52 protein-coding genes and 1 riboswitch (2 of these 53 running past the window's edge) are annotated in these 56,907 nt (G+C 60.5%); of the genes, 39 read left to right on the top strand and 13 right to left on the bottom strand.

Going from position 1 to position 56,907, the window contains the following annotated elements; genetic code table 11:
- From RGCCGE502_RS11495 to RGCCGE502_RS11470, 6 genes are all read left to right on the top strand, one after another.
- A protein-coding gene (locus RGCCGE502_RS11495) for an ABC transporter permease (protein WP_176705689.1) crosses the window boundary here: on the top strand, positions 1-833 show its 3' portion. It extends 187 nt beyond the left edge of the window; 833 of the gene's 1,020 nt are visible here — the last part of the coding sequence; its start codon lies off the left edge, out of view; it ends in the stop codon at positions 831-833.
- The gene (locus tag RGCCGE502_RS11490) at positions 833-1,570 is read left to right on the top strand and encodes an ATP-binding cassette domain-containing protein (RefSeq protein ID WP_016554332.1); all 738 of its coding nucleotides are present in this window, start codon (positions 833-835) and stop codon (positions 1,568-1,570) included. Before RGCCGE502_RS11495 ends, RGCCGE502_RS11490 begins: the two co-directional genes overlap by 1 nt.
- 31 nt (positions 1,571-1,601) lie before the next feature.
- Positions 1,602-2,444: a 5-dehydro-4-deoxy-D-glucuronate isomerase gene (gene kduI / locus RGCCGE502_RS11485; RefSeq protein ID WP_016554331.1), complete on the top strand. Its 843-nt coding sequence runs from the start codon at positions 1,602-1,604 to the stop codon at positions 2,442-2,444.
- Complete coding sequence (gene kduD / locus RGCCGE502_RS11480; RefSeq protein WP_016554330.1) at positions 2,441-3,196, top strand: 2-dehydro-3-deoxy-D-gluconate 5-dehydrogenase KduD; 756 nt, start codon at positions 2,441-2,443, stop codon at positions 3,194-3,196. The genes kduI and kduD overlap by 4 nt, the downstream gene beginning before the upstream one ends.
- A gap of 6 nt (positions 3,197-3,202) precedes the next feature.
- On the top strand, positions 3,203-3,535 hold the full coding sequence (locus tag RGCCGE502_RS11475; RefSeq protein WP_016554329.1) for a cupin domain-containing protein: 333 nt from the start codon (positions 3,203-3,205) through the stop codon (positions 3,533-3,535).
- Between the two features lie 199 nt (positions 3,536-3,734).
- A complete protein-coding gene (locus RGCCGE502_RS11470) occupies positions 3,735-4,526 on the top strand; it encodes an SDR family NAD(P)-dependent oxidoreductase (protein WP_016554328.1) in 792 nt (263 codons plus the stop codon).
- A gap of 207 nt (positions 4,527-4,733) precedes the next feature.
- Here RGCCGE502_RS11470 and RGCCGE502_RS11465 read toward each other — a convergent pair whose 3' ends face one another.
- The gene (locus RGCCGE502_RS11465) at positions 4,734-5,507 is read right to left on the bottom strand and encodes an endonuclease/exonuclease/phosphatase family protein (RefSeq protein ID WP_019279885.1); all 774 of its coding nucleotides are present in this window, start codon (positions 5,505-5,507) and stop codon (positions 4,734-4,736) included.
- 65 nt (positions 5,508-5,572) lie between these two features.
- Between RGCCGE502_RS11465 and RGCCGE502_RS11460 the strand changes: the two genes are divergently transcribed.
- Positions 5,573-6,544, top strand: a complete 972-nt coding sequence (locus RGCCGE502_RS11460; RefSeq protein ID WP_016554326.1) for a lysylphosphatidylglycerol synthase domain-containing protein — start codon at positions 5,573-5,575, stop codon at positions 6,542-6,544.
- On the opposite strand, the gene RGCCGE502_RS11455 is transcribed toward RGCCGE502_RS11460, so the two are convergent.
- A complete protein-coding gene (locus tag RGCCGE502_RS11455; RefSeq protein WP_016554325.1) occupies positions 6,494-8,017 on the bottom strand; it encodes a phospholipase D-like domain-containing protein in 1,524 nt (507 codons plus the stop codon). The genes RGCCGE502_RS11460 and RGCCGE502_RS11455 overlap by 51 nt on opposite strands.
- Before the next feature lie 257 nt (positions 8,018-8,274).
- On the opposite strand from RGCCGE502_RS11455, the gene RGCCGE502_RS11450 reads away from it, so the two are divergent.
- From RGCCGE502_RS11450 to RGCCGE502_RS11390, 13 genes are all read left to right on the top strand, one after another.
- Positions 8,275-8,802, top strand: coding sequence for a hypothetical protein (locus RGCCGE502_RS11450; protein WP_016554324.1), 528 nt, complete (start codon positions 8,275-8,277; stop codon positions 8,800-8,802).
- A gap of 79 nt (positions 8,803-8,881) precedes the next feature.
- The gene (locus tag RGCCGE502_RS34925) at positions 8,882-9,043 is read left to right on the top strand and encodes a DUF1328 domain-containing protein (protein WP_016554323.1); all 162 of its coding nucleotides are present in this window, start codon (positions 8,882-8,884) and stop codon (positions 9,041-9,043) included.
- 230 nt (positions 9,044-9,273) lie between these two features.
- A complete protein-coding gene (locus RGCCGE502_RS11440; RefSeq protein ID WP_016554322.1) occupies positions 9,274-11,274 on the top strand; it encodes an ABC transporter ATP-binding protein/permease in 2,001 nt (666 codons plus the stop codon).
- A gap of 280 nt (positions 11,275-11,554) precedes the next feature.
- Positions 11,555-12,949 carry a selenium-binding family protein gene (locus RGCCGE502_RS11435; RefSeq protein WP_016554321.1) on the top strand — a complete coding sequence of 465 codons (1,395 nt, stop codon included), beginning with the start codon at positions 11,555-11,557 and terminating at the stop codon, positions 12,947-12,949.
- Positions 12,950-12,967: 18 nt separating this feature from the next.
- Positions 12,968-13,594, top strand: a complete 627-nt coding sequence (locus RGCCGE502_RS11430; RefSeq protein WP_016554320.1) for a hypothetical protein — start codon at positions 12,968-12,970, stop codon at positions 13,592-13,594.
- A 188-nt stretch (positions 13,595-13,782) separates the two neighbouring features.
- The gene (locus RGCCGE502_RS11425) at positions 13,783-15,876 is read left to right on the top strand and encodes a carboxy terminal-processing peptidase (RefSeq protein WP_016554319.1); all 2,094 of its coding nucleotides are present in this window, start codon (positions 13,783-13,785) and stop codon (positions 15,874-15,876) included.
- A 547-nt stretch (positions 15,877-16,423) separates the two neighbouring features.
- Entirely contained in the window at positions 16,424-17,170 is a 747-nt protein-coding gene (locus RGCCGE502_RS11420; protein WP_016554318.1) for a transporter substrate-binding domain-containing protein, read from the top strand.
- A gap of 94 nt (positions 17,171-17,264) precedes the next feature.
- Positions 17,265-18,920 (top strand): amino acid ABC transporter permease, encoded by a 1,656-nt coding sequence (locus tag RGCCGE502_RS11415; protein WP_016554317.1) that lies wholly within the window; start codon positions 17,265-17,267, stop codon positions 18,918-18,920.
- On the top strand, positions 18,901-19,143 hold the full coding sequence (locus RGCCGE502_RS11410; RefSeq protein WP_016554316.1) for a Rossmann-fold NAD(P)-binding domain-containing protein: 243 nt from the start codon (positions 18,901-18,903) through the stop codon (positions 19,141-19,143). Before RGCCGE502_RS11415 ends, RGCCGE502_RS11410 begins: the two co-directional genes overlap by 20 nt.
- Complete coding sequence (locus tag RGCCGE502_RS11405) at positions 19,137-22,163, top strand: aminotransferase class III-fold pyridoxal phosphate-dependent enzyme (RefSeq protein ID WP_016554315.1); 3,027 nt, start codon at positions 19,137-19,139, stop codon at positions 22,161-22,163. The genes RGCCGE502_RS11410 and RGCCGE502_RS11405 overlap by 7 nt, the downstream gene beginning before the upstream one ends.
- A 4-nt stretch (positions 22,164-22,167) precedes the next feature.
- Positions 22,168-23,202 carry a LacI family DNA-binding transcriptional regulator gene (locus RGCCGE502_RS11400; RefSeq protein ID WP_016554314.1) on the top strand — a complete coding sequence of 345 codons (1,035 nt, stop codon included), beginning with the start codon at positions 22,168-22,170 and terminating at the stop codon, positions 23,200-23,202.
- Between the two features lie 57 nt (positions 23,203-23,259).
- A complete protein-coding gene (locus RGCCGE502_RS11395; RefSeq protein WP_016554313.1) occupies positions 23,260-25,260 on the top strand; it encodes a beta-galactosidase in 2,001 nt (666 codons plus the stop codon).
- 203 nt (positions 25,261-25,463) lie between these two features.
- Positions 25,464-27,656 carry a putative bifunctional diguanylate cyclase/phosphodiesterase gene (locus RGCCGE502_RS11390; RefSeq protein ID WP_016554312.1) on the top strand — a complete coding sequence of 731 codons (2,193 nt, stop codon included), beginning with the start codon at positions 25,464-25,466 and terminating at the stop codon, positions 27,654-27,656.
- Between the two features lie 67 nt (positions 27,657-27,723).
- Here RGCCGE502_RS11390 and RGCCGE502_RS11385 read toward each other — a convergent pair whose 3' ends face one another.
- From RGCCGE502_RS11385 to RGCCGE502_RS37760, 5 genes are all read right to left on the bottom strand, one after another.
- Positions 27,724-28,878, bottom strand: a complete 1,155-nt coding sequence (locus RGCCGE502_RS11385; RefSeq protein WP_016554311.1) for a ceramide glucosyltransferase — start codon at positions 28,876-28,878, stop codon at positions 27,724-27,726.
- Positions 28,879-29,053: 175 nt separating this feature from the next.
- Positions 29,054-29,185: a hypothetical protein gene (locus tag RGCCGE502_RS38745; RefSeq protein WP_259128203.1), complete on the bottom strand. Its 132-nt coding sequence runs from the start codon at positions 29,183-29,185 to the stop codon at positions 29,054-29,056.
- A gap of 380 nt (positions 29,186-29,565) precedes the next feature.
- On the bottom strand, positions 29,566-30,150 hold the full coding sequence (locus tag RGCCGE502_RS11375; protein ID WP_016554309.1) for a class I SAM-dependent methyltransferase: 585 nt from the start codon (positions 30,148-30,150) through the stop codon (positions 29,566-29,568).
- A complete protein-coding gene (locus tag RGCCGE502_RS38740) occupies positions 30,059-30,325 on the bottom strand; it encodes a class I SAM-dependent methyltransferase (protein WP_016554308.1) in 267 nt (88 codons plus the stop codon). Before RGCCGE502_RS38740 ends, RGCCGE502_RS11375 begins: the two co-directional genes overlap by 92 nt.
- Positions 30,326-30,464: 139 nt before the next feature.
- Complete coding sequence (locus RGCCGE502_RS37760) at positions 30,465-30,626, bottom strand: hypothetical protein (protein WP_206742492.1); 162 nt, start codon at positions 30,624-30,626, stop codon at positions 30,465-30,467.
- Positions 30,627-30,698: 72 nt separating this feature from the next.
- On the opposite strand from RGCCGE502_RS37760, the gene RGCCGE502_RS11370 reads away from it, so the two are divergent.
- Entirely contained in the window at positions 30,699-31,640 is a 942-nt protein-coding gene (locus RGCCGE502_RS11370) for a LysR family transcriptional regulator (RefSeq protein WP_176705688.1), read from the top strand.
- 93 nt (positions 31,641-31,733) lie between these two features.
- Positions 31,734-31,889, top strand: coding sequence for an entericidin domain-containing protein (locus RGCCGE502_RS11365; RefSeq protein WP_007788385.1), 156 nt, complete (start codon positions 31,734-31,736; stop codon positions 31,887-31,889).
- A gap of 7 nt (positions 31,890-31,896) precedes the next feature.
- Here RGCCGE502_RS11365 and RGCCGE502_RS11360 read toward each other — a convergent pair whose 3' ends face one another.
- Both RGCCGE502_RS11360 and RGCCGE502_RS11355 read right to left on the bottom strand, forming a co-directional pair.
- Positions 31,897-32,244 carry a hypothetical protein gene (locus tag RGCCGE502_RS11360; protein ID WP_016554306.1) on the bottom strand — a complete coding sequence of 116 codons (348 nt, stop codon included), beginning with the start codon at positions 32,242-32,244 and terminating at the stop codon, positions 31,897-31,899.
- 118 nt (positions 32,245-32,362) lie between these two features.
- Positions 32,363-33,361 (bottom strand): glycine betaine ABC transporter substrate-binding protein, encoded by a 999-nt coding sequence (locus RGCCGE502_RS11355; RefSeq protein ID WP_016554305.1) that lies wholly within the window; start codon positions 33,359-33,361, stop codon positions 32,363-32,365.
- Positions 33,362-33,925: 564 nt separating this feature from the next.
- Between RGCCGE502_RS11355 and RGCCGE502_RS11350 the strand changes: the two genes are divergently transcribed.
- Positions 33,926-35,380 carry a cobyric acid synthase gene (locus RGCCGE502_RS11350; RefSeq protein WP_016554304.1) on the top strand — a complete coding sequence of 485 codons (1,455 nt, stop codon included), beginning with the start codon at positions 33,926-33,928 and terminating at the stop codon, positions 35,378-35,380.
- Here RGCCGE502_RS11350 and RGCCGE502_RS11345 read toward each other — a convergent pair.
- Complete coding sequence (locus RGCCGE502_RS11345; RefSeq protein ID WP_016554303.1) at positions 35,377-37,167, bottom strand: chloride channel protein; 1,791 nt, start codon at positions 37,165-37,167, stop codon at positions 35,377-35,379. The two genes, RGCCGE502_RS11350 and RGCCGE502_RS11345, sit on opposite strands and share 4 nt — an antisense overlap.
- Positions 37,168-37,413: 246 nt before the next feature.
- A riboswitch (cobalamin riboswitch) is annotated at positions 37,414-37,810 on the top strand.
- A gap of 129 nt (positions 37,811-37,939) precedes the next feature.
- Between RGCCGE502_RS11345 and cobU the strand changes: the two genes are divergently transcribed.
- The 4 genes from cobU to cobO are packed head-to-tail and all read left to right on the top strand — an operon-like array spanning position 37,940 to position 43,945.
- Positions 37,940-38,464 carry a bifunctional adenosylcobinamide kinase/adenosylcobinamide-phosphate guanylyltransferase gene (gene cobU, locus RGCCGE502_RS11340; RefSeq protein ID WP_016554302.1) on the top strand — a complete coding sequence of 175 codons (525 nt, stop codon included), beginning with the start codon at positions 37,940-37,942 and terminating at the stop codon, positions 38,462-38,464.
- A gap of 5 nt (positions 38,465-38,469) precedes the next feature.
- Positions 38,470-39,519, top strand: coding sequence for a cobalamin biosynthesis protein CobW (gene cobW / locus RGCCGE502_RS11335; protein WP_016554301.1), 1,050 nt, complete (start codon positions 38,470-38,472; stop codon positions 39,517-39,519).
- Between the two features lie 9 nt (positions 39,520-39,528).
- A complete protein-coding gene (gene cobN / locus RGCCGE502_RS11330; protein WP_016554300.1) occupies positions 39,529-43,311 on the top strand; it encodes a cobaltochelatase subunit CobN in 3,783 nt (1,260 codons plus the stop codon).
- A gap of 1 nt (position 43,312) precedes the next feature.
- Positions 43,313-43,945, top strand: a complete 633-nt coding sequence (gene cobO / locus RGCCGE502_RS11325) for a cob(I)yrinic acid a,c-diamide adenosyltransferase (RefSeq protein ID WP_016554299.1) — start codon at positions 43,313-43,315, stop codon at positions 43,943-43,945.
- Here the strand turns inward: cobO and RGCCGE502_RS11320 are convergent, their stop codons facing one another.
- From RGCCGE502_RS11320 to RGCCGE502_RS11310, 3 genes are all read right to left on the bottom strand, one after another.
- On the bottom strand, positions 43,946-44,758 hold the full coding sequence (locus RGCCGE502_RS11320) for a helix-turn-helix domain-containing protein (protein WP_176705693.1): 813 nt from the start codon (positions 44,756-44,758) through the stop codon (positions 43,946-43,948).
- A gap of 2 nt (positions 44,759-44,760) precedes the next feature.
- The gene (locus RGCCGE502_RS11315) at positions 44,761-45,126 is read right to left on the bottom strand and encodes a nuclear transport factor 2 family protein (protein WP_016554297.1); all 366 of its coding nucleotides are present in this window, start codon (positions 45,124-45,126) and stop codon (positions 44,761-44,763) included.
- Between the two features lie 98 nt (positions 45,127-45,224).
- Positions 45,225-46,010, bottom strand: a complete 786-nt coding sequence (locus tag RGCCGE502_RS11310) for a TSUP family transporter (protein ID WP_016554296.1) — start codon at positions 46,008-46,010, stop codon at positions 45,225-45,227.
- Positions 46,011-46,098: 88 nt separating this feature from the next.
- On the opposite strand from RGCCGE502_RS11310, the gene RGCCGE502_RS11305 reads away from it, so the two are divergent.
- The 12 genes from RGCCGE502_RS11305 to RGCCGE502_RS11250 form a co-directional block, all read left to right on the top strand.
- Complete coding sequence (locus RGCCGE502_RS11305) at positions 46,099-46,527, top strand: cobalamin biosynthesis protein (RefSeq protein ID WP_016554295.1); 429 nt, start codon at positions 46,099-46,101, stop codon at positions 46,525-46,527.
- 74 nt (positions 46,528-46,601) lie between these two features.
- Positions 46,602-47,552, top strand: a complete 951-nt coding sequence (locus tag RGCCGE502_RS11300) for a nucleoside hydrolase (RefSeq protein WP_016554294.1) — start codon at positions 46,602-46,604, stop codon at positions 47,550-47,552.
- Between the two features lie 149 nt (positions 47,553-47,701).
- The gene (cobA, locus tag RGCCGE502_RS11295; RefSeq protein ID WP_176705692.1) at positions 47,702-48,544 is read left to right on the top strand and encodes a uroporphyrinogen-III C-methyltransferase; all 843 of its coding nucleotides are present in this window, start codon (positions 47,702-47,704) and stop codon (positions 48,542-48,544) included.
- On the top strand, positions 48,541-49,848 hold the full coding sequence (locus RGCCGE502_RS11290) for a cobyrinic acid a,c-diamide synthase CobB (protein ID WP_016554292.1): 1,308 nt from the start codon (positions 48,541-48,543) through the stop codon (positions 49,846-49,848). The genes cobA and RGCCGE502_RS11290 overlap by 4 nt, the downstream gene beginning before the upstream one ends.
- On the top strand, positions 49,845-50,846 hold the full coding sequence (gene cobD / locus RGCCGE502_RS11285; protein WP_016554291.1) for a threonine-phosphate decarboxylase CobD: 1,002 nt from the start codon (positions 49,845-49,847) through the stop codon (positions 50,844-50,846). The genes RGCCGE502_RS11290 and cobD overlap by 4 nt, the downstream gene beginning before the upstream one ends.
- Complete coding sequence (gene cbiB, locus RGCCGE502_RS11280) at positions 50,843-51,823, top strand: adenosylcobinamide-phosphate synthase CbiB (RefSeq protein WP_016554290.1); 981 nt, start codon at positions 50,843-50,845, stop codon at positions 51,821-51,823. Before cobD ends, cbiB begins: the two co-directional genes overlap by 4 nt.
- A 171-nt stretch (positions 51,824-51,994) precedes the next feature.
- Positions 51,995-52,273: an acyl carrier protein gene (locus tag RGCCGE502_RS11275; RefSeq protein WP_007533215.1), complete on the top strand. Its 279-nt coding sequence runs from the start codon at positions 51,995-51,997 to the stop codon at positions 52,271-52,273.
- Positions 52,274-52,388: 115 nt separating this feature from the next.
- Positions 52,389-52,871 (top strand): 3-hydroxyacyl-ACP dehydratase FabZ family protein, encoded by a 483-nt coding sequence (locus RGCCGE502_RS11270; protein WP_016554289.1) that lies wholly within the window; start codon positions 52,389-52,391, stop codon positions 52,869-52,871.
- Positions 52,868-54,064 carry a beta-ketoacyl-ACP synthase gene (locus RGCCGE502_RS11265; RefSeq protein ID WP_016554288.1) on the top strand — a complete coding sequence of 399 codons (1,197 nt, stop codon included), beginning with the start codon at positions 52,868-52,870 and terminating at the stop codon, positions 54,062-54,064. Before RGCCGE502_RS11270 ends, RGCCGE502_RS11265 begins: the two co-directional genes overlap by 4 nt.
- An 11-nt stretch (positions 54,065-54,075) precedes the next feature.
- Positions 54,076-55,362: a beta-ketoacyl-ACP synthase gene (locus RGCCGE502_RS11260; RefSeq protein ID WP_016554287.1), complete on the top strand. Its 1,287-nt coding sequence runs from the start codon at positions 54,076-54,078 to the stop codon at positions 55,360-55,362.
- Positions 55,363-55,416: 54 nt separating this feature from the next.
- Positions 55,417-56,445, top strand: a complete 1,029-nt coding sequence (locus tag RGCCGE502_RS11255) for a zinc-binding dehydrogenase (protein ID WP_016554286.1) — start codon at positions 55,417-55,419, stop codon at positions 56,443-56,445.
- 4 nt (positions 56,446-56,449) lie between these two features.
- Positions 56,450-56,907, top strand: the 5' portion of a protein-coding gene (locus RGCCGE502_RS11250) for a lipid A biosynthesis lauroyl acyltransferase (RefSeq protein WP_016554285.1). 478 nt of this gene lie beyond the right edge of the window; 458 of the gene's 936 nt are visible here — the first part of the coding sequence; its start codon is at positions 56,450-56,452; its stop codon lies off the right edge, out of view.

The following is a 56,907-nucleotide window of genomic DNA, read 5'->3' as shown; positions in this document are numbered from 1 at the left end:
CGATCCTGATGAAGGCGATCCCCGTGCTTGGCTGCCTGGCGCTCGGCGCTGGCGTGCTGATGATCGCTGGCGAATTCGACCTCTCCATCGGCTCCGTCTACACTTTCACCGCCATCCTGATGGCGAGCCTCGTCGGCGCCGGATTGAGCGCCTTCATAGCCGCACCGCTCGGCATTCTGGCCGGCATCATGATCGGCTTGCTCAACGGCCACATCACACTGCGCTTCGGGCTGCCGTCCTTCATCGTGACCCTGGGCGGCCTGCTGTTCTGGCGCGGCGCGGTCCTGCTCTATAACGGCGCGGTCCAGGTGCGCTTCGATCCCGAGCCGATCTTCACCAGCCTGTTTTCAGGCACGCTGCTCGGCATCAATGCTGCCTTCATCTGGATCGTGCTCTTCGTCGTTGGTTTCCACTACCTAGTCCACCGCCACCGCTTCGGCAACCATGTGTTTGCCACCGGCGGAAATCGGGGTGCGGCGGAAGCGATCGGCATCAACACCAACCGCGTCAAGCTCGTGGCCTTCGCGATTGCCGGCGGCATGGCGGCAGTGGCCGGCATCCTCGCCACTGCCCGCGTCGGCAGCGTGCAGCCGGGTCAGGGCGCCGGACTGGAACTCCAGGCGATTGCGGCTTGCGTCATCGGCGGATTGTCGCTGCGCGGCGGCCGGGGCTCGATCATCGGCATCTTCCTCGGCGTGCTGCTCATTCACACGATCACCGACGTTCTGCTTCTGCTGCGCGCGCCGGGCTTCTATCTCGACATGTTCATCGCGACGCTGATCGTGCTGGCCGCCATCTTCAACCATCTTATCGAGCGGCGAGGTCTTGCGTGATGTCGGCCCCCAATCTTCTTGAACTGCACAACATCTCGAAAAGCTTTGGCGCGCTGACGGCGCTGCGCAATCTGAGCTTCCATATCGGCGAAGGCGAAGTGGTGGGTCTACTCGGCGATAACGGCGCCGGCAAGTCGACGACCGTCAACCTGATCTCAGGCATCCACAAGCCGACAGATGGTTATCTCAGCGTCGATGGCAAGAAGACGGCGTTCACCTGCCGGTCGGATTCCGCCGATGCCGGTATCGAAACCATCTACCAGCATACGGCGCTGGTGGATTCGCTTTCGATCACCCGCAACATCTTCATGGGCCGCGAACTCACCGATCGGTTCGGCTTCCTAAGGCAGCGCGAAATGCGCGAGATCGCCATGGAGGTGCTGCAGAACGCCGTCCATATCTCCGGCATCGATAGCCCCGATACACTGGTCGGTAATCTCTCCGGCGGCCAGAAACAGGCCGTCGCTATCGCCCGCGCCGTCTATTTCAAAAAGCGCGTGCTGCTTCTCGACGAGCCGACCTCGGCGCTCTCAGTGCGCGAGACGGAGGCGCTCTTGAACCAGGTGCTGAAGCTGAAGGCGGAAAACGTCTCCAGCGTGCTCGTGACCCACAACATCTACCACGCCTATCAGGTCTGCGACCGCTTCGTGATCATGAGCCACGGCACCAAGGTGTTCGACGTCGACAAGGCCGACACGACGATCAACCAGCTGACCGAATATGTCGTGCTCACCTGATCCCAGCCAACAGACAGAAGGGGCATAGCCCGTGACCATTTCAGTATCAGTACGCCAGGTCGTCGGACCCGAGGATGCGGCAAGGCGCGACACGCAGGGCCTGCGCGACGGCTTCGTGATGGAGGACCTGTTTCGCCCCGGCGAGGCCAATCTCACCTACAGCCATCTCGATCGCATGATCGTCGGCGGCGTCATGCCGGACACCAAGCCTATCGAGATCGCCGCGATCGCCCAGACCGGTACAGAGCGTTTTCTCGACCGACGCGAGGCCGCCATCGTCAACATCGGTGGTGCCGGCACCGTCAGGGTAGGGGGGAAGGCTTATGAACTCGGCTTCCAGGAAGCGCTCTATATCGGAATGGGCGAGGGGGCTTTGAGCTTCGCTAGCCGCAATCAAGGCGAGCCGGCGCTCTTCTATCTGCTCAGTGCACCAGCGCATCGGACGTGCCCGACGGTGCACATCACCCGTGAGATGGCGAGGAAGGTGGTCGTGGGTTCGGCGGAGGAATCCAACGCCCGCACCATCAATCAATACGTCCACCCCGATGTCTGCGATAGCTGCCAATTGCTGGTGGGACTGACCATGTTCGAGCCGGGTTCGGTGTGGAACACCATGCCGGCGCATGTTCATGATCGGCGCATGGAGGTCTATCTCTACTTCGGCATGCAGGAGCAGACGCGCATCTTCCATTTCATGGGCGAACCCAGCGAGACGCGGCACGTCGTCCTGAAAAACCACGACGCGGTGCTGTCGCCCGGCTGGTCCATCCATTCGGGTGCCGGAACCGGCCGTTACGCCTTCATCTGGGCGATGGCTGGCGATAACATGAGCTTCACCGACATGGACAAGGTGCCGATGGAAGACCTGCGATGAGCCTTTTCGATCTTACCGGCCGCTGGGCCATCGTCACCGGCGCCAACACCGGCATCGGCCAGGCCATTGCGATTGGCCTCGCTGAAGCGGGCGCCGACATCGTCGGCGTCGGCCGCTCGGCGATGGACGAGACAGCGAGTGCGGTCGCATCGACGGGGCGCCGGTTCGCATCGCTCAAGGCGGACCTGTCCGATACCGGGGAGGCAAAGGCGGTCATAGAACGCGCCCTTGCCGCCGGCGCCTCGCCCGACATCCTCGTCAACAACGCTGGCATCATCCGGCGCGCCGACGCACTGGAGTTTACGGAAGAGGATTGGGATGCGGTGCTCGACACCAACCTGAAATCCGTCTTCTTCCTCTGCCAGGCCTTCGCGAAGGCAGCATTGGCACGGCAGTCGCCGGCGAAGATCATCAACATCGCCTCGCTCCTCTCCTTCCAGGGCGGCATCCGCATTCCGTCCTATACGGCAGCAAAAAGCGGGCTCGCCGGCATCACTAGGCTGATGGCGAACGAGTGGGCGTCGAAAGGCATCAATGTGAACGCCATCGCCCCCGGTTATGTCGAAACCAACAATACCGAGGCGCTTCGCGCCGATGCGGAACGCAGCGGCGATATCCTGAAGCGCATCCCCGCCGCCCGCTGGGCCAAGGCAGAGGATATGGTGGGCACGGCGGTCTATCTGGCGTCGCGCGCTTCCGATTATGTTCATGGCACGGTGCTGCCGGTCGATGGCGGCTGGCTTGCCCGATAGGAGATGATGATGCCCGATCACTACACGCTTCCCGACGACATCACCTGGACCGAAGTCGCGCCCGGCAACCGACGCGCCGTTCTCTCGCACCGCCCGGAAATGATGCTCGTCGCCTTCAGCTTCGAGCCCGGCGCCATCGGCGCGCTGCATTCGCATCCGCATACGCAGGTGAGCTACGTCGCCGAGGGCGCCTTTGACGTCACCGTCGATGGCATCACCACCCGGCTCGACGCCGGCTCCAGCTTCATCGTTGCTCCCAACCTCGTCCACGGCGTCGTCGCTCTCGAAAAGGGACTGCTGATCGACACCTTCACGCCAAGGCGCGACGATTTCCTTTAAGATAAGGCGCTTCTCCCAGAGGACGGAGGGAGCGCGCGGCTAGGTCTATCGGAAACGGCGAGTACTGGCAGTACGGCCACATCCGACATTGCTGCTCGAAGCTGTCTGAAAATATCGCTGAATCTCCCGGTCGTCAGACCGTTGCGGGACCGCAGAACTGACTATAGGTTTCGTCATCCAACCTTGACGGGAGCAGAAAATGCAAATCGATCTCACTGGAAAGAGGGCGCTGGTCACAGGATCAACGGAAGGTATCGGCTACGCAATTGCCCGCCAGCTTTCAAGGGCTGGAGCGGATGTCGTGGTCAACGGTCGGTCAGAAGACAAGACTGCAAAGGCCGCCGAACGGCTCAAGGGCGAAGGCGCGAGGGGCAGCGTCAAGTCTGCGGCCGCCGACCTCTCGACCGCCGAGGGGTGTGCAGCACTGGTCGCCCAAGTTCCCCAGGTAGACATCCTGATTAACAACGCGGGCATCTTCCAGCCGATCGACTTTTTCGACGCCAGCGACGAGGTTTGGGATCGACACTGGCAGGTCAACGTCATGTCCGCCGTCAGGTTGGCCCGCGCCTACCTTCCAGGCATGCAGACGTTGAACTGGGGCCGCGTTATTTTCTTGGCGTCCGAATCCGGTTTCAACATTCCAGTCGAGATGATCCACTACGGCGTTAGTAAGACGGCCGACATCGCGGTCGCCCGCGGTCTCGCCAAGCGCATGGCCGGCACGGGTATTACGGTGAACTCCGTCCTTCCTGGTCCCACGCTTTCGGAAGGCGTGGAAGCGATGCTTGCCGACGAGCAAGCCAAGACCGGGTTGCCATTGGAGGAGATCGCTGCCGCTTTCGTCAAGCAGCACCGCGGTAGTTCGATCATTCAACGCGCCACCAGCGTCGAGGAAGTCGCAAACTTGGTGACCTATCTTGCGTCGCCGTTCGCTTCCGCGACGACGGGCGCATCCGTTCGCGTTGACGGCGGGGTCATTGACACTCTCTAAGAGCAGAATTTTCACGAGCAAGCCGGGTTTGACCGGCCTAGCCTGCTCCACAGGTAGCGAGAACGGTTCTCAGGGCTGGGAAACGCGACGTCTTCATTGTCGGGGATCTTTGCGTCCCGTACTCTGAGGCTGCGTCGCGGTACCCACAGATGTGCCCATCAGGCGGTTCGCGAGGCGGGTATGGGGGTGACTTCGCCGAGCGCGCGTTCAGGTCGAGTGGTCCTGCACGATTCTCAGGTTCACCTGTAGCGGTAAATGATCCGAGGCCCGGCGCGTCAGCGGGTCAAGCGCGATGGAGGTGGAGTCAACGTGGAGTTCTTTCGATACGAAGACATGGTCAATGCGCAACAACGGATACCATGAAGGAAAGGTCGGCCGTGGCATTGTGGTGACCATGCTCTGGGCATCCCGAAAGTGCTTTGCGAGGCTTTTGTATGCAGGCGAGGATGGAATGGCGTTGAAGTCCCCGCAGACGATCGCCGGTGCGCCCTGAAACTCCGGGTGTCCGATCCAGTCCGCTCCGAGAAGTGCTGCCACCTGCCGATCGCGGTCGCGACTGCGCAGTCCAAGGTGAGTGTTGATCAGGTTGACGGCCGATCCCCGGACATCGATCCGCATCCAGATCGCGCCACGTGTCTCGCCAACCGAGGGCAGTGGGCCCGCGCTCATCAGGCGAGTGGGTAAGGCCGTCAGAACGGCGTCGCCATAACGCTCCTCCTCGACATGCAGTGCGGGGTGAAAGTGCGCCTCCATCTTGAGCAGAGCCGCAATCGTTGCGGCTTGATCGACCCCGCCCGTCCGCTTTCGGCCGACGTCGAGTTCTTGAAGGGCAATGATGTCTGCCTCCGAGCGCGCGATCACGTCTGCAATCCTGTGTGGATCAACCCGGCGGTCGGTGCCGACGCAACTATGAACATTATAAGTGAGGATTTTGAGCTCGCGGCGGTCCAGGTTCTGAGGGAGAGGGGAGCTTGTATTCATGCAGCGGGAACCCGCCAGAACCTAGATCGTTCCCAAGACAAGAGTGTCAGAGCAATGGATTCCTCATGTCGGTCAAGCGCGTCATACTCAATACTCTCCTTGTTTGCGGTCTGCTGCTTGCCGCCTACTTGCTGTATACCGTCTTCAGCCGATATTCGCTTGACGAGATCGTGCAGTCGAGCGGCACGATCTTCGGGCCGCGATTGGTTGCGGCCGTTGGCTTTTGCGCTCTCTCATATCTTTGCCTCACTGGCTTCGACTGGTTGGCTCTGCAATATGTCGGAAAGCCGCTGAGCTATCCGAAGGCGGCGATTGCCTCCTTCACGGCGCTGTCGATCGGCCATAACCTTGGCGTTGCGGCTCTGAGCAGCGGAGCGGTTCGGTATCGATACTACGCCCGGTGGGGGCTGAGTGCGGAGGAGATCGCCAAGGTGATCTTGTTCTGCGGCGTGACGGTCGGGCTTGGCTTGTCGACGCTTGCCGGAATTATTGTCCTGATCAACCCGATGGATGTGGCCAGGGTGCTTCGCGTCGGTTCCGGCAATTCCTTCGGTCTTGGCTTCTTCTGCCTGTTGCTGCCGGCGTCCTACCTCATTCTAGCCGGCACGATGCGCTCGGCGTTACGCGTATGGAATTGGCGCTTCACGATGCCGAGCATCAGACTTGCGATAGGGCAGGTCGCAATTGGCACTCTCAACTTTATCTGTGTTGCTGCCTGCCTGCATCAGGCTCTGGGAGGCGGGGCCGAGGTGAGCTTCGTCCAAAGTGCGACTGCGTTCGTACTGGCCAACATGGCCATCCTCGTCACCCACGTTCCCGGCGGTCTCGGCGTATTGGAGGCCGTTGTCAGCGCCATCCTGCCGGGCGCCGCCTCAATCGGCGGGCTGATCGTGTTTCGGGCGATCTACTTCCTGCTTCCGCTTCTGCTGGGGTTGCCGGCTTTCGCAATTAGCGAGGTCGCCGTCCGCACAGGGCGGAAGAAGCAGCTAGAGAAGCGCATCGAGCAACCGCCCCAGTCGCAAGCGCAACTTCTGTAACGGCCAGTATGGGCGCCGGGGATCGATAAGGGTCGTGCCAAGGAACGGGGTGGTTTCGCCACGATGAAGATCAACCTTGAAGTCCCTCAGCCCACGTTGACCGGTGTTGAGCGCCGCGATCGTCTGGAGCATCGTCCGTGTTTGCTCCATCTCGCGCACGACGGCTGGACTTGCTCCAAGATGCTCCGCCATCAGTCGATGACGCAGCGATCTGATGGAAGCCCGATGGTCAGCACAGTCGGCTTCGAGGGCAAGGTCGCATTCGGTATCCAGTCCTTCCGAGCGGTTGTTGAGATTTGACGAGCCTATGCGCACGAAACTGTCGTCAACGATGATAAGCTTCGAGTGGACGATAAGCTCCCGTTCACCTCCAGTGCCATCCGGCACGACGGCATACATTACCTTCAGCCGATCAAAGCGATCGGAGCGCTTTAATCGTCGGATGAGCCGGTCGCGATTGTTGCCCATCGCAAGCTTCTCGATCAGGCCGTGCGAGCTCTTCGTCACCACCACGGCAATCTCCGGTCCGTTGGGCTCCTTCAGTCGCCTTGCAATCGACCGTCCTACACCAGCGGATGCCAGATATTGGGTCTCGATATAGATCAAACGCTTTGCTGCGGCTATGGCGTCGCGCGTGAGCCGACGGGCCTGATAGCGGCCGCGCTTGCCAATTAGGCCCGGTTCGGTCAAGGCGATCGCGGCAGGAGTCTGGACCATGTCGGTGGCCAAGAGCGGGCCAGTCACGGTGGGTTCGATATCAGGCACAATCCTCTCGCGCGTCGCTCTATTCCAGCGTCGTCGCGCCAGGTCACGAATCATGAGCGCTGCCTCGCCGGAGACGAGGCTTTGGATGTCGTGTACCGGGGGGTAGGGGGTGCCGTCCGTTGATCGCCTTAGGGGGTGCTCAACCCGATGGTCGGGTTCGTCCCATCGCCGGTCCGTCAAGTCGATGCCCCCTAAAAAGGCGAGTGAACCATCAATCGATACGAGCTTCTGGTGATGGCAAGCACGGAGCGGATGACCAAAATCGAACCGCAGCGAAATCTGCGGGTGGATGGAGACGGCGTTTCTGCCAAACAATCGCAGGGACTTGCCGGAGTAGATTGGTCCCATGCCCCAGACCAGAATCCTGACCCTGAGCTGCGGGATGTCGTCAACAAGAGACAGGAGTAGCTCGCCGAGCGTTTCGGAGCTGACATCTGGTCTCAGGCGAATATCCGGATTGAAGTCCCAACCAATGATCCATACTTCCCGTCGCGCTTTCCGAAGCGCTTGATCAAGCGCAGAAAAATAGGCGGAGCCGTCGATCAAGAAGGTGGCCTGATCAGCGATGCCGATGCGCCAGGCGTTGCGGCGGGGCCGTATGATCTGTTGTGAAGGTGTCTGCGTGGACGGGCGTTTCAGGGCGGCGGTGACTAACTGGAATGCATTCCGCGTTGTGGGGGCGTCGTCCGCCGATCGATACTCCTGCATGTTGCCTTGTTTTCCTGTGACCTTGGATGTCTCGCGAAACGTGCTGGGCAAAGGTCCGTTCCAAAGCGAGGGAAAGAAAATGCATCCGGTCTGGTGTCATGGCTGGCAATCGCTGCCCTTGGAAGGCTTGGCGTTTTTTGATTTTAGCGGCCCGAAACTGTTGAGCGCAGGCCCCGAGGTCACGCAAACGGCCCGTTGCGCCACGTTCGTGCCGGAATTCTCTGCTGTTGGTGCGTACAAGGACCAAGGGGCGCTACATGGAATTCATCAATCGTTTTGTCGATCAACCGATGCTGGAGGGCGCATCGCGAGTTCTCCATATTTGGCATGAACGAACCCGTCGTTCCCCGGACGAGCTTGGCCCTCTCTGGAGCCTTGTGGTGATTTCATGTCTCTTCGCATCGAGCTGGTGGTTCCTTTCGGGATTCACCAGTCTGCTTGCGGCAGGAACACTGCTGATGCTGTCACTTCCCCCCGCCTGGAAACTCCTGGCGCGAACGCAGCGGGGAGACTACGACGCCCGCGCGTACCGCGCGATGGCCGCGCTTGCAATTAGACGGCGGGAAACCGAGTGGGCCGTGCGGGTGCTGATGCTTTTGATTTCCGCTTGCCTGCCAATCCTTGCCCGAGGTGGCGATCATGCCGGTGAATCCTTTGTTCTTGGTGCCGCGGTTTGGTTTGTTCTGACAATTCCGGCGAATGCGTACCTAGCTGCTGCAGAACCGCCGAAACCCGAAGATGGCGATAGAGTTTTGATGAGGCGCCGCGTAGTGGCCGCGGCCTAACTGCTAATCATCGTAGCCTGTCCGCGGAACCAATCGCCTGCCGCTCCGTTCTTCTGTCGTCGCAGTGACGGAGGTGAAAATGCTTTACTACGCTCTAGTGTTCTTGGTGGTCGCGCTCATAGCCGGCGTGCTCGGTTTTGGCGGTATTGCTGGAGCATCCGCATCGATCGCGCAGGTCCTGTTCTTCATTTTCCTGGTTCTTTTTGTCGTGTCGCTCATTATGCGCGTCGCGAGACGATAAGATAGGTTACGCCACCTTCCGGGAGGCGAAATCCTGAACCGACGACGTGGGCTTTGCTGGATCAGAGGCCTGATCTGTGGACACCTTGACAGCGCTCGGAGAGGACCCACCCGATGGCGGGTACAGGCCGGAAATGCCTTTGAGGGCGGTCGGCAGGGCAGGCGGCTCGAGTGAACCAATGTCGACAAGGGGAACATGAAACCTTTTGATTTTTAAGCCGTTGTCGCGCTATGCCCGACACTAAACTCGATCCGAAATCGGTCGACGAAGCCAAACCGCGGGGCGCCGAACAGGCGCGCCAAGAGGAAGCGCCAACTGCCGAGGCGGTGCCACCGCCAAATGTTGTTGAATCCGATCCAGAACTGACTCCTGAGGAGGTCGAGCAGGCCCGCAGGAGGTATTTACTGACGCGTTTCTGGATAAGTGCGCGCCGCTACTGGGGACGCAGCGGTGACAAGCTCGCTTGGCCGTGCTCGATCGGCCTGTTGATCCTCATCGGTACCAACGTCGGCTTCCAATATGGCATCAACATCTGGAATCGAGCACTCTTTGACGCCATCGAGCAACACAATGCCCGCACCGTCTATTTTTTGAGCGTCGTATTTCTACCTCTCGTGTTTGGAAGCGTAGCGCTTGTCACGGTACAGGTGTCCGTTCGTATGATGATCCAGCGCCGCTGGCGCTCCTGGCTTACGACCGCGGTCATCGCGCGCTGGCTCGCAAACGGGCGTTACTATCAGTTGAACCTCATCGGAGGCGATCACAAGAATCCCGAAGCGCGTATTGCGGAGGATTTGCGGATCGCAACGGAATCGCCGGTCGATTTCATTGCGGGCGTCATCGCCGCGTTCCTGTCTGCCTCGACCTTTATCGTGGTGCTCTGGACGATCGGCGGGGCACTGAGGCTGCCGATTGCGGGATCGATCGTCACCATTCCCGGCTTTTTGGTGGTCACTGCCGTACTCTACGCTGCGATCACGTCCAGTTCGATGGCCGTCATCGGTCGCCATTTCGTCCGTGTTTCCGAGGCCAAAAATCAGGCGGAAGCCGAATTCCGTTATACGCTGACCCACGTGCGGGAGAACGGCGAGAGCATCGCGTTGCTCGGCGGTGAAGAGGAGGAGCGCAGCGACCTCGACAAGACCTTTGCTAAGGTGCTCAGGCAATGGGCGCTTCTTGCACACCAGCACATGCGCACAACGCTTGTGTCACAGGGATCGAGCCTATTCGCGCCAGTAGTACCGGTCTTGCTCTGTGCTCCGAAGTTTCTTGAAGGCAGCATGACCTTGGGCGAGGTAATGCAAGCTGCCTCGGCCTTTGCCATCGTTCAGAGCGCGTTCGGATGGCTGGTGGACAACTACCCCCGCCTCGCCGATTGGAATGCCTCTGCACGGCGCATTGCCTCGCTGATGGTGTCGCTTGACGGGCTCGAGCGTGCGGAACAGAGCAACGCTTTGGGACGCATCAAGCACGGTGAAACCAAGGGCGATGCAATCCTCAGCCTGAACGATCTCTCCGTGTCGCTCAACGACGGCACCGCTGTGGTCAAGGAGACGCAGGTGGAGATCGAACCGGGCGAGCGGGTTCTCGTGGCCGGTGAGTCGGGTACAGGCAAGAGTACGCTGGTGCGGGCCATCGCAGGTCTTTGGCCGTGGGGCGAGGGCAGTGTTGATTTCCATGCCGACAGACAACTGTTCATGTTACCGCAACGACCTTACATCCCTTCCGGGACGCTCCGGCGCGCTGTCGCCTATCCCGGCGCCGCCGACAGCTGGACGCCGGAGACGATCAAGGAGGCCCTCGACAAGGTCGGTCTCGGCTATCTTAACGACAAGATTGAAGAAGACGCGCCATGGGACCAGACTCTATCGGGTGGCGAAAAGCAACGGCTCGCATTTGCCCGTCTCCTGCTACACAATCCCGATCTCATTGTGCTGGATGAAGCGACATCAGCACTCGATGCCAAGAGCCAGGACAATATGATGGAAATGGTCATCCATGAATTGCCGAAGGTGACTATCCTGAGCGTCGCGCATCGAGCTGAACTAGAGGCCTTCCATAGTCGCAAAATTACGCTGGAGCGGCGTGAGGGAGGGGCAAAGCTTGTCAGCGACATCGATCTTGCCCAGGGCAAGAAGAAACGCAACAAGCTCTTGCGCCTTCTGGAGGACCGGCGCTCCGCATCAAGAAGCCGGAGCAAGCAAGGGCCGGTGCCGAAGCATCCGAACTGAAGCGCTGCCGGCACGCCTTGAATGGCCAACAGCACAACGTCGTGCAGATGGGGTGATATCGGCAGCCAAATGAAGCCACAGCCGACCGGCGAAAAAAGGACTGCCCAAACGCGCCGTTATTTGAGACAATTGCTCGGGAAGAAATTGTCCTCTTGGGCTTTGCCGGTTTCGATACTTTGAACATTCCTCGGCTTTGCCCCGCCCGCAGCGTGAGTTGGCTGTCGGCAAGCATCAGCGAGCATTTTCATTGTTCAGCACACGCTAGCCAGGAGCAATTCGTATGGTAACGTGGAAACCCGATCCGAGCTTTTATCCATCGCCGAGAATGGCCATGAAGGCTGCGCCGGAGACAATTGCCTACGTCGCCGCCTTCGATCCAACGCAAGCTGTTCCCGACCAGCTGGCGATCGTCGATGTCGATCCGGCGTCTGCGACTTATGGGCAGATCGTAAATACGCTTGCGATGCCCAATGTCGGCGACGAGTTGCACCATTTCGGCTGGAATGCCTGCTCGTCCTGTCTTTGCCCGAACGCACCGCACCCGCACGCAGAACGCCGCTACCTAGTCGTGCCAGGACTGAAATCCTCCCGCATCCATATCATCGACACCAAGCCGGACGGCAAAAATCCGTCGATAGTCAGGGTCATTGAGCCTGCGGAGGTCGCCGAACGGGCTGGATATTCTCGACCGCATACAGTTCATTGCGGCCCCGAGGGCATCTATGTAGCCGCACTGGGCAACGCAGAAGGCAAAGCACCAGGCGGTATTTTCCTGATGGATCACGAGAGCTTCGACGTCCGTGGACAATGGGAGATGGATCGGGGACCGCAACAGCTGTCCTATGATGTCTGGTGGCACCTTGGCCACGATACGCTCGTGACCAGCGAGTGGGGCACACCGGATACGTTCGAAAACGGTCTCATCCCCGACATCTTGCTCGGTGCGAAATACGGACGCCGGCTCCACTTCTGGGATCTGCACACACGCAAACACCAGCAGACGATCGATTTTGGCGAGAAGTATCAGCTCGTATTCGAGCTCAGGCCAGCGCACGATCCGACGAAGGCCTATGGATTTGTCAACTGCGTGCTCAGCCTTGAGGATCTCTCGTCCTCGATCTGGGTCTGGCATCGCGATGGCGCAAAATGGGCGGTAACAAAGGTGATCGACATCCCGGCCGAGCCCGCCGACGCCGACCAATTGCCGCCAATGCTCAAGGGGTTCAAGGCCGTACCGCCGCTCGTTACAGACATCGATCTCTCCATGGATGACAGATTTCTTTACGTGTCCTGCTGGGGAACCGGCGATCTGCTTCAGTACGATGTGTCCGATCCGTTAAAACCGAAACTGACCGGCAAGGTGCGGATTGGAGGCATCGTTTCGCGTGCATCGCACCCGGGCGCTAAGAACGGGGCCCTGAACGGCGGACCACAGATGGTAGAAATCAGCCGCGATGGTCGCCGCATCTATTTCACCAACTCGCTCTACGGGGCGATCGACGAGCAGTTCTACCCCGATGGCATCTCGGGCTGGATGGTCAAGCTCGACGCGAAACCGGATGGCGGCATTGCCTTCGACGAAAAATTCTTTGTTGAATGGCCGAAGTCGCATCGTCCGCACCAAGTTCGTCTGCAAGGCGGGGATTGCTCGTCGGATTCCTACTGTTATCCGTAAGGAGCGAATGAGACGCCTATGAGCGACCTTTGGCCCTGGATCTTGCTCGTTGGATTGGGCGCGTTTCATGGCCTCAATCCGGCGATGGGATGGTTGTTTGCCGTTGCGCTTGGCGTCCACAGGCAGAGCTCTGCAGTCGTAATCCAGGCCGTCCCCGCCATCGCCTTCGGACACGCCGTGTCTATCGCGCTGGTGGCCGGAGCGGTGGTCGCAGCCGGCCTTGTCGTGAACGAGGGCGTGGTGCGCATGGCCACCGGCGGGGCGCTTATTGCATGGGCGATCTGGCACCATGTTTTTGGGCACGGTCGGCGTGTTCGCATCGGCTTGCGCACCGGGCTTTTTGGCCTTGCGTGCTGGTCGTTCCTGATGGCGACGGCTCATGGCGCGGGGCTGATGGTCCTTCCGGCCCTGATGCCCCTTTGTCTCACCGAGTCGCCGGTGCCCGAAATCGGTGATTCCGCGGCAATGACGATCGCCGCAGTCGGCGTCCATACCCTTGCGATGTTGGCAGTCACCGGCCTCGTTGCACTGGGGGTCTATCGGTGGGTCGGGCTCGAGATATTGCGTAGCGCCTGGATCAACGTGGACTTCGTATGGACGCTGGTTCTGATTGGCACCGGCGGGTTGCTGCTGATCATCGGGTGACACGCCGAATGGCGAAACGCCTTCCGGATTTGGGGATGGCGCAGGCATCGCGTGACCTGACCGCCGTTTGAACTGACCTTTGTGCATTAAGAATTGGGGCGAATGCTCCATGTGGTTGCCAAAAAACCACAATTGCTCCACCTAGATCGCACATCATCACTCGGCATTATGAATTGGGTCAAAACTGAATGCGCATACCCTACGTTTTCCTTGGTGCATTTCTTGCAATCGCGCAGTCCGCGTATGCTGAAGTAGCACCGCCGCCTGTCCTAGCGCCTCAAAAACAGCAGGCGCAGGCGGCTGAGTTGAGTGCGAGATTTCTGACGCGCTTCAGCTACAAGTCCGTTCCGCTTGATGACGCCTTGTCGGCCAAGATCATGGACCGGTTCATCAAATCACTCGATCCGGATCGCGTGATCTTCCTGCAAGCGGACATCGACAAGTTTATGTCTGACCGCAGCAAGATCGATGATGCTATCGAACGCGAGGACCTGAAGATCCCGTTTGCAATCTTCAACGTGTATGAACAACGCATTGTCGATCGCATGAACTACGCGCGCAACTTGCTTAAGCAGGGCTTCGATTTCAGTGTGCAGGAGGATTATTCCCTGCTGCGTGAAAAGGAGCCTTGGCCGCAGACGGAAGCCGAGAGTGATGACCTTTGGCGCAAGCGCGTCAAAAACGACTGGTTACGGTTGAAATTGGGCGGCAAAACCGACTCGGCAATCCGCGAGACGCTCGACAAACGTTACGCAAACGCGCTTGATCGCGCATACAAGTATAAGAGCGATGATGTTTTCCAGTCGTTCATGGATGCCTATACGACGTCAATCGACCCACATACGGACTATTTCGGCGCCACGGCTTCAGCTGACTTCGACATCGCGATGAAGCTGTCGCTGGTCGGTATCGGTGCGGTACTGCAGGAGCGCGACGATTACACGACCGTCCGTGAGCTCGTGCCCGGCGGGCCGGCGGAGTTGTCCGGTAAGCTCTCGGTCGGCGACCGCATTACCGGCGTGGGTCAAGGCAAGAATGGACCAATCAAAGAAGTAGTGGGCACGCGCCTTGATGAGGTCGTGCAAATGATACGGGGGAAGAAGGGTTCTGTCGTGCGCTTGGACATTCTCCCGGCCGACGCCGGGGCGGAAGGCACCCATCGGATCGTCAGCTTGGTGCGCGATAAAATCAACCTAGAAAAACAGGCAGCCCAGAAGACGGTCCTGTCCGTGAAAGTCGGTGAAGCCACTCGCAAAATCGGTGTGATTACCCTGCCGGCATTCTATGAGGATTTTGAGGCCCGACGCAAAGGAGACAAGGACTACAGGAGCGCGAGCCGCGATGTCGCCAAGCTTCTCGGTGAACTGAAGCAAGAAGGAGTCGACAGCGTTCTCATTGATGTTCGCAACAACGGCGGCGGTTCATTGGACGAAGCGATCGATTTGACCGGTCTGTTCATCGGCAGTGGTCCCGTCGTCCAGCAACGCGGCAGCGACGGCAAGGTCACGGTCAGAAGCGCAGATTTTCGGACGCCCGTCTGGACGGGCCCGATGGGTGTCTTGATCAATCGCGGGTCGGCCTCGGCTTCGGAGATCTTTGCCGCGGCAATCCAAGATTATGGTCGAGGCGTGATCGTCGGCGAACCCAGCTTCGGCAAGGGTACCGTTCAGACTGTCGTCAATCTTGATCAGATGGTCCGTAACAGCAAACCCGAATTCGGTGAGCTGAAAGTGACGATTTCCCAGTTTTTCCGCATCAATGGCGGGACAACACAGTTGCGCGGCGTAACCCCCGATATCAGCTTGCCGGGGTTTTCAGATCCGAAGAGCTTTGGTGAGATGAGTTATGACAATGCCCTGCCGTGGACCGAACTCAAGCCTGCCAAGTATGCGCCCACTGGCAATGTAGCGACGTTGCTGCCGAGCTTGCAAAGCCGCCATGACGCTCGAGTACAGAGCGATCCGGACTTTCAACGCGTTCTAGAAGACATCGCCGATCTGAAGGCGCAACGTGAGAAGGGGGTTATCTCCCTCAACGAGGCCAAACGTCGCGAGGAAGCGACTGCTCGAGAAAATCGACTCAAATCGAGACCGGAAGCAAACAATGGCGAAGATCCCGATGTCGATGACGGCCTGCAGGCAAACGAACGCAGCCTAAGTGCTGACATTGCTATGGAAAATGCCCGCAAGAAGGCAAAGGATGTTTTGCTGAACGAGGCCGCTGCCATTCTTTCCGATGAAGCGGACTTGAAGGAAAGCGCGCCAAAGGCCGCCACAAAATAACTCGGAAGCGGGCGGAGACCAGCCATCCCCTTGGTTGGTCCTGCCTCCGCAGAATTCTGAAGACGTGTAAGGCGTCGGTTCAATATGCTATTGGGACGCCGCCGAGCCTTGCGCGGCGTCACGGATCCAGAATCGGCAGTATAGCCTTTGCTGCTTGACGCTCGATTCGCCGTCGGCGCCTCCGAATTGGTTCTTGGCCTCGATGATCGTCTTACGACTTCACGAAATACGGAAGCATGGACGACTTTCCCGAAAGAAGGGCTTGGGCCCATCCCAGGCTGCGAAAGAAGTCTCCACCTTTCCGGTTTGAGTTCTCGCCGAGTGAGGCGCACCGCTCCTTTGACAGGGGCTAAAATAGAAATAAAAACGTTTTTATTTTTCTTGAAATCGTTTTTATTGTTGGATATCTCTTGCTTCTAAGCTTGGGAGGGCTTGGCGCGGCCTCGATCATTCAGAGTGGTCAGTCGAGCGGTCGCGAACCAACGGCAATGACCGGCTGTCGTGTACCGGCGCCGTTTCCCTATGGTTTATCAGGAGGAGGAGAAGCATGAAAAAACTAATCGTCACGCTCGCGCTCTCGGCGCTGGTGTCAAGTGCAGCCTACGCGGCGGATCTCGATGGTAAGCTGGTTAAGGTCGGCTCGGACACAACCTCGCCGCCGATGGAAAGTGTCGATCCGACCAGCGGCCAGATCGTTGGTTTCGACGTCGACGTGGTCAATGCCATTTGCGCCAAGATAAATTGCCAAGCCGAGTTCGTGACAACTGGCTGGGACGGCATCTTCGCGGCCCTCGACCAGAGCAGCTTCGATCTCGTCGCGTCCGGCGTCTCCATCACCGATGAACGCAAAAAGGCAATGGATTTCTCCGACCCCTATATCGTCAACAGTCAGGCGGTGCTGATGCGCGTCGCCGACCAGGGCACCTCGCTCGACGATTTCAAGGCACACGGCCGAAAGCTTTCAGCGCAGGCAAATACCACTGACGCGCAGGTGGCCGAAAAGGTAGTCGGCAGAGAGAATGTGATCGCTTACGACAGCTTCAGCGCGGCGATCATTGCGCTGAAGAACAAGGATGTCGACGGCGTCGTCATTAATGGTGCCAATGCCGCCGCTTACGAGCGCGAATTCGCCGGTGAGCTAGTCGTTGCCATCAAGGATCTGGAATCCGATCCGCTTGGACTTGTCTTCCGCAAGGGCGATGAGAACGTCGCCGTCTTCAACGAGGGCCTGAAGGCCATCAAGGACGACGGCACGCTCGATAAGCTAGTGGCAAAGTACTGGGGCTTGAAGTAGGCGCGCGGCGCCTAAGCCCGTTTGCCACTTTCCGGAGCGCGCTGTCTTTGGCGCTCCGGCTCGACCGAACCCTTGAAATGCCCTGGAGGAATGGATGTCGTTCCTGAGAAGCGTGCGTCCGAGCAATCTGATCATCCTGACCGCGCTGCCCTTTATCGTCTATCTGTTTGCTTCCTCAGGCGCTTATCAACGCTCGTTGAAGGCGATCCTTGGCGTCGAAAACGGCTCGTCAGCCTTCGTGCCCGGCTTCCTGCTGATGCTTCTGGCCTTCGCAACCGGCTTCGCAGTGCCGACAGTCGCGAGCGCCAAGGGTCGAAAGAAGCAATGGCCGATGGTGGTGGCCGCAGTGAACGTCCTGGCGGCGCTTGCCATGATCTGGACCGCACTCGTTCATCCCTTTGTTGCCTCAGTGCTTGCCAATGGGGTCGATCCGTTCAAGTCGGAGCTGATTGTCAAGGGCGTTACCCCGCGACAGCTCACCGAAACAGCCGACATAATGCTGCGGGGCATCGAGAGTTGGCTGTTTCCTGCCTATCTGCTCCTCAGCCTTGTCGGCATTGTTCTGTTCCTTGCCGCTCGGCCGGCTGTCGGCGAAGAGCCGGGGCCGTTGCGTCGAGCCGGTGGCTGGGTCCTTGGCATCGCCAATGCGGCGGGGCTGGTTTTTGTCCTGTTCTTTGCCCACATCGCGTTCGCTTCGGGCGTTGCGACCACAGTGCGCGCGGCTGTTGCCGCCTATCTGCTGGCGGCGTTGCTCGGTCTTGCTTGGGTCGGATTGCTCCAACTGCGTGCCAGTACCCGCACGACGAGCTATTTCGCTGGCGCAACCGTACTTCTCGTGCTCGTCGCCGCTTGGTTTCTCCTGCAGCCCAGGGATGCCTATGTGCTGGCGGGAACATTTGACGGAAAGATAGGCATCGTTACCAACACGCCGGCAAGCCTCGTAAGCGCCGTGCGCTTCGGTCAATATGAAGGCGCGCCGGAGACGGAAACGCCGGTGCGCACTTTCGTCGGGCCGAAGGAGGCTCTGGCTTCGATCGCCAAGAATGAAGGCGTGAGCGGCGCGTTGTTGCCAGCGACAGCAGCGCCTGCCGACCTGCCGGTCTTGTGGAAGACTGAAGCGCTCAACGACCGCGACCGCGCGACGGGTATCACCTTCGTTGTCTTTGCGATCATTCTCGGCCTCTTGACCTTCGGCGGCTTCCTGCACCACCGCCATCCGCTGGCCGTCGGTTCCGAACTGGTGGTCGATACAATCCGCGGCATCCCGATGCTCGTGATCGTCCTCTATGTCGGCCTGCCGCTCAGTGGCGCACTTAAGGACGCAACGCAGGGCGTGCTCGATCCGCCGAATATCCTGCGCGGCATTGTTGCCATGGCACTTGCCTATTCGGCCTATCTCGCAGAGATCTTCCGCTCCGGCATCAACGCGGTCCCGGTCGGCCAGATAGAAGCGGCCAAGAGCATCGGCCTCAACCGCTGGCAGACGGCACGTCTCGTCATCTTGCCGCAGGCCCTGCGGATCGTTATTCCGCCGCTCGGCAACGAGTTGATCGCCATTCTCAAGGACACCTCACTGCTATCGATCCTGTCGATCCGCGACATTACCCAGAGAATGCGTGAGTTCCAGTCAGCAAGCTTCCTGCCATTCGCGCCCTATAACTCGGCGGCGATCTTTTACATCTTCCTGACGCTGGCCGCAGCGAGCCTCGTCAACATGGTGGAGCGCCGATATGACGTCAAACACCGCTGACAGCGGCCGCACCGTGTTCATAACAGGGGCAGGGCACGGCCTTGGGCAGGCGCTTGCGGTACTCTCGCTGCATCCGGGTTGGGTAAGGACCGATATGGGCGGCGAGAGGGCGATGGTGGCTGCGCGGCATAGCGCAAACGGCCTCAAGCGGATTATCGACGGCGCGAGCATGGCTGACAGTGGCAGCTTCTACGCCTATGACGGAAAGCAGGTTGCATGGTGAGGGACAGGATGCACGCGGTTGAACAGGCGATCGGGACCCTTCTGCGAGACGCTTACGGCATTGAGGCTGCGCTCGCACCTTTGCCGGGGGAGCATGACCTGAATCTTCGCCTGCGCGCAACAGACGGCAGCGACTACCTCCTTAAATTGCACGCCGCCGGCGATGACGTCGAGCTCGACATGCAGATGGCGGTGCTCGACTATCTTCAAAGCAACGCTCCCGAGCTTCCCCTGTCGCGGGCGATAAGGACGCGACAGGGGGCGGTAAGCATTCCAGCCGAGATCGATGGACCGAGAACGGCGCGGCTGCTTACCTGGCTGCCCGGCACCATCTGGGCGAAATCGACAGTGCGCGGCCGCCACAGTGCCGAAGCGCTTGGCCGGCTGCTCGGTCAGCTCGATTGGCATCTACAGGGCTTTACCCACGCTGGCGCGCGCCGGATCTATGGCTGGGATATCGGCCGCGCCGACATGCATCTTACTCATGTCGCCATGATCGGGGACGCCCACAAGCGGGCCAGCGTACATACCATCCTCAGCCATTTCACCGACAACGTCCTACCACGCCTGCAGGCCTGCCCGCGGCAAGTGATCCACAACGATGCCAACGATTACAACGTGCTGCTGGATGAAGCCGGAAACGTCAGTGGTCTGCTCGATTTCGGCGACATGGTCGAGACCTTTCGTGTCGTCGAGATCGCGGTAGCCGCGGCCTATGCCCTGATCGGCGAGCGTGATGCAGTGGGCACCATCGCGGCGGTGACGGGAGCTTATCACGACGTTAATCCGCTGAGCGAGACCGAGGCGGAGATGGTCTTTGACCTGGTGCGCACCCGCTATGCCGTCAGCATGTGCATGGCCGCGAAACAGATCCGCGACAATCCCGACAACACCTATCTCCTCGTCAGCCAGGAGGATGTCTGGCGCGAACTGCAGCGGCTGGAGACTGAGAACCGCTCGATCGCCGTTGCCCGCATCCGGGATGCATGCGGGTTCGCCGCAATCCCCTCCGCCGCCGGGGTGGTAAAGTGGCTGGAGCGCAATGCCCATGATTTTGTTCCCATCGTCCGCCCTTCTGCCGAAAGACCCGAGGTCGCGGTCCTGGATTTCTCGGTCGCTGGCGGGAACTGTTGGGCGGGACTTGCGCCCGACGCCGCCGAAGCGCGCATTGACGCCATCCTGGCTAAGGAGCATGCCGATTTCGCCATCGGCCTCTATGGCGAGAACCGGGCAATCTATCAAGGCGACGCCTTCGAAACGGGAACCGAGGGAGCGCGCCGGTCGGTGCATCTCGGCATTGATATATTCGTGCCGGCCGGCGAGCCGGTGTACGCGCCCTTTGCAGGAACCGTCGCGTTCATCCACGACGACGCCGTCGCGTTCGGCTTCGGCCCGACAGTTCTTTTGCAGCATGACACTGACGATGGCACCGTTTTCTGGACACTTTACGGGCACCTGGCACGCGAAGGTGTTGCCAGGCTCTCGGTTGGACAGCCGATTGCCAAGGGCGAAGCCTTCGCCGAGTTCGGCGCAGCATCGGAAAACGGGCAGTGGGCACCGCACCTGCATTTCCAGATCGTAACCGATCATCTCGGCCTCGGCGGTCGAATGCACGGCGTCGGCGTACGCGATCAGTGGCAGGTCTGGCGCGACGTCAGCCCCGATCCCTCGGTCGTCCTCGGCCTTCCCGTTCCAGCCTCGGTCATAGTGGCGCGCGACAAGGATTTTCTGGTTCGTGAGCGTCACCGTCGCACAGGTCGCTCACTCAGCATCGCCTACAGTGCGGCGCCTTTGAAGATTGTCGGCGGCGAAGGTGCCTGGCTGATCGAAGAGGACGGCACCCGCTGGCTGGACATGGTCAACAACGTTTGCCACGTCGGCCATTGCCATCCGCGTGTCGTTGCCGCGGCACAGACCCAGATCGGCCACTTGAACACCAATTCGCGTTACCTCCACGATTCCCTTGTCGAATATGCACGGCGCCTGACGGCACAGTTTCCCGATCCGCTGAACGTCTGCTTCTTCGTCAATTCCGGCAGTGAGGCCAACGATCTCGCGATCCGCCTGGCGCGGGCCTATACTGGAAATCGCGACATCATCACGATCGACCATGCTTATCACGGCCATCTTTCGAGCCTGATCGACGTCAGCCCGTATAAGTTCGCCGGTCCAGGCGGCGAAGGACAGCCGGCGCATGTCCGCGTCGCAGAAATGCCGGATCTTTATCGGGGCCGCTTCCGCTATGGGGATGCCGAAGCCGGCAACAGATACGCCGATAGCGTAAAGGACCAGATCGAAGCGCTGGCGGCGCACGGTCGTCGCCCGGCGCTGTTTTTCAGTGAAGGCATTCTCGGCACCGGCGGCCAGCTTCCGTTGCCTGATAACTACCTCAACCAAGCCTTCGCCTTTGTTCGGGAAGCCGGCGGGCTTTGCCTGTCGGACGAGGTGCAGGTGGGCTTCGGCCGCGTCGGCCGCCATATGTGGGCGCATGAGCTGCAGGGCGTGGTGCCTGACATCGTGACGATGGGCAAGCCGATCGGCAACGGCCATCCGATGGCAGCCGTGGTCACGACCGAGGCAATCGCTGCATCCTTCGCCAATGGCATGGAATACTTCAACACGTTCGGCGGCAACCCAGTCTCGGCCGAAATCGGGCTTGCGGTGCTCGACGTCATCCGCGACGAGCGGCTGACCCACCATTGCCGCGTGATCGGCGACCGGCTGATGGACGGCGCGCGTGCGCTGGCCGAGCGCCATGGACTGATCGGCGACGTGCGCGGATCCGGCCTCTTCAACGGGATCGAACTGGTGCGCAGCCGCGAGACGCTGGAACCAGCGGCAGCAGAACTCGAACGCCTGATCGCCGGCATGAAGAGCCGGCACCGCATTCTCCTCAGCAGCGAGGGTCCGCATCATAACGTGCTGAAGATCAAGCCACCGGCTCCCTTCAGCGCCGAAGATTGCGACCGGTTCCTTAATGCGCTCGACGAAGAATTGACCTTGATCGCAAAGGGCGGGTGAGCGGATGCAAAGAGCCACGATCAAGACGATTGCGCAAGAGACCGGGTTGTCGATCGCCACGGTATCGAAGGCGCTCAACAATTCGCCGCAAGTCCGCCCGGAGACGCGCGCCGTTGTCCTCGCGGCGGCCGAACGGGTTGGCTACGAGCTCAACATGCATGGGGTGCAGCTGCGCACGGGCAAGACCTACCAGGTGGCGGCGATCATGTCGGCGCCCGGTCCTCGCCAGAACGAATGGGAAGGCGTCGAGTACGCCCAGTTGCTCAGCGGCATTTCCTGGGCTCTGGAAGAGAGCCCTTACCGCGTCTCGCTCTACGCCGTGCGCAATTTCGAGGAGAGCCTCGCCACCATCAAGCAGATCGTCACGCTGAAGAAGGCAGACGGCATCATTTTCTCCGGCACGCGCGCGGAAGATCCACGGATACGGCTGATGCAGGAGGCCGATTTCCCCTTCGTCACCTATGGCACGACGATGCACAACGCGCCGCACGCTTTTGTCGATGCCGACAACGAGCAGATGATCCGTCTTTGCATGAGCCGCCTCGTTGGGCGCGGTCATCGTCGCATCGCGCTCGTCAATCCGGCGGTGGAGCTCACCTATGCGATCACCCGGTTGGACGCCTATCGCTTGGCGCTGGAAACGGCGGGGCTGCCCTTCGACCCGGCGCTTGTCTCCCATGGACATCTAACGCCCGCCTTCGGCCGCGAGAGCGTCCTTGCCATGTCGAAACTTCCGGATCCGCCGACCGCTTATATCTGCGCCAACGAAGCGGCGGCACTCGGGGCCTTGTCCGGCTTTCATGCCCGGGGCCTCGTGCACGGCCGAGACGCGGTCATCAATGCGACCGACGACCTCAATGTCAGCCAGTACTTCGCGCCGCCGATCACCACATTCTTCCTGCCGATCAGTGAGCCGAGCGCGCTGCTTGGCACCTCCATCCTGCGGCGTATGGAGGGCGAGCCTCCCGAGGCGTTGCAAACTCTTTTGATGCCCGACCTGATCGAGCGCTGCGACGATCGGCTGCCGTCGGACCGCTGAAGATTTTCGCCCCAAGTTGGATGCCCACGACCCAAGACGACAAGGACTGCCGCGTTTATGATTGCCCCGATACCTTTTCAGCCCGACCAGATGCAAAGCGACAGGCTGGAACTCGGCGTCTGCTATTACCCCGAACAATGGCCGCGCGAGAAGTGGCAGGACGATGCGCGCCGCATGAAGGAGTTGGGTCTTTCCTGGGTTCGCGTGGGCGAGTTTGCCTGGGCGCATATGGAACCGCGCCCCGGTGATCTGCGCTGGGAATGGTTGGACGAGGCGATCGATGTGCTTGGCCGGGCAGGGCTGAAAGTCATTCTCGGAACACCGACCGCCGCGCCGCCAAAATGGTTGGTGGATCTCTATCCCGATATTCTGCCGGTCGATACAAAAGGCACTGTTCGCAAGTTTGGTGCGCGCCGCCATTACTGTTTCTCCAGCCGCCGTTATCGCCAGGAGGCTGCTCGCATTGTCGAAGCGATGGCCAAGCGCTACGGCACGCATCCTTTCGTGTACGCATGGCAGATCGACAACGAATATGGCGACCACGACACGGTCTACAGCTATTCGAAGGAAGCCGAGCGAGCCTTTCGCCTGTGGCTTGCCGAGCGCTACGGCACCATTGACGCACTCAACGCAGCTTGGGGCACGAATTTCTGGTCGATGCGCTACGGCGCGTTCGAGGAGATCGAACTGCCGAACAATCTGGTTGAAGAGCCGAGCCCGACACATCTCGTCGATTTCATTCGCTTCTCGTCCGACCAGGTGAAAAGCTTCAACGGCATGCAGGCCGATCTGTTGCGCCGCCATGCGCCGGGACGCCCGGTGACGCACAACTTCATGTCGAACAATTTTGACTTTGACCACTACGAGGTCGGCGCCGACATCGATATCGCCTCGTGGGACGTCTATCCAATGGGCGGACTGCTGAACGGCCGACTGTCTGACGACAACAAGGCGCGTTACTTGCGTACCGGCGATCCCGACCAGACAGCGTTTTATCATGATCTCTACCGGGCTGTCGGGCGCGGACGCGTCTGGGTGATGGAGCAGCAGCCAGGACCGGTCAACTGGGCCTCTCACAACCAGGCGCCTGCCGATGGCATGGTGCGTTTGTGGACATGGCTTGCCTACGCCCACGGCGCCGACATGGTGTCCTACTTCCGCTGGCGCCAGATCCACTACGCCCAGGAGCAGTTCCATTCAGCCCTGCTACTGCCGAACGGCGAGCCGGACCAGGGGTATCAGGAAGTGGCGCAGGTTATCGCCGAGATCGCCCGCTTGCCCGCTGGCGCGCGCCGGAAAAAGGCGGAAGTTGCGCTGGTGGTCGACTACCCCTCGCGATGGGCGAGCCGCGCCCTGCCGCAAGGCCGCAGCTACGACGCAACCGCCATCGGGCTTGACTGGTATGCCGCGCTGTCGCGCTACGGGATCGATGTCGATATTGTCGGACAGCATTGCGACCTCGACGGCTACGCGGCGGTTTTCGCGCCCGATCTGCTAATCGTCGACGCAGTGTTTGTCGAACGGCTTGCGCAGTGCGGAGCCAAAGCTCTCTTCGGCCCGCGCAGCGGCAGCAAGACACCTAATCTTCAAATTCCGACCAGTTTGCCGCCGGGCCCGTTGAACGCGCTTTTGGATATGCAGGTGGTGCGGGTCGAGTCTTTGCCCGAATTTCACATCGAATCGGTGCTGCATGGCAACGAGACTTATCCCGCCAGCGTTTGGCGCGAAACGATCCGAACAAGCGAACCAGTTCTCGCCAGCTTTTCGGGAGAATATCGCGATGGCGCACCGGCGCTCGTCGGCAATAGCAAGGCGCGCTATCTCGCGGTCGTGGCACAAGGCGACCTGCTGATGAAGGTGATCGGCGACACCTTGGACTGGGCGGGAGTTGCGCGGCAGCCCGATCTTGGCGATCTGCGCGTGAGCCGGCGCGGTCCACTTCACTTCGCCTTCAATTTCGGCAAAGTTTCGGCGGAGGTGCCCGCGGCCACCGAGGCCGTTTTCCATGTCGGTGAGCGTATACTGACGCCCATTGGCGTCGCTGTCTGGACGGAATAGGAAAGGCCGGAAGACCGCGCGCCACCTAAAGCGCTTTTCGATCGTCCGGGCGGCGAACGGCTGAGGCTGTTGTGCGTACAGCAGAGGCTGACGCCAGCGGACGCGGATGGTTCTTCACTGCATACCAGGAATTTCGGTTTGATAGAATGTAAGCGCGCCTTAATGTTCATGTGCTAGGACCGACGCTAGAAAGGGCCCCGAGTATGAAATACGCGCAAGTCCGACCGCTTCTGCTGGTCCTCGTTCTTCCTCTCGTCGCTGCGCTGTCGATTTATACCGGGCTCTTCGCGGTTCTTGAGCTTGCTACCGAACGGAGCGACAAGATCGCCGCCGAGCGTCAAACGCATCTCGCCGAGACGCTCATTTCAAAAATGCAGGCGGCAGTGGCCCACGACCAGGAAAGTTCAACCGTCTGGGACGATGCGATCAGAAACGTGCGCGATGACAATGCCGAATGGATGCAGGCGAACCTTGGCAAGTGGATGTTCACCTACTTCCAGCACGACCGGGCCTATGTGATCGCTCCGGATGACCGTGCAGTCCACGTGTTCGCTTCCGACGAGGCGGATTCGGCGAAGGCGTACCAACAGGTTCGCGATGTCATAGCGCCGTTGGCGGAAAGGCTGCGCGCAAGGCTTGTCGCCGGCGACGACACCGGGATTTCAGATCAGGTCTTGAGCATTGGGGAAAGCGATCTTTCTGTCGTCAACAACCACCCGGCAATAGTCAGCGTGAAACCGATCATCTCCGACACTGGCAACATCGAGCAGAATCCTTCCGAGATCTATTTGCATGTCGCCGTCCGCTACCTCGACGGCAGCTTTTTGGCGAGGGTGTCGAACGAGTACCAGTTTGATGACCTCACCTTTGCCTGGGCGAAATCGAGTGATGAGGATCGATCGTTCGCCGCAACGAGAAGTGCCGATGGGAGAGAGTTCGGATACTTCTCCTGGCGTCCGTTTGCTCCCGGCGAAGCCGTCGCGCAGTCGGTTCGCCCAGCCCTAGGCGCTGTGGGCGTATCGGTGTTCGTCGCGCTGGCCGGGATGGGGGCCATGGTTGGTGTGCGAAATCGAAAACTTCGGCAGAGCAGGGCCGCGCTTGAACATCTCGCTCGCCACGACACTCTCACGGGATTGGCGAACCGGGCGTGGTTCGCCGAGCATCTGGCGACAGTGATCTCCGGATCTGCCACGACGCAGTCGAACGCGGTTCTGTTCATGGACCTTGATCGGTTCAAACAGGTCAACGACACGATGGGGCACCCGGTTGGCGATCGTCTCCTAGTGCTGGTGGCGGAGAGGTTGCGCGGGATTTTCCCGGGCAGCGTCGTGGGCAGGCTCGGAGGGGATGAATTTACCGCGGTCGTGACCAACGTTACGAGCGACCAGGTTTCGCGGTTGTGTGAGCAAGTCATCGACTCCATGCGGCGTCCATTCGAGATCAACGGAACGCCAATCAGCATTGGTGCGAGCATTGGCGTCGTGATCGGCGTCGGACGTGATGTTGATCCATCCGATCTGACGCGGAAAGCTGACATCGCGCTCTACAATGCAAAGGCTGCGGGCAGAAACCGCTTTGCGATCTTTGGTCCTCATATGGATGACCTCGTGCAAGATCGCCGCGAACTCGAAGGCGACTTGCGGCTCGCGGTCCGGAATCGCAGAGATCTCGAGGTCTATTTTCAACCCGTCTACGCTGCCCCGAACGGAGCCCTGTATGGCGCCGAGGCGCTGCTTCGATGGAAGCACCCCGCACGAGGTCTTATCAGCCCGGAGGTGTTCATTCCCATCGCCGAAGAATGCGGCGTCATCACCCAGCTGGGCGATCTTGTTCTTGAAGAGGCCTGCCTGGCAGCGCAGCGCTGGCCGGATCTGGAGATCGCGATCAACGCCTCACCGCTCGAGTTGCGAAACGAGGCGTATGCGCTGAGGGTCATCGCGGCCGTGAACAAGCATAAGATCGATCCCGCGCGGCTGGAGATCGAAATAACCGAGGGCACGCTGCTCGATAGTGCAGGGGAATGCCAGCGCAACATCGAGGCCCTCCGCTCTGTCGGTGTCCGCATTGCGCTGGACGATTTTGGCACGGGCTTTTCCGGCTTCGGTCGCCTGCAATATGTCGCCGTCGACCGTATCAAGATCGACAAGAGCTTCGTGGACGGCTTCGATAGCCAGGAGGCTGGCAATCGGGCTATTGTCGAGGCGATGATAAGGCTGGCGCGGGCTAAGGGCTTGAAGACAACGGCTGAAGGCGTTGAGACCGAAGAGCAGCGGGCAATCCTGAAAGAACTCGGTTGCGATCACCTGCAAGGATATCTCCTGTCGAAGCCCATGACCAAGGACGCATTCGACCGGATGGTAGGAACGAATGTGATCGACTTGCAGGCGAAGCGCTAGGTTGGTGCTTCCGGAGAATTTTCAGGTCTGAGGTGACGACGCCGCGGATGAGTGTGGGGGTCGATTGCTAGGGGCTGGCAATTGGCTCAGCCACACCGGCTTCGAGGCGAGACCCGTTTGATCCGATCACCATCCTGTTTCCGCGCCAATCGAAGCTTCCGGCCAACCAACTCCTGATCCAGATGGCAGGCAACAAGACATCACGCGTCACCATTGCAACGAGCGATATCGGTGAGAGGTGCCAATTCTTGCGGGCGGCAAGAAGAAGTTCCGGTATGTAGGCAACGCATAAGACCGCGACAGCTGTGATGGAAAGACTGGCGCCGGAAACGGACGCGGCGCACACGCACAGTGATAGGGGAGGAACCACGCCTAACAGGATCTCCGGGGCGAAGAAATGCGGGAAAGTCACGCGTCTCAGCCGCGCCCAGCGGCATTGTCTCGCCCATATCTCGCGGAAGGTTCTTCTTCCTAACGGCTGCTCGAACGGCCCACCAACCAGATGCACCTTGAGGCCCATTCGGTTCACGAGCTTGGTGGCCGCGGCATCTTCTGCGATCTCAGCCCCAAGCGCCTGGATGCCACCGTGGGAGTTGAGGATCTTCTTTCGCCACAGCATGCTCTTGCCTTGCGCGAAGCCAAATCCAAGAGCCTCTCCCGCATATTGCCAGCGGGCCTGGTGGGTGTTGAGAAACGCACATTCCACCTCCGCCCAAAACCCTGTGGGACGGGAGCCAAGTGGCGTAGAGCAGACAAGTCCACTATCGGGCCGCCATGCGGCGATCAGGCGCACGAGATAGTCCTTGGGCATCAAAACGTTGGAATCGGCAAGCACGACCCATTCGTGCAACGCTGCGTTCCAGCCCTTGACACAATTGTTGAGTTTCGGATTTGCGCTGACGCGATCGTCCCCAACAAGGACCGTCGCCTGTGTCAGCGGCTTCGCCCGGCGAGCCTCTTCAGCCACGCCAATTACCGGATCGGCCTTGTCGGCAACGCAGAAGATGATTTCGTAGTCGGGCCAATCCAGGCTCAGCGCACTTTCGAGCGTCTCCCGCGAGAACTGTTCCACCCCGCAAAGGGGTATCACGATTGAGACGGGCGGACGGGCGGAAACGCTTGGCGTTTCGTCTTGGCGGGATCGAATCCGCCATCCCGCGATAACAAGACTGAGGGTATTGGCTGCCAACAGGGCACCGGCGACGGCAATGATATACAGCATCAGTCATTCCAGCGGTGAACAGCGCCGGAATGAAAACGAGTCTCAGCGCCCGGTGAGTTAAGACATCATCGTCACATGACGCGATGATGACATCTGCCTGTTGCTCTGTGGGGAGTTAACAGGAGCATCGGAGCAAGTTGTTAGCGCGCCATGCCAACGGCTGCCAACGCTGAACTCAGTGCTTTCTCCTCAGGGCCCTTTGAACCTTGACAATCTCGCCCTTCATCAGGATCAGGAAGTGCTTCTTGTCGAGGCGGTTGGCGACGTCGCCGTCTACCGTCATGTAGTCCGTTCTGGGACTGGACATGGTCTCATCCGCTACCCTGATCTGCTCAATCACGATGCAAGGATTTCCAGCGCCACCCGTGCATTTGAACCGCCGCGTCTCCTGGTACTGTGACATCGATCCCCTCCTAAGCTGACGGCAAGCATCATCGCGACCGAAGCCGGGATTTCAAGTTATAATTTAGGTGTTGCTGAATTATACGAAGGGCGAGGTGTGTCCGGTGGCGACAAGCAAAGCCCGGTGCTGGTTTGGACAGCGCCGGGCCTATGTGACTGCAGTTGAGGGAAACGCAGTCAGTGCAACGACAAAGGGTGCGCTGCCCAGGAAGAACGTTGCTGCGGTTCGGATGTTCCGAACCGCAAAGGCATTGTTCAGGCTGCCGCCTCTCGGCGCGCCCATCGCTAGTTTTGGCGTGGTGCCTCGGCGGTGAACACAAACGCCGACATTCGCCCTTCGATCGGCCCCTTGCCGAAGGTTTTCTCAAGCGCCTCCGTTACGCGTGCCACGACATCGACCTTCGGATGGCGTGCTTCGATTTCCAGGCGGAGCGGACTACCCCTGCAGAAGGCGGTGGCTGCGTCGCGTGCCGAGGACGTGTGGGATGTCTTTTCGACCTTTGCGAAGGTCGCCGACTGGAAGCCGGCGCGCTCGAGCTCGGACAGGATCGTCTCGGGATCGAAATAGCCATGTGGCGTCCGTCGAAAGAACTCCGGCGGATCATCCGGAAACAGTACATCAGTTGCGGTCCTGACAGCCGCTGCGAAATCGTTGCTCTCGACCGTGTCCCAAGTGTTGAAGAGAAACGTTCCCTTCGGCTTCAGTACGCGGAGGATTTCGTGGTAGGCGCGGTGTTTGTCGGGAAAGAACATGACGCCGAACTGACTGGCGGCGGCGTCAAAGGTCTGATCGGGGAAGGGGAGGCTTAACGCATTGGCCTGGCGCCATACAACGTGCCCTTCGGGGTAGGTGTCTCCGTGCAGCGACATCCAGCATCGCCTGGTTCAAATCGGTGGCGATGATTTCGGCGTGCGGAAGTGCTGCGGATATCGCCCGCGTGAGAGCACCCGACCCCGCCGCTACCTCGAGGACGCGGTGCGGATGAACGGACGCCAGGCGCTGGGCCAGATCGGCCGCGTAAGGGTCAAACAGGATCGGCACCATGTAGCGGTCGTAGGCCGCAGGGATATCGCCTTGAAAACACGCGTCATTTACAGCCATGATCGTTCCGCTCCATAGCCACCGCTCTGGAGCGTATATTAGGACCTTTCACCGTTTCTTTGAAGGTGTTGCCGAGCGGCGCTCAGCGAGAGTCTGTCATACCCAAGGCTTGCAGATCGAGGTCATCCGCCAGATGCCTCGGCAGACGCGCCAGTTGATCTCGCGTACGATTGCGTGTCAGGCGTGAGATCTGACGCGATCTGAATGCGTAGAAGATGTCAAAGATTAGGTTTAGAGTGCTCATCGCGGCCTCCTTTCATCGGTTTTAGCGGCCACGATCGAAGGGTACCGTCGGGTTGACTTTCAATCAAACAAAATGATATGGAATTCAAATTCAGAAAAATTGAAAGATGTGACGATGAGCATTCCCTTTCGCCGTCCCATTCCTTTGCTTGATAACGACGTGCTGAGGACGTTCGTTGCCATCGCAGAGACCGGCAATTTTTCGACCGCCGCGGAAGCCGTCTATCGGACGCCGTCGGCTGTCTCCATGCAGATCAAGAAGCTGGAGGAGCAACTCGGTGCGACGCTCTTCCTGCGTGATGCGCGCTCGGTCAGCCTGACCCAGCACGGTGAAACGCTACTCTCCTATGCGCGCAACATTCTCGCTCTGTCGAACGAGGCGGTTTCGCGCTTCATCATGCCCGAGCTTAGCGGTGTGGTTCGGCTTGGCGCGCCGGAAGATATCGGCGAGCGATTGCTGCCCAGCATTCTGAAAAGCTTTGCCGAAAGCTTCCCGAGCATCATGGTCGACGTCACTATCGACATGAGCATCGGCCTCAAGAAGCGGATGGAAGAGCAGCGCCTCGACCTGGCACTCATCAATTGCGCGACGCGTCCGTTGCCGACGGATGGGGAGATCGTGTTTCGCGAGCGGCTGATATGGGCCGGCGCCAAGTGCGGTACGGCGCACCGTCGCGAGCCGCTGCCGATCTCCATCTGGGAAGATGGCTGCATCTGGCGCTCGGAGGCAATATCGCAACTTGAGCGCATGAAGCGCGGCTATCGCGTTGCTTTCCTCAGTGGCCACACCATGGCGCAGCGTGCGGCCGTGGTTTCCGACCTCGCGATCGCGCCGTTGCCGCGCTCCTATGTCACCGACGAGATGACGATCCTTGGCGTGCAGGAGGGATTGCCCGAACTCGCGTCTTTCGATATCCGGCTTCTTACCGCATCGCAGATGAACGGCCCGATGCGCGCTGTCGCCGAAAGCATCCGCTTTGCCTTTGCCGAAAAAGCCAAGGCTGTTGCTGCTTGACAAGATTGCGGTGACCTTTTTTCTTCCTCCGGGGTTTAGTGCGCGCGGCGGGAGTCGCCCGCGCTCGGACGACTAAGAAAGAAGGATTTCGCAATGACGACAATGGCCAAGATCGGCTCAGCCCTCGCAATTCTGCTCGTACTTTCCTCGTGTGGAAATACGATCCGCGGCATCGGCCGGGATACGGCAAACGCGGTGAACGCGACCCAGGATGCAGGTCGTTCGGTCGGCCGCGCCGCAACCAGGTAACAAGACCTCAGATCGCAGCCGGCGGGTAGGCCTTTTCCAACCCGCCGGAACGCGAAAGCCCAGTCCGGAAGGCCACATAAGCCGGATGCTGGCTGGATTTCGCAGCCTCCGTGAGCCGTATCTGCAGGCGGGCAGGCGCTGTCTCGCCAATCCATTTTCCAAGATTTTCGAGCTTCAGCGTATTCAGAAACGGCGCACTGGCTGCGTTGTTCAGATGGCGGTGAAGGCCATCAATGACGGTTACGTCCTGCGCCACATTTTCCATCAGCAAGGCAACGTAGGATTTATCCTGTTCGTCAAGGCTGGCAAGCTTCGAGGCGATCGTGTCGCGGTCGGGAAACGGAGCTGATGTCATCTATATTTTCCTCGTCTGGGCAAATGGGCGCGATTCGGGCGACCAAGCGGTCGGTGCTTATAGGAAACCGATGCCACCGGTGGGAAGACGTTGTCATTGGCCGCGATTGTTGTTCGTTCTAGAGCCCGGCCTTGACCTTTTCTGCCACGTCGGCAGGAACCCACTTGGTCCATAGGGCCGAATAATTCTGAAGGAAGTACACCGTGGCTTCCTCGTTGCTCTTCTGGTTTTCGTCCTGCCAGGCAAGCACCTCGTTGATCGTCGTATTGTCCCATGAGCGAAGCTTCAGATAAGCCATGGCAGGTCCGGCCCGCTCGGCAAAGGCTTTGGTGACAATCGTGTAGGCGCGCGAGACCGGGTAGGAGTTGACCTGCGGCCGAGCGCAACCTGGGATCGAGGTGCATTTGTCCCACTCTGCCTTGTCATGAGCGACGCCGAAGCTCAGGCGTGTCATGTCGTATTTGCCAAGGATGGCGGTAGGGGCCCAGTAGTAGCCAAGCCAGCCGGCCTTTTTCTGGAATGCATTTGCGATGGAATCATCGAGGTCTTGTGGGCTGCTGGCTTCGACAAGTTGAAACCCGTCCCGTTCAGCACCCAGCGCGCGGAAGAGATTGGATGTCGAAATCTGGCAATTCCATCCGACAGGACAACTGTGGACCGCTCCTTGCGACGTGTTGCTGGGCGCCGGGAACAGCTCCGGATGCTTGAGCGCGTCCTCGACGCTGCGGATATCGGGGTTGGCGTCGGCGATGAATTTTGGAATCCACCAGCCCTCGACAGCACCCTCTGAGAGGATTTCGGCCGCCTGGATCAGCTTGCCCTCCTTGACCGCACTATCGAGTTCGGTGCGCACCGAATTGATCCAGAATTCGGAAGCGATATCCGGCTCTCCTTTTCCGTCCATCGAAAGGAACGTCGGCATCGTGTCACCCGGGACGATCTTGACCGAGCAGCCGTAACCCTTCTCGAGAATAAACTTGTCGAAGTTGGCGGCGATACCCGCCGACGCCCACTTCATTTCAGCGATGGTGACGTTGCCGCATTCTGCAGCCTGCGCAGTCGTGGCGGCTGCACAAACCCCTGCGGCAAGCAGGATTGACGTGCAGAGAAATCTCATCTTGCGTTCCCATTCTTGCTGTCGCGGCTACAACCTAGGCGTTCCGCAGTTTGCGGAGGAGGCTCTTGCTGTTTTGCAGGCTGTTGCTGTGGCGTTCGTCCTGACGCCTTGCAGGGCAGCCTACGCGTTCGGCTGCGGAAATCAATTGTCTTCTGCGCGTGAAGCAGGAAGTCTAAGCGCCTGATTTGAAATCGGTAATGGTAGTTCCGCCGATGACTGCGGCTGGTATTCGAGATCTCCCCATGGAGTCGCCTGCGACGCCTGGATCATCAAGAAATGTCAGAAAAATGCGAAATTCATCTTTGCTTAATCGCTTGCTAACCCTCCGGTAACAATGTGGCGCTATCTGTTGTTGCGTAGCGGGGGACACCGCTGCTTCTCCGGATCAGGTAGAGCGTCCCGGAGAACGTGAGCTTCGCCGTGTATGGGCGAATGTGCCAGCGTATTTCGGCAGGCCGCGCAACTGGAAACGGTTGACGCGGCCTTCGCATTTTCAGGACTTGCAATTGACCGCAGCAGATAGGCCATTGTAGGCCGGGTCAAGTTCCCCGGAGTTTCGCGACAATGACCAAGGCCATCATGCTGCAAGGGACCGGCTCCGATGTCGGCAAGACGGTTCTTGTCGCGGGTCTTTGCAGGCTCGCTGCCAACCGTGGCCTTTCAGTTCGTCCGTTCAAGCCGCAGAACATGTCGAACAATGCTGCGGTTGCTGATGACGGCGGAGAGATCGGCCGCGCCCAATGGCTGCAATCGCTCGCCGCGCGGGTGCCGTCCTCGGTGCACATGAACCCCGTGCTGCTCAAGCCGCAATCGGAATATGGCAGCCAGATCATCGTCCAGGGCAAGGTCTGGGGGCAGGCCAAGGGACGGGACTATCAGAAGCTCAAACCGACGCTTCTCGATTACGTGATGCAGAGCTTTTCCGAGGTTTCTACCGGGGCGGATCTGGTGATCGTGGAAGGCGCGGGTTCGCCGGCAGAAATCAACCTCAGGGCGGGCGACATTGCCAACATGGGATTTGCGACCCGTGCCGGCGTGCCGGTGATACTTGTCGGTGACATCGATCGTGGCGGCGTGATCGCTTCGCTGGTCGGCACCCACACGATTTTGCCTGACGAAGACCGGGCAATGATATCCGGCTACATCATCAACAAGTTCCGTGGCGACGTTTCGCTCTTCGATGCCGGCATCGAGGCGGTGCGGGGCTTTACCGGATGGCCGTGCTTCGGCGTCGTGCCGTGGCTCAAGCACGCCTCGCGCTTGCCGGCCGAGGACTCGGTTGCGTTGGAGAAGCTGGCACGCGGCAGCACCGGCGCACTCAAGATCGCCGTGCCGGTCTTTTCCCGCATCGCAAATTTCGACGATCTCGATCCGCTGAGGGCTGAGCCGGATGTCGAGTTGGTTTTTATTCGCGCCGGGGAGCGGTTGCCTAGAGACGCAAGGCTGGTGATCTTGCCAGGTTCAAAATCAACGATAGCGGACTTGGCGGACATGCGGGCGCAGGCGTGGGATGCCGATCTTCTCGCCCATGTGAAACGCGGCGGGCGGGTCATCGGCATCTGTGGCGGCTACCAAATGCTCGGACACAAGGTGCATGATCCCCTCGGCATCGAGGGGTCTACCCTGGAGGTAGAAGGGCTGGGGCTGCTTGACGTCGATACGGAGATGGCGCCCGAAAAGACAGTCCGCAATAGCGTCGCAACGGCGGTGGAGGACGGTTCACCGCTTTCCGGCTACCAGATCCACCTCGGCGTTACGTCCGGCGAAGACTGCGGCCGTCCGTTCGCGATCGTTGATGGAAGGCCGGATGGGGCCATGTCAGCAGATGGCCGGGTCGCCGGCACCTATCTGCACGGGCTCTTCGCGAGTGACGCCTACCGTTCCCGCTTGCTGCAGAGTTTTGGCCTTGCGGGCGAGACGGCCGATTACCGTGCTGGCGTCGAAAGCGCTCTCGACGATATTGCAGCCGAGCTCGAGGCCTGTCTCGACCGGCGTTGGCTCGACGAACTGCTAGGCTAGATCTCGCCGGAGATTTCGCGGCGGCGGCGGTCCAGTTCTTCGCTGTAGCGGCGTAGCGTGTAGGCCTCGCTGAGCTGCCCGACGACTTTCCGCTCGATCAGATTATTGACGACCGCCAGCGCTTCGCTTTCGGTCTTGTCAAAGATCGCGGCCGCCTGCTTGGCATTCATCTGCGGCTGCAGGAAGTCGTTCTTGTAGCGGATGAATTCTCCGAGATCCTTGCCTGTCTCATCGGTGTCGGTCAGGTTCGCGTAGATATCGGGGACGAGCACCAGGCCGCTGTACTTGCCGGTATCATCAACCAGAACGACGCGCTGCGCCGAACCGATGGGGAACCGCTCCTTGAACTCGTCGATGGTGAGAGCGGCGTTCGCCGTTTTCACGTCGGCACGCATCAACCGATCGACCGTCAGGTTGCGTATCCAGCCGACGTCGTGCGCGCTGCGGATGCTCTCGCCGCGCAGGTGGAAGCGCCATGTTGCGAACGAGTAACCGAAGGTGCTGCGCACGACGAGCGAGGAGGTGATCACCGCCGCAAGGACGAGCGCCGTGATCGGAAAGTCGCCGGTAATCTCGAGCGCAAGAAACGTCATCGTCAACGGTCCACCGATGACGGCGACCGCAAGCGAACTCATGCCGACGACCGCGTAGATGACGGGTGTCAGCGTCGCATGAGCGAAATAGGGGGCCGAATAGGCGAAGAGTTTGCCGAGGAGCGCACCCATGAACAGGGACGCGAAGAACAGGCCGCCTCTGAAACCAGAACCGATCGAAATCGCCGAAGCGAATGCCTTGAGAAGAAGGAGGCCGACAAGCACCGGGATCGCGACATCACGGCCGAGATTGAGGTGCAATGCACCGTGACCGGCCGACAGCACCTGCGGCGTGATCAGCGCAAGTAGTCCGACGACGATGCCGCCAAGGGCCGGGCGTAGCGGCGTTGCGATGGAACTCCGGCGAGCCAATTCCTCGATCCAGGCGACACCCTGCATGATCATGATGCCAACGCCGGCGCAGAATGCACCGAGCAACAGAGCCGGAACATAGTCGGCAGGCATGACGGTCCCAAAGTCGCCAACGTCGATCACGAAATCGCTGCCGGCCAGCAGGCGTGCAATTTGGGTCGATACCAGTGCGGAAACGACGACCGGCGTCAGCGAGACGATGGTGTATGAGCCGATGATCAGCTCAAACGCATAGAAGGCGCCGGTCAGCGGAGCGTTGAAGGCCGCCGCAATCGCACCCGAGGCACCGCATCCGACGAGAACACGCAGATCCGAGCGGCGAAGCTGCAGCTTCAGTCCAAGCTTCGAGGCCAGTCCCGCCGCCAGCTGCGTGTAGCCAGCTTCCAGGCCCACTGAAGCGCCGAAGCCGTTCGAGATGAGGTTCTGGACCGCCACCAGAATACTATCGGTGAGCGATAGCCGACCGCCATGCAGCGCGTTTGCCTCGATCGGGTCCACCATTGGCTTCTTGCGCGTTTTCGCAAGCACGAAGAGCATCAGACCCAGTAATATGCCGCCGCAGACAGGCGCCGTCAGCAACAGCAGCTTGTTGTCGATCTGCGAGGAACTCAGCCGCTCTATATCACTGATTCCGAAGATCAGACTGTGCATTTCGCGGGAAACGAGGCTCATGCCCGTCACCGCAAGTCCGGAGATAATGCCGACGATCGCGCCCGCGATGACCATCCCCAGCTCGGTGCGTCTCAGCAGAGCGCGCATCCGCCCGATGTCGAGAAGGGTATGGAATGGACCGAAACGGCGGATATCGATTCTTAGGAGCATCACGGGAAAACTAGGCGGGAGTAGGCGCGATCAAGTGGAAGGGAGGGAAGGGCAAATCGGTGGCGCGACCCGCTTGCAACGCAATTGCGGCAAAAGACCGGCGCTCGCAACAATTATTTGTGACGTAAGTGACTGATAAAAGACGATAAATATGGTAGAGAAGGTCGTGTTGAGAGCAGGTCCGGCAGTGTAACGTCCGAGGCGCACGCCGACTTCCGATTGACTTCACCAAGGGCCTTGCCTAACGATAAATTCATAACGGATGGTTCCGGACCGGTTGAATCGGTGCGGATGAAAAGGGAATGTGAAGCGGTGGACCCAATCCGGGCGCCGTCATCATAGCCGACCCCGCGACTGTAGAGCGGTCAGGGTTTTCCGTCCGGCGTTGTTTTCAAGCGGCTGACAGCCTGCAATGGTGCAGGCGGGCGGCGCGAAAGTGGCGACGGAAAAGTCACTGGCAGTGCATCATGATCAACCAGGGCAGGACGCCTCTTACGTCTACGAATCGTCCGCCTTTTCATGAAATGCAGCCGGGAAGGCGAGGAAAATCCGCTGGCACGATCTGGGGCGACCGGTTTCCGGTCCGCCCCGATCGCGGCCAACACCCGCGAGCCAGGAGACCTGCCAACCGTGCCGGGCGAGAAGCCCATTCCTGGGCTATGCCCGCTGCCAGCACGGAGGTTGTCATGGCTGAACAGAAAAGTTTTCGGCTGCGTGCAGCAGCCATTCCGGTTCCTTGCGGCAGCGTCCCGCAGATCGGATATCGTCTGCCATGAGCCCGATATCGTCAGGCGCCACCTTCGTTCTCGGCGGTGCGCGCTCGGGAAAATCACGCTTTGCCGAACAACTGGTCGTCTCGAGCGGTCTGGAGCGCCATTACGTGGCGACGGGGCGCGCCTGGGACGACGAGATGCGTGCCCGGATCGACAAGCACAAGGCTGACCGCAGTGATCTCTGGCATACCCGCGAAGAGCCTCTCGATTTGGTCGGCTGCCTGCGGGCGATCGACGGCGAGGGGCGCGCGATCCTCGTCGATTGCCTGACGCTTTGGGTCACCAATCTGATGATGGAAGAGCGCGACATGGAGGCCGAGTTTGCCTCGCTTGCCACGTATCTGCCGGCGGCGCGCGCGCGCCTCGTCATCGTTTCCAACGAGGTCGGCCTCGGCATCGTTCCTGAGAACCGCATGGCGCGGGAGTTCCGGGATCACGCCGGGCGCTTGCATCAAATGATCGCGGCTGAGGCTGCGGAAGTGTATTTTATCGCGGCAGGTCTGCCGCTGAAGATGAAGGGTTGAATTTCATGAACCAGCAGAAAATTCCGGCGACCGTGATCACCGGCTTCCTCGGCGCCGGCAAGACGACGATGATCCGCAATCTGCTCTCCAACACCAACGGCAAGAAGATCGCGCTCATCATCAACGAGTTCGGCGATCTCGGCGTCGACGGCGAGGTGCTGAAGGGCTGCGGCGCGGAGAATTGCACCGAGGACGATATCATCGAACTCACCAATGGCTGCATCTGCTGCACGGTCGCCGACGACTTCATTCCGACGATGACGAAGCTCCTGGAGCGCGAACAGCGCCCCGACCATATCGTCATCGAAACCTCTGGCCTAGCGCTGCCGCAGCCGCTCGTTGCGGCCTTCAACTGGCCTGATATTCGCACGCAGGTCACCGTTGATGGTGTCGTTACGGTTGTTGATAGCGCAGCCGTCGCTGCCGGTCGCTTTGCCGACGATCATGATGCCGTCGAGGCTCGCCGCGTCGAAGACGAGTCGCTCGACCATGAGAGCCCGATCGAGGAGCTTTTCGAGGACCAGCTGACCTGCGCCGATCTGATCGTGCTCAACAAGACCGACCTTCTCGACACCGCCGGCCTTGGCCGCGTGCGCGACGAGGTCGCTTCCCGCATCGCCCGCAAGCCCGTGATGATCGAGGCGCGTAATGGCGAGGTTCCGGCAAGCGTGCTGCTCGGGCTCGGCGTCGGAACGGAAGGCGATATTGTCAATCGCAAGTCCCACCACGAGCTCGAGCATGAGGACGGTGTGCCGCATGATCACGACGAGTTCGACAGCTTCGTGGTCGAGCTTGGCCCTGTTGCCGATCCTGCCGCCTTCGTGGATGCGCTGAAGGGCATCATCGGCGAGCATGACGTACTGCGGCTCAAGGGCTTTGTCGACGTTCCCGGCAAGCCGATGCGTCTGCAGCTGCAGGCGGTCGGCAGCCGTATCGACCATTATTTCGATCGCGCCTGGGTGCCCGGTGAAGCACGCGGTACCCGCCTCGTCGTTATCGGTCTGCACGAGATGGACGAGGCCGCGGTGCGCAAGGCGATCGAAGCGCTGGCATAGGGCAGCCCCATGCATCTGCTTCTGGCACAACAGGGAACGATCAGCGACGGCGAGGAGGCGATCGATCTCGGTCAGTCTCCCGGCGACGTCCTGTTCCTGTCGGCTGCCGATACCGAGCTTGCAGCGATAGCCGCCGCTTATGATGAAGCGGCGTTCGGTTTCTCGCTGCGGGTTGCAAGTTTGATGAGCCTGAAGCACCCGATGTCGGTCGACGCCTACGTCGAGCGGACGGCCCGCCATGCGAAGCTGATCGTCGTCAGGGCGCTGGGTGGCGCGAGCTATTTCCACTATGCGCTGGAGGCGCTGCATGCTGCAGCGGCGCGATCGGGCGCGCGGATCGTCACGTTGCCGGGAGATTCGAAGCCAGATGCGGGTTTGACGCCGTTTTCGAATGTTCCGCTTGAGGATCTGAACGCGCTTTGGGCCTATCTCATTGAGGGTGGCGACGGCAATTCTCGGGCGTTTCTTGCCTATGCCGGCGCGATGCTCTCAGGCGCGGAGAAGCCGGAGGCGGCATCGCCGCTGATGAAGGCCGGCATATGGTGGCCGGGCAAGGGCGTGCTTGGCGTCGACGAGTGGAAGGCGGCCTGCGACGAGCGGCTTGGCGCCCCCAGGGAAAACCCGCGTGTCCCGACGGTCGCTATCAGCTTCTATCGTGCGCTCGTGCAGAGCGGCGAGACACGGCCAGTCGAAGCGCTTGTCGACACGCTTCTCTCTGAAGGCATCCGGCCGCTGCCGGTGTTCGCCTACAGCCTCAAGGATCCGGTGTCGAAGGGCATTCTGGAAAGCGTGTTCGATGTCATCAAGCCCGAGGTGGTGATCAACACGACAGGCTTTGCCGTGTCGGCACCGGGCGCGGATCGCGAACCGACCGTGCTCGAGGCCAATGATGCCGTCGTGCTTCAGGCGATCTTTTCGGCGTCGTCGCGTCAGGCGTGGGCGGCGTCCTCGCAGGGGCTCTCTGCGCGCGATCTCGGCATGAACGTCGCTCTGCCGGAGGTGGACGGTCGGGTGCTGTCTCGCGCTGTCTCCTTCAAATCGGCGGCCCGTTATGATGCGAGGGTCGAAGCCAACATTGTTGGCAGCGAACCTGACATCGAGCGGATGCGCTATACTGCAAGGCTTGCCGCGAATTGGGCGAAGCTGCGCATTGCCGGCGTCAGTGACAGGCGGGTCGCGCTAGTGCTGGCGAACTATCCGAACCGCGATGGCAGGCTCGGCAACGGCGTCGGACTGGATACGCCCGCCGGCACTGTCGAGGTGCTGAAAGCCATGCGTGCCGCCGGCTATGCGGTTGCGGACGTGCCTGCCGATGGCGATCAACTGATCCGGCGCCTGATGGAAGGGCCGACAAACTCGGGCAGCGACGGAAAGCTTGTTCGCGAATCGCTTTCCTTGAGTCGTTACAAAGCCTTCTTTCGAAGTCTTCCGAAAAAGATTCAGGATCAAATCGGCGCGCGCTGGGGTGCGCCCGAAGCCGATCCCTATGTCGTGGAGGGCGCCTTTGCGCTGCCATTCATGCGGCTTGGGGAGGTGCTGGTCGGCATCCAGCCGGCGCGCGGCTACAATATCGATCCGAAGGAAAGCTACCACTCGCCGGATCTCGTGCCGCCGCATGGCTATCTCGCGTTCTATGCCTTCCTTCGCCATGAGTTCGGTGCTCACGCCGTCATTCACATGGGCAAGCATGGCAATCTCGAATGGCTGCCCGGCAAGGCGCTGGCGCTGTCAGAGGAGTGCTACCCGGAGGCCATCCTTGGCCCAATGCCGCATCTCTATCCCTTCATCGTCAACGATCCCGGCGAGGGAACGCAGGCCAAGCGCCGTTCCGCCGCGGTCATTATCGATCACCTGACGCCACCGCTGACGCGTGCCGAGAGCTACGGGCCGCTGAAGGATCTGGAAGCGCTGGTGGACGAGTATTACGAGGCTTCGGGCGGCGATCCGCGCCGCATCCGGCTTCTCAGCAAGCAGATCCTCGATCTCGTGGCCGACATAGGCCTCGATCGCGATGCCGGCATCGACAAGGGCGAGAGCGAGACCGAGGCGCTGAAGAAGCTCGATGCCTATCTCTGCGATCTCAAGGAAATGCAGATCCGTGATGGCCTGCATGTTTTCGGCGTCTCGCCGCAGGGCCGGCTGCTGACGGATTTGACGGTTGCGCTGGCGCGGGTTCCGCGTGGGCTCGGACAGGGTAGTGACCGCAGCCTCCAGCGTGCGATTGCGGCGGATCTCGGATTGGAGTTCGACCCGCTCGATTGCGACATGGCCGCTGTTTGGACGGGGCCGCTTCCTGATGTTCTCGTAAGCGCCACGGACGCCATATGGCGCACGAACGGCGATACCGTCGAGCGGATCGAACTGCTCGCGGCACAGCTGGTTGCCGGCGAGCTTGCTTATCCGGAAGGTTGGGAGGCCACCAAGGCTGTTCTCGCGGAGATCGAAACGTGGCTCAAGCCTGCCATTCTGGCCTGCGGGACCGCTGAAATCGAAGGCCTGCTTCGAGGGCTCGACGGCCGTTTCGTGGCGCCGGGACCATCCGGTGCGCCGACGCGAGGCCGCCCGGACGTGCTGCCGACCGGACGGAATTTCTACTCGGTCGACAGCCGGGCCGTGCCGACGCCAGCGGCCTACGAGCTCGGCAAGAAGTCGGCGGAACTCCTGATCCGTCGCTACGTACAGGATCACGGCGAGTGGCCGGTCTCCTTTGGCCTGACCGCCTGGGGCACCTCGAACATGCGCACCGGCGGCGACGATATTGCCCAGGCTCTTGCCCTGATCGGCGTGAAGCCTGTGTGGGACATGACCTCGCGGCGCGTCACCGGCTATGAAATCATTCCGCCCGCGCTGCTGCGTCGGCCGCGTGTCGATGTGACGCTGCGTATCTCCGGCTTCTTCCGGGACGCATTTCCGGAGCAGATCGCGCTGTTCGACAAGGCGATCCGCGCCGTCGGGGCGCTGGTAGAAGATGCTGCGGACAACCCGATTGCCGAGCGTATGCGCGGTGAGGCGGCCCGACTTGAAGCCGCTGGACTGGATGCCGTGCAAGCCGGCCGCCGCGCCGGCTATCGCATTTTCGGCTCGAAGCCCGGGGCTTACGGTGCCGGTCTGCAGGCGCTGATCGACGAGAAGGGATGGGAGCGTCGCGCCGATCTGGCCGAGGCCTATCTTGTCTGGGGAAGCTACGCCTATGGCGCCGGCGAAGAGGGCCGGGCCGAGCGTGGCGTCTTCGAAGAACGTCTGCGCTCGATCCAGGCGGTCGTGCAGAACCAGGACAATCGCGAACACGATCTTCTCGACAGCGACGACTATTACCAGTTCGAGGGTGGGATGGCGGCTGCGGCCGAAATGCTGGCAGGTGATCGGCCATCGATCTATCACAACGATCATTCGAGGCCCGAGAAGCCGGTGATCCGGTCGCTGGAGGAAGAGATCGGGCGTGTCGTGCGTGGCCGCGTCGTCAATCCGAAATGGATCGATGGCGTCATGCGCCATGGCTACAAGGGTGCCTTCGAGATTGCCGCGACCGTCGATTACCTGTTTGCCTTCGCGGCGACGACGGGTGCCGTAGGCAACCATCACTTCGAAGCCGTCTACCAGGCTTTCGTGGTGGATCCTGAGGTTCGCGATTTCATGATCGAGAAGAATCCGGCCGCCTTCGCCGACATGAAGGAGCGGCTGCTGGAAGCGATCGATCGCAGCCTCTGGACGCCGCGCAGCAACTCCGCGCGGTTCGACCTTTCAGATACATTCGGCTTGCATCAAGGCAAGCTTGCATCCGGGGAACATTGAGATGACCGACGAAACCACCGAAACCGCTGGCCACGACGACGCCCGCCACGCCGAGAAGATGGCGAAGAAGAAGGCTGCCCGCGACAAGATCATGGCGACGAAGACAGACGAAAAGGGCCTTGTTATCGTCCATACCGGCAAGGGCAAGGGCAAGTCGTCGTCGGCTTTCGGGATGATCTTCCGGCATATCGCGCATGGCAAACCTTCGGCCGTCGTGCAGTTCATCAAGGGGGCAATGTGGACGGGCGAGCGCGACCTGATCGAAAAGCACTTCTCCGACATCTGCCAGTTCCACACCATGGGCGAGGGCTTCACCTGGGAGACGCAGGATCGCGCGCGCGATGTGGCGGCTGCCGGTGCCGCCTGGGAAAAGGCGAAGGAGCTCATCCGCGACGAGCGCAATTCGATGGTGCTGCTCGACGAGATCAACATCGCGCTCCGTTATGACTACCTCGATATCAACGAGGTGGTGGAGTTCCTGAAGAACGAGAAGCCGTATATGACTCATGTCGTTCTGACCGGGCGTAACGCTAAGGACGAACTGATCGAGATCGCCGATCTCGTGACCGAGATGGAGCTGATCAAACATCCGTTCCGCTCGGGCATCAAGGGGCAGCCGGGCGTGGAGTTCTGATCAAGGCGCCTGGGAGTTTGCGCTTGCAATTTGCATGAGTATCGTCGCCGTCTGCTCGTTGGCGGGGAAGAAGGATTCGATCGCAAGTTCGGAGAGCGTCACGTCCACGGGCGTGCCGAAAACGGTGGTTGTCGAAAGAAGCGAGAGCAAGCCTGCTTCTGTTTCCAGTTCGAGCGGGACGGCGATACTGGCATAATCGGCCTTCCTGCTCATCTCCACGCGGCCGCAGCCGACCGGGTAAGCGGACAATTCCTTCAGCAATTCGCCGAGGATCGGATCACCGGTAGCCGAAATCTGCTGGTGCAGGCGCTCGAGGAGATGGGTCCGCCATTCTGGCAGGTTGGCAATCTTCGGGGCTAAGCCGTGGGGATGCAAGCTGAGGCGGAGGACGTTGATCGGGCCGTCGAGCAAAGTACGATCTGCGATACCGGCAAGAAGCGGGGCGATGGCGTCATTGGCGGCAATCAACGTCCAGTGCCGGTCGATCGCAAGGGCGGGGTAGGGCTTGTGTCCCTTGAGGATCATATCGACTGCCTGCCGCGCCGGTTTGAGCGCCGGATCATCGAGCGAGCGCTCGGAAAACAGCGGCGCAAAACCGGCGGTAAGCAGCATAGGATTGCGATCGCGCAGCGGCACGCCGAGCCGTTCGGCCAGATGCAGCAGCATGTCGCGGCTTGGAATCGACCGCCCGCTCTCGATGAAGCTGAGATGTCTCTGCGAGATTTCGGCCTCGAGCGCGAGGTCGAGCTGGCTCATTCGGCGCTTCTGCCGCCAGTCGCGGAGATAGTCTCCAAGGGAGCGGGCGGGCGTCATCATCACGCGGCTTCCGGAAGCTGATCGATGAAGCCGTGTACGGTCTTCAGCCGCCCACCTTCGAGCACGGCAAAATCAGTGCCCTTGATGACGTGATCCGCGCCCGTCGGTCCGAGGCCCCAGGAAAAGCGTAGATTGTCGCCATACCCATCGGCCGTACCGAGAAGTGCAAACCGGAAACCCGGGAAGCGTGCATGCACGGCTTCAACAAGCGCGCTGATCTGGTCGTGGCCTACGCCGCGCATCACGGGATCGATATAGGTGCCCGCTTCATGCCAGCTTTCCGCGATCAAGGCGCTGCGGCGGGCCACCTCCGTCTCGTTCCAGATCGCGATGTAGCGTTGGGCTAGGGTGTTCGCATCGGTCATTGCATCATCTCCTGTTGGCGCCCGGTTCGTCCAGGCATCGCGATCATGGAGAAGCGCCGGCGCCCCTTCAATTACGCCGGAGGTAATCGGACGTGGCGTCAGATTTCAAGCCAAAGGCGAATCGGATTGGCGGGATCGGAAAGGAGTTTGATCGTGAAGGCGATGCAGACAAGAACCAGCAGCGGCTTGATCAGACGCGCGCCAGTGCGCATCGCAAGCCGCGAGCCTAGCTGCGCGCCCAGGAACTGGCAGACGCCCATCATCAGCCCGATCTTCCAGATGATCGCCCCGAAGGAAATAAAGACAACGAGGGCGCCGACATTGGAGCCGAAATTCAGAAGTTTGGTGTGCGCCGTTGCCTTCAGCATGCCGAAACCGGCGAGAGACACGAAGGACAGCATGAAGAACGATCCGGTGCCCGGACCAAAGACACCGTCGTAGAATCCAATGGCAGGCACCAGCGTCAGGCCGAACACAAAGGGCGTGATGCGGCGATGCTTGTCGACATCACCGAGATTTGGCTTCAACGCAAAATAGAGCGCGATTGCCACGAGAAGGACCGGCATGATCGCCCGCAAGACGTCACCGGGCACGATCGTTGCCAAGGCAGCGCCGAGCGAGCCGCCGAGAACCGCCATCAGCGCCATCGGCAGCTGCGTGCGCAGGTGAACATGTCCCTTTCGGGCATAGGCGATCGTCGCGGAAGCTGCCCCAAATACCGACTGCACCTTGTTGGTGCCCAGCGTCTGAAGTGGTGGAATGCCTGCAATCAGCATCGCCGGGACGGTAATCAAGCCTCCGCCTCCAGCGATGGAATCGACGAAGCCAGCAAAAAAGCCGGCCGCGGCCAGCATGAAGATGAGATGAGGAGCAAGATCGGACAAGGAGGGAACTCTGGAGCGTGGTACGCGGCGCATGTTGCATTTCCGGCTGTGTGCTGCAATGGCTTGGTGGACACAGGGGCAGGTTTCATTGTCGCACGTGACTGGAAATGTTTTCGACGGCGCGCACCGGTATGTGCTCGGTCTCGGCTGCGAGCGCGGAACGCGGGTAGAGGAGGTGACCGCGCTCGCGGATGCAGCGCTGGCGGCGGCGGGCATCGGCCCGAATGAGTTGGCCGCCGTTGCATCCATTGATACGCGTAGCAACGAGCCCGCGATCCTTGAAGCGGCCCATGAGCTCGGAGTGCCGCTTCTGACCTTCGCCGCGGTGCGGCTCGAGGAGGAAACGCCGAGGCTGAAAAATCCTTCAGCGATCGTTTTCGCCCGCGTGGGATGCCACGGGGTCGCCGAATCCGCTGCGCTTGCGGCGATCGGACCGAACGCGGAGCTTGTTGTTCCGAAGATCAAGTCGCCGCGCGCAACGGCAGCGATTGCGTGCGCCCTGTTGCACAAAGATTAGCGGGCGCTATGGTGACCGCCGACTTCGCGGCGCCGTCCGGCTGCCCTGCGACAATAACGAAAAGAGGCACACTCATGCACAAGGTCATTTATGACACTGATCCGGGCGTCGATGATGCAATGGCTCTGCTCTTCCTGCACCGCCATCCCGAGATCGATCTGATCGGAATCACGACCGTCTTCGGCAACGCATCGGTTGAGACGACGACGCGCAACGCGCTGTTCCTCAAGCGCGAATGGAACATTCCGGCGCCGGTCGCCAAGGGGGCCAGCGTGACCGTGGATCCGACGCGCGAGGAAAGGGCGTGGCCGACCTTCGTGCATGGCGAGAACGGCCTCGGAAACATCGAGGTGCCTGAAACCGTCGACCTGCCGCTCGACCCACGCCCTGCGCATCGCTTCATCATTGATACGGTCCGTGCCAATCCCGGCGAGGTACGGTTGGTTGCGGTTGGCCGCATGACCAACCTCGCGATGGCGCTCAAGGAAGATCCGGAGATCGCCGGTCTCGTGAAGGACGTCGTCATCATGGGCGGCAACTTCTATGTTCCCGGCAATGTGTCGCCGGTCGCCGAAGCCAACATCCACGGCGATCCCGAGGCCGCCGACATCGTTCTGACGGCACCCTGGAAGGTTGCCGTCATCGGCCTCGACGTAACCGCGATCACGACGATGAGCCGCAGCTATCTCTCCGAGATTGCGGCCAAGGGCGACCGCGCCGTCAAGCTGCTGAACGATCTCTCACAGGATTACATCGACTTCTACAAGCATGCGGTCAAAGACGGCATGATGGTTCACGACAGCTGCGCATGCGTCTACGTCGTCGCGCCCGAGCTCTTCTCGATCATCAGCGGTCCCGTTCGGGTTGTCTGCGGTGGGATCGCCGACGGGCAGACGATCGTGAAGCCGGACGGTCGTCGCTTCCCGCCGGGTGATTGGGATGGCCTGCCAAGCCAGGTGGTCTGCACCGGCATCGAATCCGGGAAGGTCATCGGTCTGATACGCGATACCCTTCTGCGGACCTGAGGATTGGCTCTCGTCACGCGGACTTCGGAGCGCGAATCGCAAACAATGATTGCGCGCGATGGAACGGTCGGAGCAGGTGCGCCTTCACATCTCGCGCCTGCCCGATCAGCGGCGTTGACCTTGCCAGCGGTGGGGCATAGATCATGCCAATGATCGAAGCTGCGTTTTCACATCTGCCGGCTCTTGAGCCGGGCAGCGTCTGGCTTGTTGGTGCAGGGCCGGGCGAGCCTGGGCTGCTGACGCTTCTTGCGGCCAAGGGCTTGGCGGAGGCTGACGTGGTGGTTCACGATGCACTGGTGAACGCCGACTGCCTCAAGCTCGCTAGGCCAGACGCCTTGCTGGAATATGCGGGAAAGCGTGGTGGCAAGCCGTCCGCCAAGCAGCGCGATATTTCGCTTCGGCTTGTAGAACTTGCCCGTGCCGGTAAGCGCGTCCTCCGTCTCAAGGGCGGCGATCCCTTTGTCTTCGGTCGTGGCGGCGAGGAAGCGCTGACGCTGGTCGAACACAACATTCCGTTTCGCATCGTTCCGGGCATTACCGCCGGCATTGGTGGGCTGGCTTATGCCGGCATTCCGGTCACCCACCGCGATGTCAACCATGCGGTGACATTCCTGACAGGGCACGACTCCTCGGGTATCGTTCCGGACGCCATCAATTGGGAAGCGATCGCAAAAGGCTCGCCTGTGATCGTCATCTACATGGCGATGAAGCATATCTCTCAGATCAGCAGGAACCTGATTGCCGCGGGGCGTTCTCCGACAGAGCCGGTCGCTTTCGTCTGCAGCGCGTCGACCGGTGACCAGCAGGTGCTTGAAACCATACTCGCTGAGGCTCCTTCGGCCGTCGCTGCCTCCGGCCTTGAGCCACCGGCGATCGTCGTTGTCGGGGAGGTCGTGCGGCTGCGGCAGTCGCTTGATTGGCTCGGTGCACTCGCAGGACGCAGGTTGCGCCCTGATCCGTTTCGGGACTCGAACAGCAGGGAGACGGCATGAGCGGTTTGTTGATTGCGGCTCCTTCCTCCGGATCGGGGAAGACGACCGTGACGCTGGGGTTGCTGCGCGGACTTCGCAGACGCGGTGTTGCGATCGCGCCCGGCAAGGCAGGACCAGATTACATCGATCCGGCGTTTCACGCTGCGGCAAGTGGTGTTGCCTGTCTCAACTTCGATCCGTGGGCGATGCGGCCGGAATTGATCTCCGCCAATGCGACCCTGCATCGCTCAGGCGACCGCATTCTCATCATCGAAGCGATGATGGGGCTCTTCGATGGTGCGACCGACGGCAAGGGCACCGCAGCCGATCTCGCAGCCATGCTCGGCCTTTCCGTCGTGCTTGTCGTCGATGCCTCGCATATGTCGCAGTCGGTGGCGGCGCTGGTGACAGGATTTGCGGGTTTCCGCGCCGATGTCCGCATCGCAGGCGTGATCCTCAACAAGGTTGGTGGCGATCGTCACGAGATGATGCTTCGCGAGGCGCTCGAAGCGATCCGTATGCCGATCGTTGCCGTCGTCCGCCGGGACAATGAGATCGCCCTGCCTGAGAGACATCTCGGGCTTGTTCAGGCAGGAGAGCACCAGACGCTCGAGGGCTTCATAGAGCACGCGGCGGATGCCGTATCGCAAGAATGCAATTTCGAGTTCCTGTTGCGCATTGCGCGGCAAGGCCTGAACCGTCCATCTACCGCGAACATCGCGCGGCTGCCGCCACTCGGTGGTAAGATTGCGGTCGCCCGCGATATCGCCTTTGCCTTTTCTTATGAACATATGTTGCTCGGCTGGCGCCGACGCGGCGCGGAGATCTCATTCTTCTCACCGCTTGCCGATGAGGCGCCGGATCCGACGGCTGACGCAATCTATCTTCCGGGCGGCTATCCCGAACTGCATCCCGGGCGGATCGCCGCTGCGCGCAATTTCCGGGCAAGGCTTCTCGATGCCGCGGCCAAGAACGTGCGGATCTACGGCGAGTGCGGCGGATACATGGTTCTCGGCGAAGGCTTGATAGATGGAGCCGGCAAGCGCCACGAGATGCTCGGCCTCCTGCCAGTCGTCACAAGCTACGAGGAGCGCAAGCGGCACCTCGGCTATCGACGCGTGACGCCGTTAAACTCGCCCTACTTCGAAAAAGCGATGACGGCGCACGAGTTTCACTATTCGGCCGTGGTCTCCGAAGGTAAGGCCGATCGGCTTTTCCAGGTGACGGACGCCTTGGGCAACGACCTCGGGCAAGCAGGCCTCCAGCGTGGCCAGATTGCTGGGTCCTACATGCATCTCATCGACCTTGCCGAGGGGACAAGATGAACGCCCCGATCGTTCATGGGGGCGGGATAACGGCCGCGGCGGCAATCTACGGCGGTGAGTTGGAGCAGTGGCTCGATCTCTCGACAGGGATCAACCCGTGCCCCGTTCCGCTGCCCGATGTCCCGATGCGCACATGGCATCGTCTGCCGGACAGGTATCTAGTCGATCGGGCGCGCACTGCGGCGCGCAGCTATTATCGCAGCGGCGAGATGTTGCCGCTCCCCGTTCCGGGCACGCAATCGGTGATCCAGCTGTTGCCGCGGCTCCTCGAGGTTGCCGGGAGGGTCGCGATTGTCGGACCGACCTACGGCGAGTATGAGCGCGCCTTCAGGATGGCGGGCTGTTCCGTTGATTTGGTCACCCGCTTGGACGACGTTGAAACCGACCACGCGGTTATCGTCATCGTCAATCCGAACAATCCCACCGGCCGCGCCTATGCTCCGGAGGAGCTCATCGCATTCAGCAAGGAAATGCAGGCTAGGCGAGCTGTTGTCGTCGTGGATGAAGCCTTCGGCGACACATGCCCCGAGCTGAGCTTGGTGCCCTTTGTGGCACAGCTGCAGAATGTTCTCATCTGTCGTTCGTTCGGCAAGTTTTTCGGGCTGGCGGGATTACGCCTGGGATTTGTCGTGGCCGTGGTGCCAATTCTGCGACGGCTCGCAGAACTGCTAGGACCCTGGGCGGTATCGGGACCTGCGCTTTCGATCGCAACAGAGTTGTTTGCATCGGATGTGACCGCGATACAGCGTCGGCTGTCGGAAAGGGCCGGCGTGTTGCGCAGAACTCTCGAAGAAGGCGGCCTACAGGTCATCGGTGGGACCGATCTGTTTGCGCTGGTTGACGATGAGCAGGCCGGCGAGTTGCACCAGCATCTCTGTCGGAATCATATTCTGGTCCGCAAATTCGACTATGAGCCGCGATGGTTGCGCTTCGGTCTTGCCGCCGATGTGGCTAGCGACGAGCGGCTGTCCAATGCACTGCAGAGTTTCAGACCATGACGCTTGACCATAATCTCCTCGTGCTCGTTCTGGCCCTTTTGCTTGACCGGATCGTCGGTGATCCGGATGCGCTGTGGATGCGGCTGCAGCATCCAGTCGTGCTGTTTGGAAACGCGATCTCGCGCATCGACCGGATGTTCAATCGGGCAGAGCTTCACAAACGCGTGCGCCGGCGCAATGGGGTCTGGTCGATCATCGGGCTCCTGAGCGCGAGTGCCGTTGCCGGCGCCGTGTTGCACTGGGTCTTCTCGCTGTTCGGCGTGGCCGGAATACTTTTGGAGGTTATGTGCGTTGCCGTCTTCATGGCGCAAAAAAGCCTTGCCGACCACGTGGGAGCTGTTGCAACAGGTCTGAAAGACGGTGGTCTGGATGGTGGCCGGCAGGCGGTTTCGCGAATCGTCGGGCGTGATCCGGAAACATTGGACGAGCCCGCCGTCTGCCGTGCCGCGATCGAAAGTCTGGCGGAGAATTTCTCGGATGGCGTCGTTGCGCCTGCTTTGTGGTACTGCGTGTTCGGCTTGCCAGGCCTATTTGCATACAAGATGTTGAACACGGCGGATTCGATGATCGGCCACAAGTCCGAGCGATACGCCGATTTCGGTTGGGCCGCGGCGCGTCTGGACGATTTCGCCAATTGGCCGGCAGCACGCTTTTCGATTCTCCTGATCGCAGCCGGAGCCTGGTTACGGCGAGGGCGAACCGCCTGCCAGGAGGCCCTTCGCATTGCCGCGCGCGACGGTGGCCTCCACCGCTCGCCGAATTCCGGTCGACCGGAAGCAGCAATGGCCGGCGCGCTGGATGTACAGCTTGCGGGGCCACGAGTTTACTCCGGCATCGTTGTCATGGAGCCGATGATCAACGGCAGTGGGCGTGAAACGGCAACTGTCGCCGATATCGAGGATGGCATCTCTGTCTTTTATGCCAGCTGTTCAATGCTTGCTGGGGCGGCCCTGGTTCTTTTCCTTCTGCTGCTCTAGGCGCAGGCAAGACGTGTTGCCAACGTGCTTGGTGGCAAGCGGCTCGTTATGCTTTGCTGTTTAAGCAACACTGGTCCTGCAAATTGCGTGCCGGGACGGCGGAAAGCATTGGCTTTTTGAAATGGATTTGCCTATGAGGAGGGTTAAATCGTCATTTCAAGAGGTAAAGGCGTGACCGCTACATTCGATAAAGTTGCCGACATCATTGCAGAAACCAGCGAGATCGATCGCGACACGATCAAGCCGGAGAGCCATACGATCGACGACCTCGGTATCGACAGCCTCGACTTCCTCGATATCGTTTTCGCCATCGACAAGGAATTCGGCATCAAGATCCCGCTCGAGAAGTGGACGCAGGAAGTCAACGAAGGCAAGGTTTCCACGGAAGAATACTTCGTGCTGAAGAACCTCTGTGCCAAGATCGACGAGCTGCGCGCCGCCAAGGCCTGATCGGCATCGTCATCTTTTTCTCCCGCCCTGCCGCTGTTAACCATGGCGGCCGGGCGGTTTCGTTCCTAAGTAGGCCTAGCCACGGGGCAAGGTGTCCTTGTGGCCGGAGGATTCGATGCTACTGGAATACTTCCAGATGATTGACCGCATCGAGGCGGTCGACCTTCAGACGGGGACGCTCAAGGCGCGCTCGGTCGTGCCGGCGAAGAGCCCGGTCTTCGAAGGCCATTTTCCCGGTATGCCACTGGTTCCTGGCGTGCTGCTGATCGAAACGATGGCGCAGGCATCGGGCATGCTCGTGCTCGCAGCCACTGATTTTGCTGTCATGCCTTTCCTGATGTCCGTCGACGGCGCCAAGATGCGTACCTTCGTGGAGCCAGAAGCCGTGCTTGATATCGAGGCGTTTTTGGAGCACGACGGCTCGGGATTTGCCGTAACCAAGGCGAAGATCACAAGCGCTGGCAAGAAGGTTTGCGATGCGCAGTTGAAGTTGCGGACCATGCCTTTCAGCGAGGTTCCGCTGGGAGATATCGTCAAGAAGCGTGCCGGTGAAGTCGGCCTGATGGATGCGATCGCCGCGCGGGGAGTAAATGGATGAGTAAGGCTCAGAATGATGTCGTGATTACAGGCGTCGGCATTGTCACCTGCCAGGGCGTCGGCAAGGAGCCGCATATTGCGTTGCTCAACGCCGAAGGCGCGCCGCAGACGATTGTCGAACTTGATAAATTCAAGCCTTACCCGGTCCATCCTTTGCCGGAGATCGACTGGTCGCAACAGATCGCCAAGCGTGGCGATCAGCGGCAGATGGAAAACTGGCAGCGGATCGGTGTTTTTGCAGCCGGCCTCGCACTGGATGATGCCGGCTTCAAGGATAATGCGGACGCTTGCGGTACCATGGACATGATCGTCGCTGCTGGTGGTGGCGAGCGCGACATCAATGTCGATACGTTGATCGTGGACGAGGGCCTGAAGCGCAACGACCGCGAAGCTCTCCTGAACGAGAAGTTGACGACGGAGCTGCGGCCGACCCTGTTTCTTGCGCAGCTTTCGAACCTGCTTGCCGGCAATATTTCTATCGTTCACAAGGTCACCGGTTCCTCGAGAACCTTCATGGGCGAGGAGTCCGCCGGCATTTCCGCCGTCGAGACGGCCTTCCATCGCATCAGGTCGGGTGAATCGACACACGCACTCGTGGGCGGCGCCTATTCAGCGGAGCGCCTGGACATGGTGCTGCTGTTCGAAGCCATCAACGTCTACTGCCGCGACGAATGGCAGCCACTCTGGTCTCGCGATCATGGCGGCGTCATTTCCGGTTCGCTGGGTGCGTTTCTGGTGCTGGAGTCGCGCGCGCATGCCGAAGCACGCGGCGCGCGCATCTACGCGTCGATCTCGTCGATCGAAGGCGACCGCGGCAACCGCAATGCCGGTAACCTCGAGAAACGCCTCGAGCGTTTGCTTGAAACCGCGTCCGGCCTGCCGCCGGAAAGCACAGCGATCTTCTCAGGCTCGACCGGTATTCCCGATCTGGCCACCCGCGAGCGATCCGTCCTCGAGCGTCATCTGCCGGGTGCCGCTGTCCGCGGCTTCGGCGGTATTACTGGCCATGGCCTTGAGGCGCATTTCACGCTTGGCCTGGCGCTGGGGGCGTTGGCCGTCGATAGCAAGGCGAAGGTTCCAGTCTTTGATCCGAGCCACGAGAAGCCGATGGCAGCCGCGACCAAGGCAGCGATCGTTACCACAGTCGGTCATCAGCGCGGCGAAGGCGTCGCGGTTCTTTCCGCGGAAGCGTGAGGAGTGTGCAAATGAAAGAGTCGGCTTACAAGGATCACCTCGGTCGTCCGATCGTCGCAGTGACGGGTGTCGGTATCATTACTTCGCTGGGGCAGGGGCTGAAGGATAACTGGGCGGCACTCACCGCCGGTACCTCCGGCATTCACGCCATCGAGCGCTTTCCGACCGAGGGACTGTCGACCCGCATCGCCGGCACCGTCGACTTTATCGACATTCCGGTCGCCAATGCCGTGGAGCGGTCTTACGCATTCGCGCGTGAAACCACGATCGAAGCCCTTGCCGATGCTGGTATCAGTGGCGATTTCGATGGTCCGCTATTTCTCGCGGCGCCGCCGATCGAACCGGAATGGAGCGCACGCTTCGATCTCGCCGACCGTTCGCCGCCCGCCGACCACGCCGGGGATGCCTACGACCGGTTCCTGGCTGCCATGCGCCAGCGTCCGGATGCGGCTTTCCACGAGGCATCGTTGTTCGGAGCGATTTCCGAGCGCCTGGCCGACCGTTTCGGCACACGCGGCCTGCCGGTCACACTGTCGACGGCCTGCGCGTCTGGCGCAACTGCCATCCAGCTCGGCATAGAAGCGATCCGCCAGGGGCGCACATCGCGGGCGCTTGCGGTCGCAACCGATGGTTCTGTAAGCGCAGAGGCACTGATCCGCTTCTCGCTGCTTTCGGCGCTCTCCACCCAGAACGATCCGCCGACCAAGGCTTCCAAGCCCTTCAGCAAGGATCGCGACGGCTTCGTCATCGCCGAAGGTGCCGCCACGCTGGTGCTGGAGTCGCTCGAGGCGGCTGTCGCGCGCGGCGCGAAGATTCTCGGCATCATGAAGGGTGCCGGCGAAAAGGCCGACTCCTTCCATCGTACCCGTTCGTCTCCCGATGGCGGACCGGCGATCGCGACGATCCGAGCGGCTCTGGCGGACGCAGGCATGGGCGAGGGCGTTATCGGCTACATCAATGCCCACGGCACTTCGACGCCAGAAAACGACAAGATGGAATATGCTTCCATGTTGGCCGTGTTCGGTGAGCGGATGGCGTCCATTCCCTTGTCGTCGAATAAGTCGATGATCGGCCACACGCTGACGGCCGCAGGGGCTGTGGAGGCGGTGTTCTCGCTGCAGACGATGCTGACCGGCACGCTGCCGCCGACGATCAACTACACCAACCCCGATCCATCGATCGTTATCGACGTGGTGCCAAACAAGAAGCGGGAAAGCCAGGTCAACGCCGTGCTTTCCAACTCCTTCGGCTTTGGCGGGCAGAACGCCAGCCTTGTCATGGCGCTCGAACCGGCTTAATCGGTTCCCGACAAAACATCGAGATAGAACGCCTTCGCGGCGAAGGACTTTGCCATGCGCGCTTTGCAACTGATTGACGATCGCAAGCTTGAGATCACCGACCTTCCGGAACCGGACGCTCCCGGCCCGGGCGAGGTTACGCTGCGCGTCAAGGCAGTTGCTCTCAATCACATCGATGTCTGGGGCTGGCGCGGCATGGCGTTTGCGAAGCGCAAGATGCCATTGGTGATCGGCGCGGAAGCCGCGGGTGTCGTCGAAACGATCGGGCCAGGCGTTGCCAACGTCCTGCCGGGCCAGCTTGTATCGATCTATGGCGCCCGCACCTGCGGTCTCTGCCGTCCGTGCAGTGAAGGACGCGATAATCTCTGTGAGCACGTTTCCGGCGTTCACGGCTTCCACCTTGACGGATTCGCTCAGGAAAAGGTGAACCTGCCGGCGCGTCTGCTGGTTCCTGCTCCTCCTGGCGTTGACGCCATTGGCGCCGCGCTCGCTCCGGTAACCTTTGGGACGGTCGAGCACATGCTGTTCGACAACGCCAAGCTGGAGCCGGGAGAAACCATCCTCGTGCACGCAGGCGGTTCAGGCATCGGCACGGCTGCAATTCAGCTCGCCAAGAAGATCGGCTGCACTGTCATCACGACTGTCGGGTCCGACGACAAGATCGAGAAGGCCAAGGCACTCGGCGCGGATCACGTCATCAACTACCGCACGGATCGCTTCGAAGGCGTTGTCCGAAAGCTGACCAAGAAGAAGGGTGTCGACGTCGTTTTCGAGCACGTTGGCAAGGATACGTGGGCAGGCTCCATGCTCTCGATGAAGCGTGGGGGGCGTCTCGTTACCTGTGGCTCGACGTCCGGCGTTTCCACCGACATGAATCTGATGATGCTCTTCCAGCAGCAGCTGAAGCTGCTCGGCTCATTCGGTTGCCGCATGGAGAACATGGCGAATGCCATGCAGAAGATGGGGCGTGGATTGGTCCATCCAGTTATCGATACCGAAGTGAGTTTCGACGACATCGACCGCGCGTTGGAGCGCATGGAATCGCGCCAGATCTTCGGCAAGATCATCCTCAAGATGGATTGAGCCCTTGAAGCTCTTCATCACTAAGATCGTGCTGGCTCTCATCCACTTTCGCCAGTGGTTGATTGCCCAGGCGATGTTCGGTTTCCTGAACTTCCTGAAGCTGTTTCCGGCCGACGGTGCGATCAATTTTGCGGATCGGCTGATGCGCAAGCTCGGCCCGCGCACGAAGCGTCACCGACTGATGCTGACCAATCTCCGCAATGCCTTTCCCGAAAAGCGCGAGGCGGAGATTGAGGAGATTGCCTTAGCGAGCTGGGGTAACATGGGCCGGCTCGCCGCCGAGTACGTGTTCCTCGACCGGCTGTTTGATTTTGAATATCAGCGCGAAGAACCGGGCAGGGTTGAAGTCTCGGGGATACCGATCTTCATCGACCTACTCGAAAATCCGCGTCCATTTATCGTATTCACAGGTCACACGGGCAATTTCGAACTTTTGCCGGTGGCTGGTGCGGCGTTCGGCCT

This window comes from Rhizobium grahamii CCGE 502, assembly GCF_000298315.2.
GTDB lineage: Bacteria > Pseudomonadota > Alphaproteobacteria > Rhizobiales > Rhizobiaceae > Rhizobium > Rhizobium grahamii.
Note: the sequence above shows the minus strand (reverse complement) of the source record. Positions and strands in the feature narration are given on the sequence as shown.

Excerpts from the sequence above, each read along its gene's own strand:
- RGCCGE502_RS11490 (WP_016554332.1), top strand. The coding sequence starts at position 833 with ATGTCGGCCCCCAATCTTCTTGAACTGCACAACATCTCGAAAAGCTTT.
- kduD (WP_016554330.1), top strand. The coding sequence starts at position 2,441 with ATGAGCCTTTTCGATCTTACCGGCCGCTGGGCCATCGTCACCGGCGCC.
- RGCCGE502_RS11475 (WP_016554329.1), top strand. The coding sequence starts at position 3,203 with ATGATGCCCGATCACTACACGCTTCCCGACGACATCACCTGGACCGAA.
- RGCCGE502_RS11470 (WP_016554328.1), top strand. The coding sequence starts at position 3,735 with ATGCAAATCGATCTCACTGGAAAGAGGGCGCTGGTCACAGGATCAACG.
- RGCCGE502_RS11465 (WP_019279885.1), bottom strand. The coding sequence starts at position 5,507 with ATGAATACAAGCTCCCCTCTCCCTCAGAACCTGGACCGCCGCGAGCTC.
- RGCCGE502_RS11460 (WP_016554326.1), top strand. The coding sequence starts at position 5,573 with ATGTCGGTCAAGCGCGTCATACTCAATACTCTCCTTGTTTGCGGTCTG.
- RGCCGE502_RS11455 (WP_016554325.1), bottom strand. The coding sequence starts at position 8,017 with ATGCAGGAGTATCGATCGGCGGACGACGCCCCCACAACGCGGAATGCA.
- RGCCGE502_RS11450 (WP_016554324.1), top strand. The coding sequence starts at position 8,275 with ATGGAATTCATCAATCGTTTTGTCGATCAACCGATGCTGGAGGGCGCA.
- RGCCGE502_RS34925 (WP_016554323.1), top strand. The coding sequence starts at position 8,882 with ATGCTTTACTACGCTCTAGTGTTCTTGGTGGTCGCGCTCATAGCCGGC.
- RGCCGE502_RS11440 (WP_016554322.1), top strand. The coding sequence starts at position 9,274 with ATGCCCGACACTAAACTCGATCCGAAATCGGTCGACGAAGCCAAACCG.
- RGCCGE502_RS11435 (WP_016554321.1), top strand. The coding sequence starts at position 11,555 with ATGGTAACGTGGAAACCCGATCCGAGCTTTTATCCATCGCCGAGAATG.
- RGCCGE502_RS11430 (WP_016554320.1), top strand. The coding sequence starts at position 12,968 with ATGAGCGACCTTTGGCCCTGGATCTTGCTCGTTGGATTGGGCGCGTTT.
- RGCCGE502_RS11425 (WP_016554319.1), top strand. The coding sequence starts at position 13,783 with ATGCGCATACCCTACGTTTTCCTTGGTGCATTTCTTGCAATCGCGCAG.
- RGCCGE502_RS11420 (WP_016554318.1), top strand. The coding sequence starts at position 16,424 with ATGAAAAAACTAATCGTCACGCTCGCGCTCTCGGCGCTGGTGTCAAGT.
- RGCCGE502_RS11415 (WP_016554317.1), top strand. The coding sequence starts at position 17,265 with ATGTCGTTCCTGAGAAGCGTGCGTCCGAGCAATCTGATCATCCTGACC.
- RGCCGE502_RS11410 (WP_016554316.1), top strand. The coding sequence starts at position 18,901 with ATGACGTCAAACACCGCTGACAGCGGCCGCACCGTGTTCATAACAGGG.
- RGCCGE502_RS11405 (WP_016554315.1), top strand. The coding sequence starts at position 19,137 with ATGGTGAGGGACAGGATGCACGCGGTTGAACAGGCGATCGGGACCCTT.
- RGCCGE502_RS11400 (WP_016554314.1), top strand. The coding sequence starts at position 22,168 with ATGCAAAGAGCCACGATCAAGACGATTGCGCAAGAGACCGGGTTGTCG.
- RGCCGE502_RS11395 (WP_016554313.1), top strand. The coding sequence starts at position 23,260 with ATGATTGCCCCGATACCTTTTCAGCCCGACCAGATGCAAAGCGACAGG.
- RGCCGE502_RS11390 (WP_016554312.1), top strand. The coding sequence starts at position 25,464 with ATGAAATACGCGCAAGTCCGACCGCTTCTGCTGGTCCTCGTTCTTCCT.
- RGCCGE502_RS11385 (WP_016554311.1), bottom strand. The coding sequence starts at position 28,878 with ATGCTGTATATCATTGCCGTCGCCGGTGCCCTGTTGGCAGCCAATACC.
- RGCCGE502_RS38745 (WP_259128203.1), bottom strand. The coding sequence starts at position 29,185 with ATGTCCAGTCCCAGAACGGACTACATGACGGTAGACGGCGACGTCGCC.
- RGCCGE502_RS11375 (WP_016554309.1), bottom strand. The coding sequence starts at position 30,150 with ATGTCGCTGCACGGAGACACCTACCCCGAAGGGCACGTTGTATGGCGC.
- RGCCGE502_RS38740 (WP_016554308.1), bottom strand. The coding sequence starts at position 30,325 with ATGGTGCCGATCCTGTTTGACCCTTACGCGGCCGATCTGGCCCAGCGC.
- RGCCGE502_RS37760 (WP_206742492.1), bottom strand. The coding sequence starts at position 30,626 with ATGAGCACTCTAAACCTAATCTTTGACATCTTCTACGCATTCAGATCG.
- RGCCGE502_RS11370 (WP_176705688.1), top strand. The coding sequence starts at position 30,699 with ATGATATGGAATTCAAATTCAGAAAAATTGAAAGATGTGACGATGAGC.
- RGCCGE502_RS11365 (WP_007788385.1), top strand. The coding sequence starts at position 31,734 with ATGACGACAATGGCCAAGATCGGCTCAGCCCTCGCAATTCTGCTCGTA.
- RGCCGE502_RS11360 (WP_016554306.1), bottom strand. The coding sequence starts at position 32,244 with ATGACATCAGCTCCGTTTCCCGACCGCGACACGATCGCCTCGAAGCTT.
- RGCCGE502_RS11355 (WP_016554305.1), bottom strand. The coding sequence starts at position 33,361 with ATGAGATTTCTCTGCACGTCAATCCTGCTTGCCGCAGGGGTTTGTGCA.
- RGCCGE502_RS11350 (WP_016554304.1), top strand. The coding sequence starts at position 33,926 with ATGACCAAGGCCATCATGCTGCAAGGGACCGGCTCCGATGTCGGCAAG.
- RGCCGE502_RS11345 (WP_016554303.1), bottom strand. The coding sequence starts at position 37,167 with ATGCTCCTAAGAATCGATATCCGCCGTTTCGGTCCATTCCATACCCTT.
- cobU (WP_016554302.1), top strand. The coding sequence starts at position 37,940 with ATGAGCCCGATATCGTCAGGCGCCACCTTCGTTCTCGGCGGTGCGCGC.
- cobW (WP_016554301.1), top strand. The coding sequence starts at position 38,470 with ATGAACCAGCAGAAAATTCCGGCGACCGTGATCACCGGCTTCCTCGGC.
- cobN (WP_016554300.1), top strand. The coding sequence starts at position 39,529 with ATGCATCTGCTTCTGGCACAACAGGGAACGATCAGCGACGGCGAGGAG.
- cobO (WP_016554299.1), top strand. The coding sequence starts at position 43,313 with ATGACCGACGAAACCACCGAAACCGCTGGCCACGACGACGCCCGCCAC.
- RGCCGE502_RS11320 (WP_176705693.1), bottom strand. The coding sequence starts at position 44,758 with ATGACGCCCGCCCGCTCCCTTGGAGACTATCTCCGCGACTGGCGGCAG.
- RGCCGE502_RS11315 (WP_016554297.1), bottom strand. The coding sequence starts at position 45,126 with ATGACCGATGCGAACACCCTAGCCCAACGCTACATCGCGATCTGGAAC.
- RGCCGE502_RS11300 (WP_016554294.1), top strand. The coding sequence starts at position 46,602 with ATGCACAAGGTCATTTATGACACTGATCCGGGCGTCGATGATGCAATG.
- cobA (WP_176705692.1), top strand. The coding sequence starts at position 47,702 with ATGATCGAAGCTGCGTTTTCACATCTGCCGGCTCTTGAGCCGGGCAGC.
- RGCCGE502_RS11290 (WP_016554292.1), top strand. The coding sequence starts at position 48,541 with ATGAGCGGTTTGTTGATTGCGGCTCCTTCCTCCGGATCGGGGAAGACG.
- cobD (WP_016554291.1), top strand. The coding sequence starts at position 49,845 with ATGAACGCCCCGATCGTTCATGGGGGCGGGATAACGGCCGCGGCGGCA.
- cbiB (WP_016554290.1), top strand. The coding sequence starts at position 50,843 with ATGACGCTTGACCATAATCTCCTCGTGCTCGTTCTGGCCCTTTTGCTT.
- RGCCGE502_RS11270 (WP_016554289.1), top strand. The coding sequence starts at position 52,389 with ATGCTACTGGAATACTTCCAGATGATTGACCGCATCGAGGCGGTCGAC.
- RGCCGE502_RS11265 (WP_016554288.1), top strand. The coding sequence starts at position 52,868 with ATGAGTAAGGCTCAGAATGATGTCGTGATTACAGGCGTCGGCATTGTC.
- RGCCGE502_RS11260 (WP_016554287.1), top strand. The coding sequence starts at position 54,076 with ATGAAAGAGTCGGCTTACAAGGATCACCTCGGTCGTCCGATCGTCGCA.
- RGCCGE502_RS11255 (WP_016554286.1), top strand. The coding sequence starts at position 55,417 with ATGCGCGCTTTGCAACTGATTGACGATCGCAAGCTTGAGATCACCGAC.